This is a genomic window from Paenibacillus sp. EPM92 (assembly GCF_016586185.1).
Taxonomy (GTDB): Bacteria; Bacillota; Bacilli; order Paenibacillales; family NBRC-103111; genus Paenibacillus_G; species Paenibacillus_G validus.
This window is the reverse complement of sequence record NZ_BCPS01000103.1, coordinates 57,672-115,342: the sequence shown is the minus strand read 5'-3', so window position 1 is coordinate 115,342 and position 57,671 is coordinate 57,672. Positions and strand designations below refer to the sequence as shown.

The 57,671-nt window shown below is 57.8% G+C and carries 52 protein-coding genes and 1 riboswitch (2 of these 53 cut by a window edge); of the genes, 38 read left to right on the top strand and 14 right to left on the bottom strand.

Annotation, left to right across the window (positions count from 1 at the left end; translation table 11 throughout):
• The 6 genes in view from JMF85_RS25970 to JMF85_RS25950 are tightly spaced (at most 47 nt apart) and all read left to right on the top strand, a layout consistent with a single transcriptional unit that may run on beyond the window.
• A protein-coding gene (locus JMF85_RS25970; RefSeq protein WP_127608258.1) for a cobalt-precorrin-5B (C(1))-methyltransferase crosses the window boundary here: on the top strand, positions 1-1,040 show its 3' portion. It extends 166 nt beyond the left edge of the window; the window shows 1,040 of its 1,206 coding nt (coding positions 167-1,206); its start codon lies off the left edge, out of view; the stop codon is at positions 1,038-1,040.
• Positions 1,041-1,047: 7 nt separating this feature from the next.
• On the top strand, positions 1,048-2,319 hold the full coding sequence (locus JMF85_RS25965; protein WP_054798273.1) for a bifunctional cobalt-precorrin-7 (C(5))-methyltransferase/cobalt-precorrin-6B (C(15))-methyltransferase: 1,272 nt from the start codon (positions 1,048-1,050) through the stop codon (positions 2,317-2,319).
• On the top strand, positions 2,316-3,026 hold the full coding sequence (gene cobI / locus JMF85_RS25960; protein WP_127608256.1) for a precorrin-2 C(20)-methyltransferase: 711 nt from the start codon (positions 2,316-2,318) through the stop codon (positions 3,024-3,026). Before JMF85_RS25965 ends, cobI begins: the two co-directional genes overlap by 4 nt.
• Positions 3,023-3,799, top strand: coding sequence for a precorrin-4 C(11)-methyltransferase (gene cobM, locus JMF85_RS25955; protein WP_054798274.1), 777 nt, complete (start codon positions 3,023-3,025; stop codon positions 3,797-3,799). Before cobI ends, cobM begins: the two co-directional genes overlap by 4 nt.
• Positions 3,799-4,944, top strand: coding sequence for a cobalt-precorrin 5A hydrolase (locus JMF85_RS28265; RefSeq protein WP_236596003.1), 1,146 nt, complete (start codon positions 3,799-3,801; stop codon positions 4,942-4,944). The genes cobM and JMF85_RS28265 overlap by 1 nt, the downstream gene beginning before the upstream one ends.
• Before the next feature lie 47 nt (positions 4,945-4,991).
• Positions 4,992-6,413 carry a cobyrinic acid a,c-diamide synthase CobB gene (locus tag JMF85_RS25950; protein WP_054800328.1) on the top strand — a complete coding sequence of 474 codons (1,422 nt, stop codon included), beginning with the start codon at positions 4,992-4,994 and terminating at the stop codon, positions 6,411-6,413.
• Positions 6,414-6,483: 70 nt separating this feature from the next.
• Here the strand turns inward: JMF85_RS25950 and JMF85_RS25945 are convergent, their stop codons facing one another.
• Positions 6,484-7,443, bottom strand: a complete 960-nt coding sequence (locus JMF85_RS25945) for a hypothetical protein (RefSeq protein WP_201319243.1) — start codon at positions 7,441-7,443, stop codon at positions 6,484-6,486.
• Positions 7,444-7,587: 144 nt separating this feature from the next.
• On the opposite strand from JMF85_RS25945, the gene JMF85_RS25940 reads away from it, so the two are divergent.
• Positions 7,588-8,913, top strand: coding sequence for a cytochrome P450 (locus JMF85_RS25940; RefSeq protein WP_201319242.1), 1,326 nt, complete (start codon positions 7,588-7,590; stop codon positions 8,911-8,913).
• 309 nt (positions 8,914-9,222) lie between these two features.
• On the opposite strand, the gene JMF85_RS25935 is transcribed toward JMF85_RS25940, so the two are convergent.
• Positions 9,223-9,432: a YwbE family protein gene (locus tag JMF85_RS25935; protein ID WP_054798278.1), complete on the bottom strand. Its 210-nt coding sequence runs from the start codon at positions 9,430-9,432 to the stop codon at positions 9,223-9,225.
• Between the two features lie 108 nt (positions 9,433-9,540).
• Positions 9,541-10,014, bottom strand: a complete 474-nt coding sequence (locus JMF85_RS25930; RefSeq protein WP_054798279.1) for a hypothetical protein — start codon at positions 10,012-10,014, stop codon at positions 9,541-9,543.
• 497 nt (positions 10,015-10,511) lie between these two features.
• Here JMF85_RS25930 and pheS point away from each other — a divergent pair, with 497 nt between their 5' ends.
• The 4 genes from pheS (at position 10,512) to JMF85_RS25910 (ending at position 17,451) form a co-directional block, all read left to right on the top strand.
• A complete protein-coding gene (pheS, locus tag JMF85_RS25925) occupies positions 10,512-11,546 on the top strand; it encodes a phenylalanine--tRNA ligase subunit alpha (protein ID WP_127608249.1) in 1,035 nt (344 codons plus the stop codon).
• A 20-nt stretch (positions 11,547-11,566) separates the two neighbouring features.
• Positions 11,567-14,017 (top strand): phenylalanine--tRNA ligase subunit beta, encoded by a 2,451-nt coding sequence (gene pheT / locus JMF85_RS25920; protein ID WP_127608248.1) that lies wholly within the window; start codon positions 11,567-11,569, stop codon positions 14,015-14,017.
• Between the two features lie 112 nt (positions 14,018-14,129).
• Positions 14,130-16,883, top strand: a complete 2,754-nt coding sequence (zapA, locus tag JMF85_RS25915; RefSeq protein ID WP_201319241.1) for a cell division protein ZapA — start codon at positions 14,130-14,132, stop codon at positions 16,881-16,883.
• Position 16,884: 1 nt separating this feature from the next.
• On the top strand, positions 16,885-17,451 hold the full coding sequence (locus JMF85_RS25910; RefSeq protein WP_054798139.1) for a CvpA family protein: 567 nt from the start codon (positions 16,885-16,887) through the stop codon (positions 17,449-17,451).
• Between the two features lie 659 nt (positions 17,452-18,110).
• On the opposite strand, the gene JMF85_RS25905 is transcribed toward JMF85_RS25910, so the two are convergent.
• From JMF85_RS25905 to JMF85_RS25895, 3 genes are all read right to left on the bottom strand, one after another.
• Positions 18,111-18,809 (bottom strand): SDR family NAD(P)-dependent oxidoreductase, encoded by a 699-nt coding sequence (locus tag JMF85_RS25905; protein ID WP_054798138.1) that lies wholly within the window; start codon positions 18,807-18,809, stop codon positions 18,111-18,113.
• A 148-nt stretch (positions 18,810-18,957) separates the two neighbouring features.
• A complete protein-coding gene (locus JMF85_RS25900; RefSeq protein WP_230876053.1) occupies positions 18,958-19,371 on the bottom strand; it encodes a cupredoxin domain-containing protein in 414 nt (137 codons plus the stop codon).
• A gap of 202 nt (positions 19,372-19,573) precedes the next feature.
• The gene (locus tag JMF85_RS25895) at positions 19,574-19,942 is read right to left on the bottom strand and encodes a phage holin family protein (protein WP_054798137.1); all 369 of its coding nucleotides are present in this window, start codon (positions 19,940-19,942) and stop codon (positions 19,574-19,576) included.
• A 190-nt stretch (positions 19,943-20,132) separates the two neighbouring features.
• On the opposite strand from JMF85_RS25895, the gene JMF85_RS25890 reads away from it, so the two are divergent.
• The 21 genes from JMF85_RS25890 (at position 20,133) to JMF85_RS25790 (ending at position 41,748) form a co-directional block, all read left to right on the top strand.
• Positions 20,133-22,520 (top strand): endonuclease MutS2, encoded by a 2,388-nt coding sequence (locus JMF85_RS25890; RefSeq protein ID WP_127608246.1) that lies wholly within the window; start codon positions 20,133-20,135, stop codon positions 22,518-22,520.
• Positions 22,521-22,679: 159 nt separating this feature from the next.
• Positions 22,680-23,360: a PspA/IM30 family protein gene (locus JMF85_RS25885; RefSeq protein WP_141334982.1), complete on the top strand. Its 681-nt coding sequence runs from the start codon at positions 22,680-22,682 to the stop codon at positions 23,358-23,360.
• 101 nt (positions 23,361-23,461) lie between these two features.
• Positions 23,462-23,881, top strand: coding sequence for a DUF350 domain-containing protein (locus tag JMF85_RS25880; protein WP_127608268.1), 420 nt, complete (start codon positions 23,462-23,464; stop codon positions 23,879-23,881).
• A 205-nt stretch (positions 23,882-24,086) separates the two neighbouring features.
• Positions 24,087-24,584: a hypothetical protein gene (locus tag JMF85_RS25875; RefSeq protein WP_054798136.1), complete on the top strand. Its 498-nt coding sequence runs from the start codon at positions 24,087-24,089 to the stop codon at positions 24,582-24,584.
• 138 nt (positions 24,585-24,722) lie between these two features.
• On the top strand, positions 24,723-26,054 hold the full coding sequence (locus JMF85_RS25870; RefSeq protein WP_127608243.1) for an MFS transporter: 1,332 nt from the start codon (positions 24,723-24,725) through the stop codon (positions 26,052-26,054).
• A gap of 114 nt (positions 26,055-26,168) precedes the next feature.
• A complete protein-coding gene (gene cysK, locus JMF85_RS25865) occupies positions 26,169-27,095 on the top strand; it encodes a cysteine synthase A (protein WP_127608242.1) in 927 nt (308 codons plus the stop codon).
• Positions 27,096-27,233: 138 nt separating this feature from the next.
• Complete coding sequence (locus tag JMF85_RS25860) at positions 27,234-27,533, top strand: hypothetical protein (RefSeq protein ID WP_054798134.1); 300 nt, start codon at positions 27,234-27,236, stop codon at positions 27,531-27,533.
• 177 nt (positions 27,534-27,710) lie between these two features.
• Positions 27,711-28,202 (top strand): Lrp/AsnC family transcriptional regulator, encoded by a 492-nt coding sequence (locus JMF85_RS25855; protein ID WP_054798133.1) that lies wholly within the window; start codon positions 27,711-27,713, stop codon positions 28,200-28,202.
• A gap of 15 nt (positions 28,203-28,217) precedes the next feature.
• A complete protein-coding gene (locus JMF85_RS25850) occupies positions 28,218-29,414 on the top strand; it encodes an aminotransferase class I/II-fold pyridoxal phosphate-dependent enzyme (protein WP_127608241.1) in 1,197 nt (398 codons plus the stop codon).
• A gap of 129 nt (positions 29,415-29,543) precedes the next feature.
• Positions 29,544-29,813 carry an aspartyl-phosphate phosphatase Spo0E family protein gene (locus JMF85_RS25845; protein WP_054798132.1) on the top strand — a complete coding sequence of 90 codons (270 nt, stop codon included), beginning with the start codon at positions 29,544-29,546 and terminating at the stop codon, positions 29,811-29,813.
• Positions 29,814-29,934: 121 nt separating this feature from the next.
• Positions 29,935-30,474: a hypothetical protein gene (locus JMF85_RS25840; RefSeq protein ID WP_236596002.1), complete on the top strand. Its 540-nt coding sequence runs from the start codon at positions 29,935-29,937 to the stop codon at positions 30,472-30,474.
• Between the two features lie 35 nt (positions 30,475-30,509).
• Positions 30,510-30,723: riboswitch (cobalamin riboswitch) on the top strand.
• A 174-nt stretch (positions 30,724-30,897) separates the two neighbouring features.
• Positions 30,898-31,917, top strand: coding sequence for an ABC transporter substrate-binding protein (locus JMF85_RS25835; RefSeq protein WP_397376012.1), 1,020 nt, complete (start codon positions 30,898-30,900; stop codon positions 31,915-31,917).
• Positions 31,917-32,960, top strand: coding sequence for a FecCD family ABC transporter permease (locus JMF85_RS25830; RefSeq protein ID WP_127608240.1), 1,044 nt, complete (start codon positions 31,917-31,919; stop codon positions 32,958-32,960). Before JMF85_RS25835 ends, JMF85_RS25830 begins: the two co-directional genes overlap by 1 nt.
• Positions 32,961-33,058: 98 nt before the next feature.
• Positions 33,059-33,850 (top strand): ABC transporter ATP-binding protein, encoded by a 792-nt coding sequence (locus JMF85_RS25825; protein ID WP_201319240.1) that lies wholly within the window; start codon positions 33,059-33,061, stop codon positions 33,848-33,850.
• A complete protein-coding gene (gene cobT, locus JMF85_RS25820) occupies positions 33,843-34,925 on the top strand; it encodes a nicotinate-nucleotide--dimethylbenzimidazole phosphoribosyltransferase (protein WP_127608238.1) in 1,083 nt (360 codons plus the stop codon). Before JMF85_RS25825 ends, cobT begins: the two co-directional genes overlap by 8 nt.
• A 117-nt stretch (positions 34,926-35,042) precedes the next feature.
• Complete coding sequence (cobU, locus tag JMF85_RS25815) at positions 35,043-35,588, top strand: bifunctional adenosylcobinamide kinase/adenosylcobinamide-phosphate guanylyltransferase (RefSeq protein ID WP_201319239.1); 546 nt, start codon at positions 35,043-35,045, stop codon at positions 35,586-35,588.
• Positions 35,589-35,611: 23 nt separating this feature from the next.
• Positions 35,612-36,598, top strand: a complete 987-nt coding sequence (cbiB, locus tag JMF85_RS25810) for an adenosylcobinamide-phosphate synthase CbiB (protein ID WP_127608236.1) — start codon at positions 35,612-35,614, stop codon at positions 36,596-36,598.
• Entirely contained in the window at positions 36,577-37,425 is an 849-nt protein-coding gene (cobS, locus tag JMF85_RS25805) for an adenosylcobinamide-GDP ribazoletransferase (RefSeq protein WP_201319238.1), read from the top strand. Before cbiB ends, cobS begins: the two co-directional genes overlap by 22 nt.
• 21 nt (positions 37,426-37,446) lie before the next feature.
• Positions 37,447-40,242 carry a cobyric acid synthase gene (locus JMF85_RS25800; protein ID WP_155614533.1) on the top strand — a complete coding sequence of 932 codons (2,796 nt, stop codon included), beginning with the start codon at positions 37,447-37,449 and terminating at the stop codon, positions 40,240-40,242.
• 22 nt (positions 40,243-40,264) lie between these two features.
• The gene (locus JMF85_RS25795) at positions 40,265-40,834 is read left to right on the top strand and encodes a cob(I)yrinic acid a,c-diamide adenosyltransferase (protein WP_054797958.1); all 570 of its coding nucleotides are present in this window, start codon (positions 40,265-40,267) and stop codon (positions 40,832-40,834) included.
• Positions 40,831-41,748 (top strand): RluA family pseudouridine synthase, encoded by a 918-nt coding sequence (locus JMF85_RS25790; protein WP_141334966.1) that lies wholly within the window; start codon positions 40,831-40,833, stop codon positions 41,746-41,748. The genes JMF85_RS25795 and JMF85_RS25790 overlap by 4 nt, the downstream gene beginning before the upstream one ends.
• Positions 41,749-41,811: 63 nt before the next feature.
• On the opposite strand, the gene JMF85_RS25785 is transcribed toward JMF85_RS25790, so the two are convergent.
• A complete protein-coding gene (locus tag JMF85_RS25785; protein WP_201319237.1) occupies positions 41,812-42,558 on the bottom strand; it encodes a YdcF family protein in 747 nt (248 codons plus the stop codon).
• A 160-nt stretch (positions 42,559-42,718) separates the two neighbouring features.
• On the opposite strand from JMF85_RS25785, the gene JMF85_RS25780 reads away from it, so the two are divergent.
• The 3 genes from JMF85_RS25780 to JMF85_RS25770 all read left to right on the top strand — a co-directional run bounded on the left by JMF85_RS25780 (position 42,719) and on the right by JMF85_RS25770 (position 45,453).
• A complete protein-coding gene (locus tag JMF85_RS25780; protein WP_141334962.1) occupies positions 42,719-43,105 on the top strand; it encodes an arsenate reductase family protein in 387 nt (128 codons plus the stop codon).
• Between the two features lie 82 nt (positions 43,106-43,187).
• A complete protein-coding gene (locus JMF85_RS25775) occupies positions 43,188-44,204 on the top strand; it encodes a site-2 protease family protein (protein WP_236596001.1) in 1,017 nt (338 codons plus the stop codon).
• Between the two features lie 55 nt (positions 44,205-44,259).
• Positions 44,260-45,453: an aminotransferase class I/II-fold pyridoxal phosphate-dependent enzyme gene (locus JMF85_RS25770; protein ID WP_141334960.1), complete on the top strand. Its 1,194-nt coding sequence runs from the start codon at positions 44,260-44,262 to the stop codon at positions 45,451-45,453.
• Between the two features lie 265 nt (positions 45,454-45,718).
• Here the strand turns inward: JMF85_RS25770 and JMF85_RS25765 are convergent, their stop codons facing one another.
• A complete protein-coding gene (locus JMF85_RS25765) occupies positions 45,719-47,695 on the bottom strand; it encodes a glycoside hydrolase family 15 protein (RefSeq protein ID WP_201319235.1) in 1,977 nt (658 codons plus the stop codon).
• Positions 47,696-47,708: 13 nt separating this feature from the next.
• A complete protein-coding gene (locus JMF85_RS25760) occupies positions 47,709-48,734 on the bottom strand; it encodes a LacI family DNA-binding transcriptional regulator (RefSeq protein WP_127608228.1) in 1,026 nt (341 codons plus the stop codon).
• A 525-nt stretch (positions 48,735-49,259) separates the two neighbouring features.
• Here JMF85_RS25760 and JMF85_RS25755 point away from each other — a divergent pair.
• Positions 49,260-50,150 carry a 5'-3' exonuclease gene (locus JMF85_RS25755; RefSeq protein ID WP_201319234.1) on the top strand — a complete coding sequence of 297 codons (891 nt, stop codon included), beginning with the start codon at positions 49,260-49,262 and terminating at the stop codon, positions 50,148-50,150.
• 82 nt (positions 50,151-50,232) lie between these two features.
• On the opposite strand, the gene JMF85_RS25750 is transcribed toward JMF85_RS25755, so the two are convergent.
• The 4 genes from JMF85_RS25750 to JMF85_RS25735 all read right to left on the bottom strand — a co-directional run bounded on the left by JMF85_RS25750 (position 50,233) and on the right by JMF85_RS25735 (position 54,945).
• Positions 50,233-50,952: a response regulator transcription factor gene (locus tag JMF85_RS25750; protein ID WP_201319233.1), complete on the bottom strand. Its 720-nt coding sequence runs from the start codon at positions 50,950-50,952 to the stop codon at positions 50,233-50,235.
• Positions 50,953-51,177: 225 nt separating this feature from the next.
• Positions 51,178-51,927 carry a LytR/AlgR family response regulator transcription factor gene (locus tag JMF85_RS25745; RefSeq protein WP_127608226.1) on the bottom strand — a complete coding sequence of 250 codons (750 nt, stop codon included), beginning with the start codon at positions 51,925-51,927 and terminating at the stop codon, positions 51,178-51,180.
• 10 nt (positions 51,928-51,937) lie between these two features.
• A complete protein-coding gene (locus JMF85_RS25740) occupies positions 51,938-53,734 on the bottom strand; it encodes a sensor histidine kinase (RefSeq protein WP_164751843.1) in 1,797 nt (598 codons plus the stop codon).
• A gap of 191 nt (positions 53,735-53,925) precedes the next feature.
• Positions 53,926-54,945, bottom strand: coding sequence for a LacI family DNA-binding transcriptional regulator (locus tag JMF85_RS25735; RefSeq protein WP_236596000.1), 1,020 nt, complete (start codon positions 54,943-54,945; stop codon positions 53,926-53,928).
• A gap of 370 nt (positions 54,946-55,315) precedes the next feature.
• On the opposite strand from JMF85_RS25735, the gene JMF85_RS25730 reads away from it, so the two are divergent.
• Positions 55,316-55,828, top strand: a complete 513-nt coding sequence (locus tag JMF85_RS25730) for an acyl-CoA thioesterase (protein ID WP_054800215.1) — start codon at positions 55,316-55,318, stop codon at positions 55,826-55,828.
• 100 nt (positions 55,829-55,928) lie between these two features.
• Here JMF85_RS25730 and JMF85_RS25725 read toward each other — a convergent pair whose 3' ends face one another.
• Positions 55,929-56,222 carry a DUF3055 domain-containing protein gene (locus JMF85_RS25725; RefSeq protein ID WP_127608224.1) on the bottom strand — a complete coding sequence of 98 codons (294 nt, stop codon included), beginning with the start codon at positions 56,220-56,222 and terminating at the stop codon, positions 55,929-55,931.
• Positions 56,223-56,440: 218 nt separating this feature from the next.
• Here JMF85_RS25725 and ilvD point away from each other — a divergent pair, with 218 nt between their 5' ends.
• Positions 56,441-57,671, top strand: the 5' portion of a protein-coding gene (gene ilvD / locus JMF85_RS25720) for a dihydroxy-acid dehydratase (RefSeq protein WP_127608223.1). 455 nt of this gene lie beyond the right edge of the window; only the first 1,231 of its 1,686 coding nucleotides appear in the window; the start codon lies at positions 56,441-56,443; its stop codon lies beyond the right edge, outside the window.

Below are 57,671 nucleotides of genomic sequence, written 5' to 3'. Positions count from 1 at the left end.
TCGACATCGTCCGGTGCGAATTCGAGCAGACGCGGGCTTGCGCCGAAGTCATCAAGGACGGCGGCGACGACCCGGACGCAACGCATGGCGCGAGAATTATAACCGAGGTCTCGTGGACCCCGGAGGAAGGCATAGACATCGACGGCGGCATCGGCGTTGGTCGGGTGACGAAGCCGGGGCTGCCCGTCGACGTCGGTCAGGCTGCCATCAATCCGGTGCCGCGCAAAATGATCCGCGAAGCGGTTGCGGCCGTGCTCAACCGCTACGAGATTCACCGTGGCGTGCGGGTCGTCGTATCGGTGCCGGAGGGCGAAGAGATTGCGAAGAAAACGCTCAATGCGCGGCTCGGCATCTTGGGCGGCATCTCGATTCTCGGCACGCGCGGTATCGTCGTGCCTTTCTCGACGGCGGCCTACAAAGCAAGCGTCGCCCAAGCGATTCGGGTGGCCGTCAAGAGCGGCGTCCGTCATATCGTCCTCTCCACCGGAGGCCGTACGGAAAAGTTCGGCATGGAGCTGTATCCGGTGCTGCCGGAGGAGGCGTTTGTCGAAATGGGCGACTTTGTCGGATTTGCCGTGCAGCAATGCGCCAGGCAGGGCATCAGGCGCATCACCCTCGTCGGCATGATGGGCAAATTTTCCAAAGTGGCGCAGGGCGTGATGATGGTGCACTCCAAAAGCGCCCCCGTCGACTTCGGCTTTCTCGCCGGGCTGGCGGAGCAGGCCGGGGCGTCCGGGGAGACGCTGCAGCAGATCCGGGAAGCCAATACGGCCGCACAGGTCGGCGATATGATGCAGGCGCTCGGGAACGAGGCCTTCTTCCAGCGGATGGGCGAATACTGCTGCCGAGCGTTGCTTAAGGAAACAGGGAGCAGGAGCCGCCCGGCGGACCTGCGCGAACGGCAGGCGGAAGGCGAGCCGGACGAAAGCCTTCAGATCGAAACCGTTATTATCTCGATGAAGGGCGAGCTGCTGGGGCGATCTGCCGCAACAGCTTCACACGGGCCGGGGGAACAATCCGGAAGCGACAGGGAAAGGTGAGAGGAACATGGAAAATACGATCGTGGTGATGGGCGTCGGCGATGACGGGAGGGCCGGATTGCCGGACGCTTATTTGCAGCGGATCGCACAATGCGGGGTGCTTGTCGGCGGGGAACGGCAGCTGGAGATGTTCCACGACAGCCCGGCGGAGAAAGTCATGATTCGCAGCGGGCTTGGCGAACTCGTCGAACAACTGCGCAACGAGAGCCGGAGCACGGTAGTGCTCGCATCCGGGGACCCGCTGTTTTACGGCATCGGGGGGTATTTGGCGGCGAAGCTGCCCGGCCGGATCGAGGTATTGCCATTCGTGAGCTCGGTCCAGCTTGCGTTCGCGCGGATCGGCGAAGGCTGGCACGATGCCTTCACAGTAAGCCTTCACGGTCGGCCGATCCGGGGGTTGGCGCAGCGGATCGACGGCAAGCCGAAGGTGGCGCTGCTCACCGACGAGATCAACCATCCGGCGGCCGTTGCGGCCTATTTGCTGGAGTACGGGATGACGGAATATGAGGCGTTCGTCGCCGAGCATCTGGGCGGAGAGAAGGAGCGGACCGGCTGGTACGGTTTAACCGACCTTGCGGCCCTCTCGAGCGGCGACTTCGCGCCGTTGAACGTCGTCGTGCTGCGCGCCAAAAGCCCCGGCGTCATGCCCCCGGCATGGCCGCTCGGCATTGACGACGCCGAATTCGCCCAGCGGAAGCCGGATAAAGGGCTCATCACGAAGCGCGAAGTGCGCGTGTTGAGCATCGCCGCGCTCGGCCTGAAGCGGGACAGCATCGTGTGGGACATCGGCACGTGCACCGGATCGGTGGCCATCGAAGCCGCTCGCCTCTGCCCGGAGGGGGCCGTGTACGCCGTTGAGAAGAACGAAGGCGATCTGGCCAACGCCCGCGAGAACGCGCGCAAGTTCCGCACGGACATCACGCTCGTGCACGCTAAAGCGCCCGAAGGGCTGGAGTCGTTCCCGGACCCCGACGCCGTGTTCATCGGCGGCAGCGGCGGCGAGCTGCGGGATCTGCTGGCGCTGTGCTGCTCGCGTCTAAGACAGGGCGGTACGATCGTGTTGAACGCGGTGACGATTGAGAACCTGGCGGCAGCTGCGCAAGCTTTTGCCGATGAAGGCTTCCGGGCCGACATCACACTCGCTCAATTGAGCCGCAGCAAGCCGATCCTCGATATGACGCGGTTTGAAAGCTTAAATCCGGTTTACATCATCGCCGCCCGGCGGAAACCGGCGGATCACGAGTGCACCCTCACAGACAGAAAGGAAACCTCAAGATGACTAACCTTGGTACGCTTTACGGGCTCGGCGTCGGGCCGGGCGACCCGGAATTAATTACGGTGAAGGCGTTCCGCCTGTTGAAACAATGTCCTGTCATCGCTTACCCGCGTAAAAAATCGGGGGCCAAAAGCTATGCCCTTGCCATTACCGAGCTGTATGTGGACACGACGGAGAAAACGATGCTCGGGCTGACGTTCCCGATGACGAAAGACCGCGAGGCGCTGGAGAAGCAGTGGAACAAAACGGTCGATACCGTGTGGGAGCACTTGAATCAAGGGAAAGACGTCGCCTTCGTCACCGAGGGCGACACGATGCTGTACAGCACTTATATTCATTTGATGCGGCTCATGAACGAGCGCCATCCCGAGGTGCAGGCGGTGTCCGTGCCCGGCATTTCGTCGATCAACGCTTCGGCTTCGAGACTCGGCATTCCGCTGGCGGACGGCGACGAACAGGTGGCGATCGTACCGGCGACGGACGATTACGAGGCGATGCGGACGGCGCTCGAAACCCACGATGCCGTCGTGTTCATCAAGGTAGCGAAGGTCATCGACCTGATGCTGCGCGTGCTGGGCGATCTCGGCTTGACGGACAAGGCGTCCGTCCTGACCAAGGTGACCTCGGCCGAGGAGCAAATATGGCGCAACGTTGCCGACTTGGCGGGGCGGGAGCTCGAATATTTAACGCTGATGGTGGTGAGAAAATGAAAGTATATATAATCGGCGCGGGCCCCGGCGACCCGGATTTGATTACGGTCAAAGGGCTGCGCCTCCTGCAGGAAGCGGACGTCGTGCTGTACACCGATTCGCTCGTCAACGAGGAGCTGATCGCGCGTGCGAAGCCGGAGGCGGAAGTGCTGCTGAGCGCCGGCATGAGCCTGGAAGAGATGGTGGGAATCATGGCCGACCGGGTCAGGGCGGGGAAAATGGTCGCCCGCGTCCATACCGGCGATCCGTCGATGTTCGGCGCCATCATGGAACAGGCGGCGCTGCTCAAGCGCGAAGGCATCGGCATCGAAGTCGTGCCTGGCGTCAGCTCCGTCTTCGCTTCGGCCGCCGCGATCGGCGCCGAGCTGACGATTCCCGAGCTGACGCAGACGGTCATTCTGACGCGCGTGGAAGGACGCACGCCGATGCCGGAACGCGAGCAGCTGCGCGATCTGGCCAAGCACCATTGCACGCTTGCGCTATTTCTTAGCGCGACGCTCACAAAGAAGGTCGTGCGCGAGCTGACGGAAGCGGGCTGGTCGCCCCAGACGCCGGTTGCCGTCGTGCAGCGGGCCTCGTGGCCGGATCAAGTCGTCGTCCGTTCCACGCTGGAGCGGCTCGACGAAGATATGCGGGTGAACGGCATTCGAAAGCACGCGATGATTTTGGCCGGTTGGGCGCTCGATCCGCATATTCACGAGAATGACGCGTATCGCTCGAAGCTGTACGACGCCACGTTCACTCACGGCTACCGCAAGGGGGTGAAGCCGTGATGCAAACGCCCGCCGCCATCAAGCTGCAGGAAGGAGCCGTGCCGGAAATCCGGCGCAGCGGCGATTATGCGGTTGTCGCGATCACGAAGCACGGCGCGGAGCTGGCCCGGCGCCTGCAAGCGTCGTTCGGCGGCGCCACCGATGTGTATTACATGTCCAAGTTTGCGCGCGGAGACGAGGCGGAGCGAGGCATCCAGCTGTTCGAGGGCAGCGTGCGCCTGCTGTATCCGGCGCTTTTTCCGGCTTATCAGGGGCTTGTCTGCATCATATCGCTGGGCGCGGTCGTCCGGATGATCGCTCCATTGCTGGAAGATAAGAAGAAGGACCCCGGCATCGTCGTCATTGACGACAAGGGCGAGCACGTCATCAGCGTGCTGTCGGGCCATTTGGGCGGCGCGAACGAGCTGACGCGCGAGGTGGCGGCGGCGCTCGGCGCCAGAGCCGTCATCACGACGGCGTCCGACGTGCAGAAGACGATCGCGGTCGACTTGTTCGGCCGCCGTTTCGGCTGGACGTGGGACAGCGCCGACAAGCTGACGCCGGTCAGCGCGTCGGTCGTGAACGAGGAGCGCGTCGCCGTCGTGCAGGAGTCGGGCGAGCCGGATTGGTGGCTGCACGACACGCCGCTGCCGCCGCATATCCGCACATACGGCGATATCTCAAGCGCGCTGGCGGACGAGCCGCAGGCGGCGCTGGTGGTAACGCACCGGCTGCTGGAGCCGGAGGAGCTGCCGATTCTGGCGAACGGCGTGCTGTACCGCCCTAAAGTGATTGCGCTCGGCATCGGCTGCAACCGCGGGACGTCCGCCGAGGAGATCGAAGCGGTTGTGCGCGATACGCTCAGCGAGCTTCGTTTTTCCTTGCAAAGCGTAAAGGCGGTCTGTACGATCGACCTGAAACAGGACGAGGAAGGGCTGCTTGCGGTATGCCGCTCGCACGGCTGGCCGCTCGTGTGCTATACGCCGCAGGAGCTGAACGAGATGCCGATCGACGACCCGTCCGACACGGTGTACAAGTTTACCGGAGCGTACGGCGTCAGCGAACCGGCCGCCAAACGATATACGGGTGCGCAGCAGTTGGCCTTGACGAAGAAAAAAAGCGGCAACGTCACGATTTCGGTAGCCGTCGCGCCTTTTTTAAAATAACGGAGGCGGGGCGGCTTATCCAAACGTTATTTAGGAGGATTGGCAGGATGGATCAGGAGTGTGCGGCGGCAGGCCGGCGTTGTCTCGTGATTGCGGGCACCGGAAGCGGCGCCGGCAAAACGACGGTGACGCTCGGCATCATGGCCGCCCTGAGAGGCAAAGGATTGAAGGTGCAGGGGTTTAAATGCGGGCCGGACTATATCGACCCGACGTATCACAAGGCGGTCACGGGCAGACCGTCGCGGAATCTGGATAGCTGGATGTTCGGAGCGGAAGCGGTGCGGGAGCTGTACGAACGCGCGTCGGCGGATGCGGACCTTGCCGTGATCGAAGGCGTGATGGGCTTTTACGATGGCAAAGACCCGAAATCGAACGTCGGCAGCACGGCCGAAATCAGTCTGCTGCTCGGTTCTCCGGTGCTGCTCGTCGTCAACTGCCAAAGCATGGCGCGCAGTGCGGCGGCAATCGTCAAGGGCTTTCAGCTGCTTGATCCGCGCGTGCGAATCGCGGCCGTCTTCGCCAACAAGGTCGGAAGCGCCGGGCATTACCGCATCGTGAAGGAAGCGATCGAACAGGAGTGCGGCGTTCCGGTCATCGGTTATTTGCTGCGGGAAGAGGCGCTGTCGGTGCCGGAGCGGCACCTCGGCCTCGTGCCTTCCATCGAACGGGGCGAGCTTGGAGGCTTCTTCGACGCCCTCGCGGAGAGGCTGCAGCAGACAACCGATATGGACAAGCTGCTGGAGCTAAGCGAGCTCGCGGACGAGCTTGGGCTGCCTCCGAGTCCGGCGAATCGGATCTTCGCGGAACCGGCGAGGAAATACCCGGTAACCTTGGCTGTCGCCCGCGACGCCGCGTTCCATTTCTACTACGAGGAAAATCTCGAGCTGCTCGAGCTGTACGGCGCCCGGCTGCGCTTCTTCTCACCGCTGGCCGGGGAGCCGCTGCCGGAGGATGCGGGCGGCCTGTACATCGGAGGCGGCTTCCCCGAGGAGTTTGCCGAGCGGCTCGGCGCGCAAACCGCGGTCGCCGAATCGATCCGGCGGGCGGTGGAGCAAGGCCTGCCGACGCTGGCCGAGTGCGGCGGCTTCATGTACTTGACCGGGTCGATCCGCGATACGGACGGACGCAGCTTCCCGATGGTCGGCCTCGTCCCCGGACAGGTGACGATGCAGCGGAAGCTGGCGGCGCTCGGACTGCGCGAGGTGACCGGTTTACCCGGCAACTTCCTGCTGCCGGAAGGCGAGGCTGCGCGCGGGCACGAGTTCCACTACTCCGTCTACGAGCCGCCTGACGAGACGGCGCTCCCGGCGCATGCCTACGAGACGAAAGGCATGCGCGGCACGAAGACCGAAGGCGCTCTGCGGAACCGGCTGATTGCCGGCTACACGCACCTTCACTTTGCGTCGAATCCGGGCATCGTCCCGCGCTGGCTCGCAGAATGCGAGGCCTACAAGGCGGAGCGAGCCTAGCGGCTTATGCTGATCTTGCCTGCGCGATCCTTGCGCGAACCTGCACCGCCCACCGCTGCAGGGCATTGCATCAACGCGCTGACGAGTCCTTGTGCAGCTTCATCATCAGCCAAGCCAGCATATAGAGCGGAAGCGCGACGCCTGCCCAGCGAAAGACTCCAGGCGTCGCCGCCACATATAAGCTTAGCGGGGCGGCCCACAGCAGAGCCGCCAGCATTCCCCATGGCCGCCGCCGAACGGAGGAGACGATGGCGAGCAGTGCAGGAGCGAGACCGAACAGCAGCACCGCCAGCCATTCGCCGGGATTGGAAAGCGGCGCGTAGGGATTCAGCCAGATGAGGCTGACCCACAGGGCCGAGCTGTACACTCCGCCGCACAAGCCGATAACGCGCGAAAGGCTATAGAGCGGCAGCCGTTTGCGCTTCGTCGCAACGAAAGCACAGGCGATGGCGAACCCTAACGCAAGCAAGCCCAGCTTGGCAAGCGCGTGCGGCTGCGTCAGCTTGTTCCACGCCTGCTTCGCATACAAGGCCAGCCAGCCCGGTACCTCCGTCATCAGGCTGCCGGAGAGATCGGCTTGGGTGGAAGGCTTTACGCCGACGGGCAGCAGGGCCAAATCGTCCCGGGCATCCGTCAGCGCCTTCGTCCCTGCGCAAAGATGCGTCTCCAGCTCGCCGGGATGCCGCTCCTGCGCGTATACCAAATACGTTTCCCCCTGCTTAAAATCAATGCCGCACGAATGGAAGCCGGTGTACACGATAGCTTCCGAGGGCAGCTCGCCTTTCCGGATCGAATCGACCTCCAGGCGAACGGCATATCGTCTTCCGATTGCCCCGCTTTCGTCGTATGGATCGTACGTCTCGCGGATGCCCAGCACCTTCCCCTCGAAAACTGCCGCCGCTTGTTCGGCGGCTTGCAGCGGAGTGACCGCCGCACAAGAACAGGCGGCGCACGGATGCGGGAAGGCGGCCCAAGCGAGAGCCGTCAGCGGCAATAATAGCGTCATCATCCAAATCCAGCGTTTCCTCACCTTCTCTTCCTCCCTTTTCGCACACTTTCGTTACGTATATCTTGCTTCTTGAAACGGTTCCCGCCCGATAAATGCCTGCGTTCTTCTAAACATGGTATACTTTGGGACATACATCCATAGGGTTTCGGAGGAGGCGTTCAAGCTATGTCTCGCATCGTAGACATCCGCACGTCGCGCATGCGCAATTTTATCGCATTTCAACGCGATCCGCTCGGCTTGTTAGTAGAGGTGCTGCAGGACGGCGACGTGATTTCCCTGCGTTCGGGAGAGAAGCGTCCCTCTTATATCGTCAATGCGCCGGAATTCATCCACGAAATCCTGGTCGCCAAGGAAGCGTATTTCCGCAAGGGCCGAAGCTCGGAAGTGCTTCGAAGGACGATCGGTGACGGGCTGCTGACGTCGGAAAAAGAGGAGCACCGGCGGCAGAAGAAATATTTGACGCCCGCGTTCTACAAAGAACGGATTCAGGCGTACGCGCGTATCGTCGCGGAGGAATCGCAGCGAGCGATCGAATCGCTGCAGGACGGACAGCCTGTGGAGCTGCATGACGAGATGATGCGCCTGACGTTATCCGTCATTGCCAAAGGCATGTTCGCAACGGATGTCGCAGAGCGGAAGAAAGAATTGGCGGACGCCGTCGATATCGCGATTCGCGAGTCGGCACGTACGTTGTTCTTTCCGTTCATCGTCCCGTTCGGTGTGCCGACACGGGGACACCGCGTACACAAACGGGCGATTCGTACGCTGGAGTCGGTTGTTCGGGAAGCGATAACGGATGCAAGGAAACGGCCCGACCGGTACGAGGAAAGCCTCCTTGGCTTGCTGCTCGATACGAAGGACGAGGATGGAAAGCCGATCACGGATACGGAAGTCCGCGATCAACTGATGACGATGCTGATTGCCGGTCATGAAACGACGGCCAATGCGCTTGTGTGGGCATGGTATTCGCTCGACCGGGAGCCGGACGCCGCCGCCAAATTTCACGCCGAAGTCGATGCGCCCGGGCAATCGGAAGGCCCGGCGTTCGAGCAGTATCGCAAGCTCAAGTACACCCAGCAGATCATACAAGAGACGCTGCGGCTATATCCGCCGGCCTGGACGATTCTGCGGGAGGCGGAGCGTGAGGTGGACGTGCTGGGGGAAACCTTCCCGGCGGGAAGCTCGTTTCTGATCAGTCCCTATGCGGTTCACCGGAATCCGCGCGTATTCGGCGACCCTTACGCGTTCCGGCCGGAGCGGTTTGCCGAGGAAAGCGCCGGCTGGCCGAGGTTCGCTTATTTTCCGTTCGGCGGCGGCTCACGCGGCTGCATCGGCTCGCAGTTCGCGATGATGGAGGCGGCGCTTATTCTCGCGGAGCTGGGCAGGGCGTACCGGTTCGAGCGCACAACGGAAGCTGCGGCTATCCCCGAGCCGCTGATTTCCTTGCGGGTCAAAGGCGGCTTGCGGATGCGGCCATGCCGCCGAACGTAAGTCAGTCATGGAAGTTTTTAAGCGACGAGAGAGCGAATGAGGTCAACAAACTGCACGCCGACGAGCAGGTAGCATAGAGCGCAGCCTAGAAGAACAAGAAGCACATTTTTAAGCAGTTTCATAACGGAGGACTCCCCTTTCATATGGTTCGCGCCTCTCTCTATGTGTACGAGACGTACCTTATCCAGACGAAACAAAATGGAGCCAAGTTGCAAGTTTTCGAAAATTTTCGAAGAAAGGCGGAGAACATTCCTTCTCTATAACAGACGAACACCCCCGGCTCCGGCAGGATACGGGGGTGTTCGTCCGTTAAGAATTAGCGGCGCCGATAATGGCTTTCACGCGACCGACCTGGCCGTCCTGCAGCCGGACTTTAATGCCGTGCGGATGCGTCGGAGAGTTCGTGAGAATGTCCTTGACGATCCCGCGGGTCGTCTTGCCGGTCCGCTGGTCTTGCTTCAGCACGATATCGACCTCGAGCCCCGGGCGAATGTGACTGCGCTGCTGTCCTGTAAGCATGGTTCGTTTGCACTCCAATCCGATTGCTTTGTTCAAATTCAAATTCAAGTTCAAGTTCAAGTCCGAGTGTCCGCGGTGTTCGCGTTCACAGAGGTTCTTCCGCACCCATTACGGGCGCTTGAAGCCTTCCTCTTGCAAATACCGGGCCGCTTCTTCATACGTTTCGAAGGCGGATTCCAGATTCAAGCCGGCGTACAGGTACCACAGCTCGTCCTCGTGAATGAGCAGCAGCGTCTGGCCGTTCGGCCCGTGCCAGCGTTCTTCCTCCGCCGCATCGCCGCTGACGGCTTGCTCGGCGGATGTCTTCGGGGCGAGCGATTGGATCGACGCCCGAATCAGCTTGCGCAGTTCCTCGGCCGAGTAGTCGCGGATGTTCACGAGACCGCGCTCGTCCGTCGCATAGTCCGCCGTATGACCGGCATAGACGAAGCCGTTGCCGTTCGGGTGCAGGTGATAGACGACGATTTTCTTGTCGTAGCCGCTTTCTTCATAATGAAAATTAATGCGCCCGAGCGACACGTCTTTACGCGTCAGTTCGGGGAACGATTCGATCACGGACAATTTTTGTTCGAAGGTTAACATGAAGGACCCCACTTTTTCGTCATCTGCTAGCATGATTATCCATGAATTATACCACAGCCCCTTCGGATTCCAAACCGCCGAACCGGACCGGAAGGGCGGACGCCCTTGCATCTGCAGGCCCATTTGCATATAATACTTGTTAAATCCATACCGTCAAATGCGTGGACGGAGACAAGTAAGCAGTGCTTCTTCACAGGGAGGCCCCGCCGGAGATTGAGAGCGGGTCCGAAAGAATCAGGCTGCCGAAGTTCGCTCCCGAGCAGTCCCTTGAAACCGCGAAAGCTATCGCTGCGGCAAGTAGAGGGTCACCGGTTTACGAACCGTTATGTTCAACGAAGTGAGAAGCGCTTCGAGTCGCCCTGTTCAAGTGCGGCGTCGCAGCTTTCTAACAAGGGTGGTACCACGGCTTTTTCGTCCCTTATCCGGGACGGGGAGGCCTTTTTTGCGTGGCGTGGATATGGAGCATTCGTACAACACTTAAGGAGGGTAAGATCACGATGAAAGAACGTTTGTTGCAGTTGAAGGACGAGGCGCTCGGCGAGCTGGCGGGCGTGCAGAACCAGCAGCAGTTGAACGATCTGCGGATCAAATATTTGGGCAAGAAAGGTCCGCTGACCGAAGTGCTGCGCGGGATGGGAGCGTTGAGCGCGGAGGAGCGCCCGCTCATCGGGCAGGTGGCCAACGAGGTGCGCGGGGCTATCGAGGACGTGATCGAGGCGAAGCAGGCCGAGTACAACCGGGCGGAAACCGAGGCGCGGCTGGCAGCCGAGACGATCGACGTGACGCTGCCGGGACGTCCGGTTGCACGCGGGGCGGTGCATCCGATCAGCAAGGTGATCGAGGAAATCGAAGACATTTTCATCGGGATGGGCTATACGGTCGCGGAAGGGCCGGAAGTGGAGCAGGATTACTACAACTTTGAAGCGCTCAACCTGCCGAAAAACCATCCGGCGCGCGACATGCAGGATTCGTTCTACGTGACGGAAGAAATTTTGATGCGGACCCATACGTCTCCGGTTCAGGTGCGTACGCTCGAGAAGATGAAGGGCCATGTGCCGATCAAAATCATTTGTCCGGGCCGCGTCTACCGGCGCGACGACGACGATGCGACGCATTCGCACATGTTTACGCAAATCGAAGGGCTGGTCATCGACCGCAACATCCGCATGAGCGATCTCAAAGGGACGCTGCTCCAGTTCATGCGGGAGCTGTTCGGCAAGCAAACGCAAATCCGGATGCGCCCGAGCTTCTTCCCGTTCACGGAGCCGAGCGCCGAGGTGGACGTCACCTGCGCCATGTGCGGCGGACACGGCTGCCGCGTGTGCAAACATACCGGATGGCTGGAAATTCTCGGCTCCGGTATGGTGCATCCGCGCGTGCTGGAGATGGCCGGGTACGATCCGGAGGAGTACAGCGGCTTTGCGTTCGGCCTCGGGGTCGAGCGGATCGCGATGCTGAAGTACGACATTGAAGACATTCGTCATTTCTATACGAACGATCTGCGATTCTTGAAGCAGTTCGTCCACTTGTAAGAGAGAGGAGCGTGGACTAGGTGAAAGTATCTTACCAATGGTTATCTCAATATGTCGACGTAAGCGGTTATACGGCGAACGAGCTCGCCGAGAAGCTGACGCGCAGCGGCATTGAAGTCGATATCGTGGAAAACCGGAACAAAGGCGTGACCGGCGTCGTGGTCGGTTACGTGAAATCCCGCGAAAAGCACCCGGATGCCGACAAGCTGAGCGTTTGTAAGGTGGACGTCGGCCAAGCCGAGGAGCTGCAAATCGTATGCGGAGCGAAAAATGTGGACGCGGGGCAAAAGGTGCCCGTCGCCATCGTCGGCGCGAAGCTGCCGGACGGTCTCGTTATTAAACGCGCGAAGCTGCGCGGCGTCGAGTCGCAGGGCATGATCTGCTCGGCGAAAGAGCTCGGTCTTAACGACAAGCTGCTGCCGAAGGAAATTCAAGAAGGCATTCTCGTGCTGCCGGCGGATACGCCGATCGGCGCGGACATTCTGGAAGTGCTGGCGATTAATGACGAGGTGATGGACCTCGACTTGACGCCGAATCGGTCCGATGCTTTAAGCATGCTGGGCGCGGCTTATGAAATCGGAGCGATTCTCGGTCGCGACGTCAAGACCCCGGATAGCGCGTCCGGTCTGCAGGATACGGAGTCGCCCGTTACAGCATCCGATCGTATTTCGGTCGAAATTACGGCCAAGGACGCCTGCTCGCATTATGCGGCGCGGCTGATTGAAGGCGTGAAGATCGGGCCTTCCCCGCTCTGGCTGCAAAACCGCCTCATGGCGGCGGGCATCCGCCCGATCAGCAACATTGTCGACGTCACGAACTACGTGATGCTGGAATACGGCCAACCGCTGCATGCGTTTGACGCCGACCGTCTGGCGAACGGGCACATCGACGTCCGCTTCGCGCGCGAAGGCGAGAAGCTGGTGACGCTGGACGACGTGGAGCGGACGCTCGAGCCGCATATGCTGCTGATTACGGACGGTACGAAGCCGGTCGGACTCGCGGGCGTGATGGGCGGCGCGAATTCCGAGGTGTCGGAGGGCACGACGCGCATCCTGCTCGAATCCGCGAAGTTCGACGGCGGCACGATCCGCAAGACGTCGCGTCAGCTGGGCCTGCGTTCGGAAGCCTCGCTGCGCTTCGAGAAGGAAGTGAACCCGGAAGCGGTTATTCCGGCGTTAAACCGGGCCGCAGCGCTCATGGCCGAGCTTGCGGGCGGTCAGGTGGCCTCCGGTATCGTCGAAGCTGTGGCGCGCGAGCATCGTCCGGTGCAAATCGAAATCACGCTCGGCCGCATTAACAGTTACCTGGGGACGAGCTTGACGATGGACGAAGTGACATCGATCTTCCGACGGCTGAACTTCACGTTCGAGCCGCTGGAGCAGGACGGGCTGCTTGTTCATGTGCCGAGCCGTCGCGGAGACATTACCCGCACCGTCGATTTGATTGAAGAAGTGGCCCGTCTGCACGGGTACGACAACATCCCGACGACGCTGATGAACACGGAGACGACGCCTGGCGCCTTGACGAAAGAACAAGCGATACGCCGGACAGTCCGCCGCTTAATGACGGGCAGCGGGCTGCATGAGGCGATCACGTATTCGTTCACGCATCCGGAGCAAATCGCATCGTTCGCCGGGGCTTACCGGGATGCGCAGCCGGTGGCGCTGGCGATGCCGATGAGCGAGGAGCGCAGCGTGCTGCGCACGAGCCTTGTGCCGCATTTGATCGATGCGGCCTTGTATAACCGCAACCGGAACATCGACGACGTGGCGCTGTTTGAGATCGGACGCGTCTTCTTGAGCAGCGAGTCGTCGCTGAGCAAGCTTCCGGAAGAGAAGCTGCTGCTGTCCGCGCTGATGACCGGCAAGCGCAGCGAGCTGCATTGGACCGGAAAGCCGGGCAATGTCGACTTTTTCGACCTGAAGGGTGTGTTTGAGCGCGTTGTGTCGTACTTGGGCATCGAGGGCATTCGTTACGTCGCTGCTAAGCCGGAAGGCTTCCATCCGGGACGTACCGCTTCGATCGAAGTGGAGGAAGACGGCGTTTGCCGGGTGATCGGTACGATCGGTCAGCTTCACCCCGCGCTGCAGCAGGCCAAAGATCTCGCCGACACGTATGTGCTCGAAGTGGAGCTGGAGACGCTCGCGAAGCTGGCCGGCGAACGGTTTACGTACCGCCAACTGCCCCGGTTCCCGGCGATTACTCGCGATATGGCGCTCGTGGTGGACCGCGCTGTCGCCGTCGGCGATCTGATCGCAACGGCGCAAGCTACGGCCGGCGATTGGCTCGAATCGATTCAGGTGTTCGATATTTACACAGGCGACCGGATCGACTCGTCGAAGAAGAGCGTTGCGATATCGCTCGTCTACCGGACGCCTGAGCGGACGCTGACCGACGAGGAAGTCAGCGAGCTGCACGTCCGCGTCGTGGCGGCGCTGGAAGCTTCCTACGGCGCGGAATTGCGTAAATAACGAAGGCTGCTTTTGACCGACAAAACGTATTAACTCCTAGCAGGAAAAGCAATTCTCCGTATCGAATAATTCAGGATACGGAGAATTTTTTGTGTGAAAGGGGAACGGCTTCGTGAACGGTGAAGATAAAGTACGGATGACCGTCGACATCTATGGCTCCCAATATAAATTAGTATCCAAATCCAGCCCTTCCTATATAAAACGCGTCGTTGCCGTCGTGAACGACCAAATGCACCGCATCGCCGCCGGCAGTCCGCGTCTGGATCTGCCCAAAATCGCCGTTCTTGCGGCCGTCAATATGGCGGACGAATGGACCCGCATGCAGCAGGAGGTCGAAGCTGCGCAGGAACAGCAGCGGGAGCTTGCGAGGGTGCAGGGCGAGCTGGTGGCTTTAACGGATAAGCATGGGGAGCTTCAACAGACGGTTGACGCCGATCGCGAGCGGCTGCGGTCGTTGTCGGCGGAACGCGATGAGCTGCTTGCCGTTAAAGCGGCGTTCGAAGGGAAGCAAGTCGAGCTGCAGGGGCAGGTCGAGGAGCTGGGCGCTTTGTACGAAGTCGCTGAAACGGAGCTGACCGAGAAAACCGAGCTGCTGCGCATCCGGGAGGAACGGCTGACCCAGCTCGAAGTGCAGATGGCCGAAGCGCTGGAGCGTGCGCGCGAGTTCGAAGGACGCAGCGCGGAGCAGGCTCGCGAGACGGAGCGTCTGGGGCAGCTGCTGCAGGAAAGCGAGCGCCTGCGCGAGGAACTGCGGCTGCGTCTCGGCGAAGAGCAATCGCAGCGCAGCCGTCTGGCGGAAAGCTTGGCGGCGCTGGAGCTGGAGCATGCGGAGCAATTGCGCAAAGCGGAGCAAGCTGCGCAGCAGATCGCTGACTGCGAGCGGCAGCGCGCCGAGCTGGAGCGCCGTTTGGGTGAAGCGCAAGGAGAGCGCGAGACGCTGGCGGCGCGGCTGCGCGAGCTGGAGGAGCTTACGGCCGAGCAGTCACGCGAAGCGGAGCAGCTCGCGTTGCGGCTGCGCGAAGGCGAAGAGTCGCGTGCTGCGTTGGAGCTTCGCTTGAGCGGCTTGTCCGCTGAGCGGGAGCTTCTTGCTGAGCGCGTCGCGACGGGCGAGCGGCAGTACGCCGAGCTGAGTGAGCAGCTGGATCAGCTGCAGGAGCAGCTCGGCGGCAGGCAGCAGGAAGTGGAGCTGCAGGTGGCGCTCTATGACGAGCTGCTGGAGCAAAGCAGCTCGCGTGAAGCGGAGCTGAAAGCGCAGCTGGCCGCCTCGGAAGAGCGCGCGCGGCTTGCGCTCGAAGCGGAGGCAGCGCGCCAAGCCGAGCTGAAGCAGGAAGCGGCCGAGCAGGCAGCGGCAGCCGATGCGCGTCTGGCGGAGCGCGAAGCGGAGCTGGAGCGCCGCATCGCGGAGCTTGGACGGGAAGCGGCCGAGCAGGCAGCGGCAGCCGATGCGCGTCTGGCGGAGCGCGAAGCGGAGCTGGAGCGCCGCATCGCGGAGCTTGGACGGGAAGCGGCCGAGCAGGCAGCGGCGGCTGACGCGCGGCTGGCGGAGCGCGAAGCGGAGCTGGAGCGCCGCATTGCGGAGCTTGGACGGGAAGCGGCCGAGCAGGCGGCGGCGGCTGACGCGCGGCTGGCGGAGTGCGAAGCGGAGACCGCTCGCGCGCTCGAAGCGGCCGAGCAGCGCAGGGCAGAGGAGCTGCGCGAGCAGCAAGAGCAGCACCGCCGGCTGCAGGTGCAGCTTGGCGAGCAGCTCGAGCAATGCCGCGAGCAGCAGCAGCGTGCGGATGGGCTGCAGGCGGAGCTGGAGGCGCTGCGTTCGGCTCAGCGGGAGCAGGCGGAGGAGCTCGAGCTGCAGCTTGAGCTGTACGGCGTGCTCGAAGCCGAGCTGGCCGGTCAGCGCGAAGACAGCGTAACGCGAGAAGCGGAGCTGCGTCAGGCGCTTGAGGCGGAAGCTGCGCGCATACGGGAGCTGGCGGAAGCGGAGGCAGCGCTGCGCGCGGAGCATGCCCGCGAGCTGGAGGCGCTGGAGCAGCGCCGTGTGAGCGAGCTGGCCGAGGCGGAGGCTCGTGCGCGAGTGGAGCTGGAGGCGCGGGCGGCCCGGGCAGCGGAGCTGCAGCAGGAGCTCGCGGAGCGGGAGCAGCGCGGCCAGGAGCTGGAGCGGCAGCTCGGGCAGCAGCAGGCGTATAACCTGCAGCTGCAGGAGAGCAGCAGCCAGTGGCAGCGGCGGAGCGAAATCCAGGCGTCACAAGCGGACGAGCTGCGTACCTTGCTGCAGGGCAAGCAGGAGGAGCTTGGGCTGGTGCAGGAGCTGTATGACGAGCTCCAGAAGAAGTATCAAGAGATGGTTCAACGGCTCGCGGAGCAGGAGTCTTCGAGCACCCAAGAGAATGAACAGCTTCGAACGCGGCTTGCCGAGCTCGAGCGTCAGCTTGAAGAACGGGAACGCCGCTTGATCGACGCGCAGAAGGAAGTGTTGGGCGCCCAAGAATTCAGTCGCGCCCTGCAGGAACAATGCGCGGCCTGGGAAGCGAAGCAAAAAACGTCGCTCGAAGAGCACAACGTCCTGACTGCCCGTCTTGCCTCGCAAGCCTCGCGGATTAACGAACTGGAAGCTGCGGTTTCGCAGGCCGGTCAATTGCAGAAAGAGTTCGTCTCACAGCAGCGTGAACTTAGCTTGCAGGTGGAGCTGTACAATGAGCTGCAAGAGGAGCTGAAGCTCCAAATCGGGCAGCACCAAGCGCTGCAAGCCGAGTATGACGCGCAGCAGGAGAAGGCCGAACGGGTGTTCCGCGAGCTGGAATCGCTGAAATCGGAATACGAGAAGCTGCAGGTCGAATATAACGAGTGGATCGAACTTGTGGAGAAAGATTAGCATGCAGCCGATGAATGGCTTGGATTACGCGGTTCTGGCGGTCGTTGCCGCCGGAACCGTGCTCGGTTACGCCCGCGGTTTCGTCGGGCAACTCGTTTCGTTTGTCGGTTTGTTTCTGGCCTATGTCGCGGCGTTTGCTTTTTATGACGACACGGCCCCGTGGATTCGCAGCCTGTTGAACTTGTCGGAGCATGAGACGTACCGCAAGTACGCGTTTTTGGCGGAAGGCCTGCATCTCGATACGTATGTCTACAACGCGCTGGCTTTCGGCATTCTGCTGTTTGGCGTCAAGCTCGGCTTCAGCGTAGCCGGAAGGCTGCTGAACTGGCTGGCCGCCGCACCGGGCATCAAGACGGTAAACAAGTGGAGCGGCGCCGCGCTCGGGTTCGTGGAAGCGGGGCTGATCGCGTTGATCGCCGTACACGTCATGACGGTCTTTCCTAACGATACGGCGCAGCGCTTGCTCCAAACGTCGATGACAGCCCCGTATATGTTGGAGCATACGCCCGTCGTGACCGACAAGCTGCAGGAAATGTGGGAGAACCGCTCGGAGCGGGTGAAAGCGTAACTTGTACAGCGCTTGCCATGCCGCTGCGACCTGCATCTATGAGATGTCCGACGTTCGCCCACAGGCCATCATGCAAAATAGGTTTGACGAGCGGCGTATATTTTCGAGATGAACGGTTCATATTAGACTTCGACGGTGAAAGCGAGAGAGGTGTGGTTCCGTTGGAGGTTCTAACGAGCAATGCCGGGGAAGTTGTTGTTGAATCCGACTAGAAGCGAGGGGATGTGCCGCAGAGACGTTATTGTAGTATCCGTACTGCATAGTGTTCAATGAGGGTAGACCCGAGATTCATAAGGTTCAGAGCAGTGACCAAATTGTGTTCACCGTCAGGGACTCCGCAAGGAGTCCTTTTTGGCATACTTTCCAAAAATAGCGGAACACGGGTACCTTGATTCTCAACTTTCAGCACCCATTCGGGCAAAAGCGGAACTGTGGTCTCTTATACGGGGGAATTTCGCTACAAACGCTGCAGAGAGGTGAAAATGCGACCGCAGCCGCCCCAAGTTCCGCTATTATACCAAACGCCAAAACAAAAACGTGGATAACGCATCTGGTTCCGCGATCGCGGCCCTGTCATCGCGTCCCGCCGCTGCGGCCACCGAGCCAGCCTTCTCGCCTTCGCGTTCCGCCTTCGGCTCCCCGCTTTCGCGCTATGCGCCTTATTCCAACACCGTTCCCGCTTCGACCAGCCTCCCGGTGAAGCCGGGGTTGCTTAGCGCAGCCAGAGCAGCGATATCCGGGGCGACGAGGTGCGGGTCTTTACCGGTGGCGTGCATTTCGGACTTGATCGTGCCTGGATTGAACAGGTTCGCCAGAATCCGGTAGCTGCTTTCTTCCTCGGCCGTTGTCCGGGTCAGCGACTCGAGCCCGGCTTTGCTGGCGCTGTATGCGGCGAAGCCGCCCGCTCCGTTGGTAGCGAGCGAAGAGGTGATGTTGATGATGTGCCCGCCTTTTTGCTTGCGCATCGTCGGCAGCACGGCGCGCGTCATCAGGAAGGCTCCGGTGAGGTTGACGCTGATCTGTTCGTTCCAAGCCGAGAGCTCCGTATCAATCACTTGTCCGGTTTCGTAAACGGCGGCGTTATTAATCAGAATATGAATCGTACCGAATCGTTCCACGGCTGTGCGAACAAGCCTATTTACATCGGCTTCTTGGCTGACGTCGGCCTGTACGGCCAAGGCCGAGCCGCCGCTGGCTGCAATTTCGGCGGCGACCGCTTCGATTTTACCGAGTCGCCGGCCGCACAATACGACGGTAACGCCCGCGGCCGCCAACGTTATCGCCGTAGCCCGTCCAAGTCCTGTTCCTGCTCCTGTAACAATCGCCGTTTTTCCCTTCAAGCTTGCCAAATTTACCATCCTGTCCGCTCCTTTGCCGATTTTTTATTATTATAACAGCCGCTGGTACAGAGGGGAAATTATATTTCCTGATAAATCGCATAAGGAAAAGTTACTTCATAAAAAAAGCGTCCCTTTCGAGAAAGGACGCTTCTGCGGTATATTCGATTTATTCGACGATCAATTTTGATTTCATGGAGATGTGGCCCTGCCCGCAAGGAACGGTGCAAATAATATCATAGGTGCCGGCTTTGTCGGCCTTCACGGTAGCCGTCTTCGACCCGTTATCCAGCTTCACATTCAAACCGTTGATCGAGATGCCGTGCATGCCTTCTTTGTTTTCCAGCGTAAAGGTGACGTCTTGGCCTTGTTTCACCTTGTATTCCTTCTGATCGAATTGGAAATTGGTGGCGACCAGCTTCACTTGCTGAGCCGAGGAGCTTGAGCTGGAAGCTCCTGTCGAAGCTGGCGGCTGCTCTGCCGCTTTAGGGGCTTCCTTCGCCCCGCATGCCGCTAAGGAAAGCATAAGGGCGAATGCCGCTAACGTTACGATCCATTTATTCATATTCATCTTGATTCTCATTTGTAATCCCTCCGTCTCATTTACATGTCCGGGCATTGCTGCATCCCGTAAAGTAAGTGTAACTCGAAGAGGGACTTTTGGCTGTGTCGGGCGGGTGACAACAATATGAACAGATCGTGAAGTAGCCCGGGCAAGTGAAAAACCCAGCCGCACCGCGGGAAACGGTTCGTTCGCGGCTGGGATGAACCGTGGTTGTTTGTTGTTACTTGGCGTCTTCCCGTCCTGAAATGCCATGTTCGAACGGCGTTTTGACCGGAATGAACAAATCGATAATCCCGACCACAAGGGCGGCCAGAATCGCGCCGACAATGCTTGTCGAAACGCCGCCGACAATAAACTGGGCGAGCCAAATGACGAGTGCGCTCACGAGAAAACCGACGATACCCCGGCCGAACGGCGTAATTCGCTTGCCGAACACGCCTTCGATAACCCAGGCGGCGACAGCGATGACCAGGGCCAAGAAGAACGCGCTCCAGAATCCTCCGACAGTGAAGCCGGGAACGATCCAGCTTACTACGAGCAGCATAAGAGCGGAGACAATAAATCGGACTAGATGACCTAACAGATACATCAGACTCATTCCTCCTTAGCGGAACTTATTGTGCAGCATGCTCATCCGGTGCAACATTTAGGGTTGCCTTGAACCCCGGCCGGTATGAATGGAAGGTGAAGGGAAAATCATTCGCTTTGGTTCCGCAAGTTGGATATAATAGCAGGTGTAAATGGTTAAGCCAGAAAGGCAGGGACCCATGGGGAAACTGATGAAACCTACGAAATCGTATAATGAAAAAATATTGAATACGCTGGACTATCACTCCGTCTTGGAACGGTGCGCCAACCATGCTTCAACCTCGCTCGGACAAGAACGGGTGCTGGAGACGGTGCCTAGCGGACTGTTTTCCGAGGTGAAAAAAAGGCTTCAAGCGACCGACGAAGCGGTCAATGCCGACCGTCTCAAGGGCGCGGCGCCGTTCGGCGGTATTCGGAATATTCGGAACGCCTTGCATCGCGCGCGCATCGGCGGCGTTCTGAACCCGTCGGAGCTGCTCGACGTCGCGATGACGAGTCAGGGCGGCAGGCGGCTGGGACGCTTCTTAAGCGACGTAAACGACGATTACGCGATCCCGTCATTAATGGAGCTTATTGGACAGCTAACCGATCATAAGCCGATGGAAGACCGCATCCGCCAATGTATCGACGAGAATGCGAACGTGGTCGATAGCGCAAGTCCGGAGCTGGCGCGGATCCGTCATGAGCTGCGGGGCAGCGAATCGAAGGCGCGGGAGCGTCTGGAGCAGATGGTGCGTACCCCCTCGATTCAAAAAATGCTGCAGGACAACCTGGTCACGATCCGCAATGACCGGTATGTCATCCCGGTGAAGCAGGAATACCGCAGTCATTTTGGCGGAATGATCCATGATCAGTCGGCGTCGGGCGCCACGTTGTTTATTGAGCCGGAAGCCGTCGTACAGATGAATAACCGCGTCCGCGAGCTGAAGCTCAAGGAAGAAATCGAAGTCGAAAAAATATTGCGCATGCTGACGGTGCTCGTCGCCGAAGCCGCGGATACGCTGCTCGTCAATGTCGAGGCGCTGGCCGAGCTCGATTTTATTTTCGCCAAAGCGGGACTCGCCCGGGAGATGAAAGCGACGCTGCCGATTTTGAACGACCGCGGCTTCATCAAGCTGAAGCGCGGCCGGCACCCGCTCATCGCGAGCGAGCAAGTCGTACCGATCGACGTGGAAATCGGCAATAAATATTCTTCCATCATCGTTACCGGCCCGAATACAGGCGGTAAGACCGTCTCGTTGAAAACGGTCGGTCTGCTGTCGCTGATGGCGATGTCGGGACTGTTCGTTCCGGCCGAAGAGGGCAGTCAATTGTGCGTCTTCGACGCCATTTACGCCGATATTGGCGACGAGCAAAGCATCGAGCAAAACCTCAGTACGTTCTCCAGCCACATGACGAATATTATCCGGATTCTGAAAGAAATGACGCCAAAAAGCCTGGTGCTCCTCGACGAGCTCGGCGCCGGCACGGATCCTGCGGAAGGCTCTGCCCTCGCCATCTCGATTCTTGATTTCATGCACCGGATGGGCTGCCGGATTATCGCCACGACGCATTACAGCGAGTTGAAGGCGTACGCGTACGACCGTCCAGGCGTCATTAACGCCAGCATGGAGTTCGACGTGCAGACGCTGCGGCCGACTTACCGGCTGCTGATCGGCGTGCCCGGACGAAGCAACGCGTTCGCGATTGCCGAGCGGCTTGGCCTGCCGCGCGCCATCATCGAGAGCGCCCGCGGTCAAGTGGGCGAGGAAGAGCAGCGGGTTGAATCGATGATTGCCACGCTCGAGGAGAACACGCTGCAGGCTGAAGCCGAGCGGACGACGGCGGCACAGCTGCGCAACGAAGTCGAGACGCTCCGCGAGGAGCTGAAGCGCGAACGGCAGAAGTTTGAAGAACAGCGCGACAAGATGCTCGAGCGCGCCGAACGCGAAGCGCGGGAGGCGGTAGCTAAAGCCCGGCGCGAAGCCGAGGAAGTCATTGCCGAGCTGCGCCGCCTGCAGCGCGAGGAGGCCGGGGGCGTTAAGGATCACAAGATCAGCGAGCTGAAGCGTAAAATGAACGACGCCGTGCCGGAGTTGAAGGCCAAACACGCGGTCAAATCGGCGAAGAAGAAGCCGGATCGCCTGGAGCCGGGCGACGAGGTGCTCGTGACCACGGTCGGGCAGAAGGGTCATGTCGTCGAGATCGTGGGCGAGCATGAGGTTTCGGTACAGCTCGGCATTCTCAAGCTGAAGGTGAATAAAGCTGACGTTGAGCTGATTAAAGCGGCTTCCGCGCAGCCGAAGCCCCAGCAGCCGAAGGCAACGTCAAGCCTGAAGCGGACGCGCGACGACAACGCGAAGATGGAGCTTGATCTGCGGGGCGCGAATGTCGAGGAGGCGATTGTGGAAATCGACAGATTTCTCGACGAATCGTATTTGGCGAATTTCGGCCAGGTCTATATCATTCACGGCAAAGGAACCGGCGTTCTGCGTTCCGGGGTGCAAGAATATTTACGCAAGCACAAGCATGTGAAAAGCTACCGCATGGGCAATTACAATGAGGGCGGGGCCGGAGTAACCGTTGCCGAACTGAAATAGTCCCGAGTCGAACGCGCATATCGAATTTTTTCTGCGATCCTCTGAAACGAAAAGCCTCTTGCTTTCGTAATAAAGAAGTGTAAACATCGATGTTCAGGTTGAAGGGTCTGCAGGCTTGTCTTCCACATAAATAATAATTTGAGAGGATGTTAGGTAAAGATGGGGATTTTTAAACGATTGCGCGATTTGACGATGGCTTCGATTAACGACTTGCTTGACAAGGCCGAAGATCCGGTGAAAATGCTGAACCAGTTCCTCCGCGATATGGAAGAGGACATCCTCGAGGCGGAAACCGCAGTCGCGAAGCAAATCGCGATTGAGAAAAAGTTCAAGCAGCAGTATGAGGAAGCGCTGGAAATGGTGCAAAAGCGCGAAGAGCAGGCGCTCAAGGCGCTTGAATCCGGCAACGAAGATTTGGCCCGCCGCGCGCTTCAGGACAAGAAGGAGCATCAGGCGCGTTACGACGAAATGAAAGCGCAGTTCGATACGGCCAAAGCGAATGCAGATCGCCTTCGCGGCCAGCTGGCCGAAATGAAAGATGAATTCGGCAAGTTGAAGAGCAAGAAGGAAGTGCTGGTGGCCCGGGCGGAAGCGGCTAAAGCGCAGAAGCAAATCAACCAGGCGATGTCCGGCTTCGGTACCGATAATGCGGCCAAAGGCTTCGACCGTATGAGCGAGAAGGTGCTTCAGCTTGAAGCGGAAGCCGAAGCGAGCAATGAGCTGCGCGGCAAAAACAAAAGCTTGGACGACGAGCTTGATGCGCTTGGCAAGAACGACGGCGTCGAAGACGAGTTAGCCGCTTTGCGTGCCAAACTGGCTGCCAAGAAACAATCGGAATAAGACGATATGGACGAGACTGAAGGTTAATCGCCTTCAGTCTCTTCGGCTGTTCTCGGATGTGAGCAACCATATGCAGGGAGAGGCAGGGGCAATCGATCATGATGAATGAAGAGGTGGATCGTTTGATGGGAAATCCGTATGTGGAAACCTTGGCGTTTTTTTCGGTCGCCGTATTGGCGCTCGTCGTCTTCTTGGCGGTTTTCGAGTTGGTTACGAAATACAAGGATTGGGAAGAAATCAAGAACGGCAATGTGGCGGTTGCGATGGCGACGGGCGGTAAAATTTTCGGCATATGCAACTTGTTCCGGTTTGCGATTCTTAACAACGATTCCGTACTGCACTCGCTGATTTGGGCGGGATACGGTTTTGTATTGCTGCTTGCAGCCTATTTTATTTTTGAGTTTTTGACGCCCTACTTCAAAATCGACGAACAAATCCAAAAGGATAATCGCGCGGTCGGCTTTCTCTCGATGATTCTTTCCATCTCGCTCTCGTATGTGATCGGCGCGAGCGTGACCTAAGGGCACCGGCTTGCAGACACCGTAGAAGATGAACAAGCCCTGAGGGAGAGGTGCGGAGATTGAAGTATTTATGGGGGACCTTGTTTGCGCTTGCGCTTGTGTTTTTGGGCGCGGGCGTTTACTATTTTATTAAATATGCATGAAGAGAGTGGCCCGGCGATATGGAGCATGGACCCGAGGCCGGTCACCCGAGGAGGTATGACGATTGTCGCAAGCGGAAGATTTGTTTTGCCCTTGGTGCCAAACCGAAATTGTATGGGATCCCGAGATCGGACCGGAGACTTCGTGTCCGCATTGCTATAATGACTTGGGCGATTACCGCAGCATTCAATTAACGGTCAAGCAGACAGGACAATCGATCCAGTTTGACGAGGATGAAGACGAAGAATACGACGATATGGACGAGGCCGAGCTGGAAGCCATGGACGACGAATATGAGGAAGGCGTGCAGCGGCTGCTGGACCATCAAGAGGAAGCGCCCGAGTGCACGTCCTGTCAAAGCTTTATGCTGCTCGCGGGCACCCGGACGTCGCCGGATTCGTTCGTACCGTTCGTTCATCAGGCGATCAAGAAACCGCTGCTTTCCGCTTCGCATGCGAGCCAGGTATACGTTTGCCCGTCATGCTTCAAGGTTGAGCATGTATTGGCGGAGAAGGATCGCGTGGCGATGATCGAGCTGCTCAAGCAGCACGGGAAGGCGTAAATTCGATAGCAACGATGTACAAAAAAAGGGAATCCGAAGCTGGGCCGCCGGCGGAGGATTTCTTTTTTTGCTTCAGGTCATGCTTTCCGGCCGATTGGGGAAGCTAAAGCTTACACACTCCAAAGAGAGGGTGAGGGCATGTACACCGGATCGAAACATGATTCGCACCATGGCAGGACGGGCTTGCTGCAAGACGGGAAAGACCGGCACGAATGGCGTGAGGTGCGGGGGGAACATGAAGAGGAAGGAAAGCGGGGCGGCCGCAAATCCGTCCTGAAGAAAGGCGAGCCGCTCTCCGCACAGTCCAGACTGCTGCTTGCGGTAAGCGGTTTTTTTGCGGCAGGCAACGCTTTATCCGGGACGTTCGTTAACGTGTACTTGTGGAAGGCGAAGCAAGATTTCACGCTGATCGGTTGGTTTACGCTGATTCATCATTTGACGATGGCGCTGACGTTCTGGATCTCGGGTAAATGGGTGAAGGAACATAACAAGATGAATTGTCTGCGTGCCGGCGTGGCGGTTTCCGCGCTGTTCTACTTGATTGTGCTGTGGTTCGGCGAAAGCGCAGCTGAATATTTCGTGCTGCTCGGCGTAACGCAGGGGCTCGCCGCGGGCTTTTTTTGGCTTGCGTTCAATGTCGTTTATTTCGAAGTGACGGATCCCGACAGTCGTGACCGGTTCAACGGCTGGGTCGGCCTCATCGGGTCGGGCGTCGGGATGATTGCCCCGTGGCTTTCCGGTATGTTGATCGTACGCATGGGCGCCGTCAGCGGATACCGGTTTATTTTTACGCTGTCGCTGGTCGTCTTTGTCGTCGGCGTGATCGTCAGCTTTTTTCTGAAAAAGCGGAAGACGACCGGCACTTATGAATGGATGCTGACATGGCGATGTTTAAGGCAAAAGGATACCGCATGGCGCACGGTCAGCGCCGCGCTTGTCGCTCAAGGCTGCCGCGAGGGCGTGTTCGGCTTCATGATTGCGCTGCTCGTGTATGTGCATACGGGCAACGAGATGAAGCTCGGCAATTTCGCGCTCATTTCCTCGGCCGTCTCGCTGGTGTTCTTCATGCTGGCAGGGCGTCTGTTGAAGCCAAGATTTCGGCGAATGGCCATGCTGATCGGCGTTGTGATGCTGGTTCTGATCATTTTGCCTTTCTTCTGGAAGGTAAGCTTCACGACGCTGCTGATTTTTGGAATAGGGGCCGCGATTTTCTATCCGCTGTACAGCATCCCTATGACGACCATCGTCTTCGATTTAATCGGCAAAGAAGAGGAGAGCGCGAAGCTTCGCGAGGAGTACATCGTTATGCGCGAGCTGGCGCTGAATGCGGGAAGGCTGCTCGGCACAGCCGTGTTCATCGCCGTCATTTCCTTCGCGAGCTCTCCTGCGGTGATGAACTGGCTGCTGCTCGGCATCGGCAGCTCGCCGCTGGCCGCCTATTACTTCATGCGCAAGGCGCATGCCGCGTGATGGCGGGCCAGACAAACGGCCGACTTGACCTCGGGCGGTCCGGGTCTTTACAATTAAGGCCATAGGCCCGGGTGTTCGCACCCGGCGCAAGCGGAAGTAAAGGAGCGGCGCGGTATGACGAAGCGAACAAGAATGGTAAACAGCATCACCGAGCTGATCGGGGACACTCCCGCAGTTCGGATTCGGCGGCTGGCAGGCGAAGACGATGCCGAATTGTATGTAAAGCTTGAATATTTCAATCCCAGCGGCAGCGTGAAGGACCGGGCCGCTTATAATTTGATTATACAAGCTGAGAAGGACGGGCGTCTGAAGCCGGGGGCTACGATTATCGAGCCGACGAGCGGGAACACGGGGATCGGACTGGCGATGAATGCGGCGGCCAAAGGGTACCGGGCGATATTGATCATGCCGGATAATATGTCGAAGGAGCGGATTAATATTCTGAAAGCCTATGGGGCCGAAGTTGTGCTCACGCCAGCCGAGGAGCGCATGCCAGGGGCTATCCGGAAGGCCGAGGAGCTTCGCGGGCAAATCCCCGACAGCTTCATTCCGCAGCAGTTTGAAAACCCCGCGAACCCGGACATCCACCGGGTGACGACGGCGCTCGAAATTCTCGAGCAGATGGAAGGGCGTCTCGATGCGTTCGTCGCCACTTCGGGAACGGGAGGCACGATTACCGGTACGGGTGAAGCGCTTCGCAAGGAGCTGCCGGACATCCAGATTTATGTCGTCGAGCCTAAGGGCTCGCCGGTGCTGTCCGGAGGCAAGCCGGGGCCGCACAAGCTGGTCGGGACGAGCCCGGGCTTTGTTCCGGCGATCTTGAATACGAGCGTATACGACGAGATTGTGCAAGTATCCGACGAGGACGCGCTGCATACGATGCGCGAGCTCGCCAGGCGCGAGGGCATTCTTGTCGGGCCGTCGGCAGGGGCGTCGGTGTGGACCGGGTTGCAGGTGGCGCGCAGGCTTGGAGCCGGCAAACGGGTGTTATGCATAGCTCCTGATACGGGCGAACGCTATTTAAGCATGGATATTTTTTAAACGAATACAAAGATACTCGGCTAAGAAGCCGGGTATTTTTCATTCAGATAGTTTGCATATTTATTCAATAATGTGTATAATAATCAATATAAAGCAGGTGGATGTTACGGTCCTGAATCAGGGGAGGAGAATCGCGAAATGAAAATCGCGCTGCATAACGAGCTTCCGGGTGAAGCGCAATTTCGTCAATGGATCGACTCTATGGCGGGAGAAGCCGACGGCTTTCCGGTCTTCGAATATGAAACGATATGTCAAAGCGGGCGTATTATCGCCGCTTATGATCAAGAACGATTAGTTGGCCTCGGCCGGCTGTCGGACAATAACGCCGCTTCGCAGATGGAATTTTCCATATTGCCGGAGTACCGTAACCGGGAGATTGAAATGTATATGCGTAAGCTGCTGCCCGTTGCATCGTCGAAGTCGTCCGTTCATTCATAGCGGCCAAGCCCGCCAATCCTACCAGTGCCCATATCAGGTGTCCAGCGGAATGAAGCTGAACGCCTTTTTTTTGCGCCCGGAACCTCGAAGAGGAATCACCTATTTTTGCTTTGCCAAGCGGGTGCGATAGGTGTAATATGAAGAAATAGTTTCTTGTTTAAACAGGAGGATGAGTCCATGGAACAATTCAAAATGAAAATCATTGAGCTGCTGAAGGAAGACGCTCGCCGCACACCAGCCCTGATCGCGACTATGCTTGCGGCACCGGAGGCGGAAGTGGCGGAGGCGATCCGCGAGCTCGAGGAAGCGAACGTTATCGTAAAATACGCGACGGTCGTGAATTGGGCCAAAGTGGATAGCGAGAAAGTCACCGCTTTAATCGAAGTGCAGATTACACCTGAACGCGGCCGCGGTTTCGATGCCATAGCGGAGCGTATTAACTTATATCCGGAAGTGAAGTCGGTTTACTTGATGTCGGGAGCGTACGATTTGCTTGTTGAAATTGAAGGCAAGACGCTCAAGGAAGTCGCGTCGTTCGTATCGAACAAGTTGTCCCCGATCGATCGCGTGCTGTCGACGAAGACGCATTTTATTTTGAAAAAGTATAAACAGGACGGGATTTCGTTCGAGGATCATCAGGACGACAGCCGTCTGCTAATCTCACCGTAAAGGACGTCGTGAACGATGATAGAACAACAAAGTCAAAGTCAAACCAAGAAATCGATGTCGAGCTATATTGCTCCGCTTGTACGCGAAATTCCGCCTTCGGGGATCCGCAAGTTTTTCGATCTGACTGTCGGCAGTAAAGATATCATCTCCCTTGGCGTCGGCGAACCGGACTTTAGCACGCCTTGGCACGTCAGAGAAGCATGCGTCTATGCGCTGGAGAGGGGAAACACCAAATATACGCCGAATTCCGGCTTGCCGGAGCTGCGCGAAGCTATCGCCGAATACTTGTACGATTCGTTCCAGGTCCCTTACGAACCGACGGACGAGGTGCTCGTTACGGTCGGCGGCAGCGAAGCGATCGACCTGGCGCTTCGCGTGTTGGTTACGCCGGGCGACGAGATTCTGATCCCGGAGCCTTGTTATATTTCGTATAGCCCGATTACGAAAATCGGCGGCGGCATTCCCGTAGGGATCGAGACGTTCGCCAAAGATCAGTTCAAGCTGACGCCTGAAGCATTGAAAGCGGCCATCACGCCTCGCTCTAAAGTGCTGATTTTGTGCTACCCCAGCAATCCGACGGGAGGCATCATGACCTATGAGGATTGGCTGCCTATCGCCAAAATCGTCGAGGAGCACGATCTTATCGTCATCTCGGACGAAATATACGCCGAGCTGACGTATGAGAAAAAGCACGTCAGCTTCGCCTCCATACCCGGCATGCGCGACCGGACGATTCTGGTTAGCGGGTTCTCCAAGGCTTTCGCCATGACCGGATGGCGGATGGGGTATGCTTGCGGACACCGCGATTTGATTGCGGCCATGCTGAAAATCCATCAATACACCGTCATGTGCGCGCCGTCAATGGGCCAAGTGGCGGCCATCGAAGCGCTTCGGCACGGGCTGGAGGAGAAGGACCGGATGGTGGAGTCGTACAATCAGCGCAGGCGGTTAGTTGTGCATGGTTTCAGCCAGATCGGTTTGCCGTGCCATGAGCCGCAAGGAGCGTTTTATGCGTTTCCTTCGATTCAAGCGACCGGCCTTACCTCGGAGGAATTTGCGCAGCGCCTTTTATTCGAGGGGAAGGTCGCGGCGGTGCCCGGATCTGCGTTCGGACTGGGCGGCGAAGGTTTTTTACGCTGTTCCTACGCCTATTCGGTCAGTCAATTGACGGAAGCGATCGATCGAATAGGAAATTTCATGAAAAAGTTGTAGGTTCGACAAAAATAGTCATTTTCAAGTTTCTCCAAAACTGGTATGTTAGATGTATGGAAGTTTCATAGATAAATCCTTTATGAAGCTGTTATCCATAGGTCTAAAGATCGGGAACGGGAGGGATGAACGATGGCATTTCCGGAATATCGGCTTCGGCAGTATTTGAACGTCGTATGGATTCAAGAGAACGATCGCAATGCCAAGTGGATTTTTGGTAAACGGAAAACAAACTCATCCGCAACGTCTTTAGAAGATGAAATTTACCGTCTGCGACAAGAGCTGGAATCGTTAGTCCAAAGCGGGAATACGTTAACTTCCCCTCGAGTCGTCGAGATTAGCATGGAACTGGACATTAAAATTAATGAATATATGAATCGTCATCGTGGAAGCCGTTCCTGAACGGCTTCTTTTCGTTATTCCTTATATTTTGATACAAGCCTTTCGGGTATGGTAAGATAGGTCGATAGAGACCTAGCAGATGAATGTTTTGATGCAACGCGGCAAATGGGAGGAAAAGGATTTGAGGAAAGGAAGCTGGCTGGTCATCGCGTTGGTCCTTATGCTTCTGGCCGGATGCGGCGGCGGAGGAACGAAAGCGGACGTGCCGATTTTTATCATGTCATCGACAAGCATGCCGGGCGGTGCGGCGGAGAAGCTTGAAGCGGCCCTTGTGTCTAAAGTGGGAGAAGCCCCAACGGTGGCAGTCGCGGTCTCCCCGATGTTTTCGCTCGAGAAGATGATCATTGAGGTTGCGGCGGCCGGTAACGGTATTCTCATCCTTCCCGGCGATCAATTCCGGGGCTTGGGTAAGCAGGGTGGATACGTGCCGCTCGACGAATTGGCGAAGGCGGAAGACTTCCCGGACGGAGTGCTGGAACTGCCGGTGGACGGGAATCCGGACGGCAAGCTCGAAAAGCACTTATTCGGCATCCCGGTCGAGAAGACGACATGGTTCGCCGATCTGGGCCTGGGCGGCCAAGACTTGTACGCGTTCATTCCGCAAAATGCGCCGGATATTGAAAAAGCGAAGCAAGTGATGAAGCACATTGCGCAAAAATAGCCGTTGTCCTGAACGATTGGGCAATAAGCGGCGTTGTTCTAAATAAAGGTTCGGGTGCCTGCGGGCGGCGAAAGCCGCTGGTTCGCAGGTTAAAAGGGAAGCCGGTGCGATTCCGGCGCGGTCCCGCCACTGTAACCGGGCGATAAGCTCTCTCTGATAGCCACTTGCCGGCAATTGCCGGTTGGGAAGGCGAGAAAGCGCCGAAAGGAGCCCGGAAGCCAGGAAACCTGCCCGAACTTCATACGCTTGTTCCTTTCGCGGAAAAGGAGCGCAGCGGCGGTTTGCTCCGGCCCCAGGTCTTTACGACCCGGGATCGGGTCTGAAACATGCCCTCTGCTCCGGATTCGCGTCCGCAGGCGGAGGTTTTTTTGTATGTTCAGTCAAGGGAACGTTCTAGCCAATGATGAATGAAGGAGAGAAAAGATGATGAATACCAGCACGAAACGACACTTGCGAAAGCTGACGACGGCCGTCGTCAGCTTAGCGCTTGCGGCCGCATTGGCTGCTTGCGGCAGTAAGGCGACCGCGCCGAACCAAGGTCAGCTCGTCGACCCGCCGAAAGCGCAGAGCAGCCAGCAGGAAGGAACGGAGCAAGCGAAGCGGACGACATACCCGCTGAAGGTGCAGGATGCGACAGGCAAGGAATTCGTGTTTGAGAAAGCGCCGGAGCGGATCGCTTCGACGTCACCGAGCGAAACGGAGATCTTGTTTGCGCTCGGACTCGGGAGTAAAATCGTCGGCGTCTCGGATTATTGCGATTACCCGGCGGAAGCTGCGACGAAGCCGAAGCTCGGCAGCATCACGAAGCCGAACGAAGAAGCGCTGATCGGAGCGGGCGCCGATTTTGTTCTGACCGGCGTTTCCATGAAAGCGCCGACGGTGGACAAGCTGCGCGAGCTGAAGATCAATCTGTATCAGGTACAGCCGAAAACGATGGACGACGTCCTGGCGAACATTGAGAGAATGGGCGAAATTTTCGATCGCCAAGAAGAAGCCCGGAAGCTCGTCGAGCAAATGAAAGCGGATCGGCAAAGCGTGGTCGACGCTGTAAAATCAGTAAAGCCGGAGCAGAGGAAAAAAGTGTTCATCGAATTTTCCCCGGGCTATACCGTCGGTTCGGGCGAGTTTTTGAGCGAACTGATCGAGACGGCAGGCGGGATCAACGTATACGCATCGGAGAAAGGGTACGTCAAGCTGAGCGAAGAGAAAGTCATCGCCGCAAACCCGCAGGTCATTTTGTATCCGAAAAATTTGATCGACGACAAGTCGAAAAAAACGCTCGACCAAATCATTCGCGAGCGCAGCGGCTGGGATCAGCTCGAAGCGGTGAAAGGAAACAAGCTGGCCGGCATCGATAAAGATACGACAAGCCGTCCGGGTCCGCGAATTACGGAAGGCTTGAAGGAAATCGCCAAAGGGATTTATCCGGAACTGGTGAACTAATGAAGCGGAAGCTGATGCTATGGGGCGGACCTTGCCTTGTCTTGCTTCTGTTAGCCGCAACCGTCTCATTATCGGTCGGCTCGGTGCAGGTGCCTTTCGTGCACGTCTGGAAAATATTGCTGCATCACCTGCCTGGCATGGAGGGGCGCTTAACGGTAGATTGGCAAACGTCTTCGGAGCAAATCGTGTGGAAGGTCAGGCTGCCTCGCGTCGTGCTCGGGATGCTCGTCGGAGCGGCCTTGGGACTGGCTGGCGCCGCTTTCCAAGGGGTGCTGCGCAATCCGCTGGCCGATCCGTACACGCTCGGCGTTTCCTCGGGCGCGTCGGTCGGCGCTTCCTTTCTTATCTTATTCGGCTTGCAGTATGTATTCGGCGAATGGAGCGTTCCGGCGGTCGCCTTCGGTACAGGAACGCTAACGCTTGCGGTCGTGCTGATGCTGGCGAGAGCGGACGGCAAGCTGCGGATCGAAACGGTGATTTTATCGGGTGTGGTGATGCAGGCGTTTTTGTCGGCCCTAGTCTCGCTGATGGTCTCGATGTCGAAGCAGGTCATCAATGAAATTATATTCTGGCTGATGGGCAGCTTGGCGCTTCGCGGTTGGTCGTATACGTTGATATTGCTGCCTTACCTGGTAATTGGCGTAGCGGTGCTGACCGGTTACGGCCGGGCCATGAACGTATTCGCGCTAGGCGAGCGGCAAGCGGCATACTTAGGCGTCAACATCGAGCGCACCAAGCTGATCGTATTGATCGCTTCCACGTTAATTACGGCGGCGGCCGTATCCGTCTCCGGCGTGATCGCGTTCGTCGGACTGCTCGTGCCGCACTTGCTGCGGCTGATCGCCGGGCCGGATTACCGCCTGCTGCTGCCGTTATCGGTGATAGGCGGCGCCATCTACGTGCTGCTCGCGGATACGCTTGCGCGCACGCTGCTTAGTCCGACGGAGATTCCGCTAGGCGTGGTGACCGCATTCATGGGCGCGCCGTTCTTCGCTTATTTGTTGCGACGACGAAAGCGCATCATTCGGGACCAAGCGGTGTGAGCGCAGCAGGGAAACGGTAAGGGGACGCTAGGAAACGAAGGAGGAGGCTGGACGGCGGTTAGGCGGAGATTGGCGAATGCGGCGAAGGGGGACTTGCCATGATCGAGGTTGCGATGGAACGGGTGGTGAAGCGGTACGGCGCGCGGACAGTTCTGAACGGCATCGACTTTCAGGTGGAGCCGGGGGAATGGTTTGGCATTCTCGGTCCGAACGGCGGCGGCAAATCGACGCTGCTGCAGGCTATGGCCGGCGTCGAGCCGATAGACGGCGGGACGGTGAAGCTTTCGGGCAAGCCGGTCGGCGAGTACTCGCGTAAAGCGCTGGCCCGGCAGGTCGCGGTGCTGCAGCAGGATGCGCTGCCGCCGGTTGGCTTCACGGTGCAGGAAGTGGTGGAGATGGGCCGTTACCCGTATCAGAACTGGTTCGGCGATGAAGCGGAAGACGCCGCCGCCTTGGTCGACCGCGTCATTCGCTGGCTCAAGCTCGAGCCGCTGCGGGAACGCCCGGTCGACGCGCTGAGCGGCGGAGAACGCCAGCGTGTCGCGCTCGGCAAGGCGATGGCGCAGCAGCCGAAGCTGCTGCTGCTGGACGAGCCGACGACGTTCCTCGATATCGGCTTCCAGCTCGAGATGATGGATAGGATTCGCCTGTGGCAGAAGGAGTGCGGCATGACGGTCGTCTCGGTGCTTCACGATCTGAACTTGGCCGCGCAATATTGTGACCGGCTGCTGCTGCTGCACGAAGGCGTCATTGCCGGGATTGGCGGAGCGGGGGATGTGCTGCAGGAGGATTTGCTCGAAAGGGTATACGGTACGCGGCCGTTCGTGGTGTCTCATCCCGAACGGAGCGTCCCGCAAATTTTATTGGCAGGGGGCGTTCATGATGAATAACGACAGGTGGAAGGACTTCGTTTCCGGTATTGAGCCTATAAATGACGGCAAGTGGGCGGAAGCCGCAGCGCGGCTGGATCGGCTGACGAAGCCGCCGGGCAGCTTAGGCCGGCTTGAGGATATGGCGAAGCAGCTTGCCGGGATTACGGGGCAGTTGTACCCGGATTTGTCGCGTAAAGCGGTCATTGTGATGGCCGGCGACCACGGCGTGTGCGAGGAGGGCGTGAGCGCCTTCCCGTCGGAAGTGACGCCGCAGATGGTATTGAACTTCTTGAACGGCGGTGCGGCCGTCAACGTGCTGGCACGCCAGGTCGGAGCCGATGTCGTTTGCGTGGACGTCGGCGTGAATGCCGACTTGAGCCATCCGTCGCTCGTCTCGCGCAAGGTGCGCAAAGGAACGGCCAACATGGCGCAGGGCCCGGCGATGACGCGTGAAGAAGCGATTGCGGCGATTGCCGCCGGCTTCGACTTGACCGGCGAGCTGGCCGCGCGCGGTTACCGGCTGTTCGCGGCGGGCGAGATGGGCATCGGCAACACGACGGCCAGCTCGGCGATTTTATCCGTGCTCGGCGCGACCGACACGGTGCAAGCGACAGGGCGCGGGACCGGCATTGACGACGTGCGGCTGGCGCATAAGCAGGACGTCATTCGCCGGGCGATCGAGCGGAATCGGCCGAATGCCGACGATCCGATCGACGTGCTGGCGAAGGTGGGCGGGCTGGAGATCGCCGGGCTTGTCGGCGTCATTCTCGGGGCCGCCCGGCATCGCTGCCCGGTCGTGATCGACGGCTTCATCTCGTCGGCGGCTGCGCTGATCGCATCGCGGCTTGCCCCGCTCAGCACGTCGTATATGCTCGCTTCGCACCTGTCGCACGAGCAGGGGCATGCCCGCCTGCTGGAGCGAATCGGCCTTGCCCCGATATTGCGCATGGATATGCGGCTCGGCGAAGGAACGGGCGCTGTGCTCGCCTTCCCTCTTATCGAAGCGGCCGTAAATATTATGAGCCAGATGGCGACGTTCGACGATGCCGGCATCTCGCAAGCGGTGGATAAGAGTACGCCGGAGAAGGTGTAGCCCCACCGGTCCGCGGCCGGGAGATAGGGGAGGCGGCTGAGCGGTTTCGTTCAAGGTTCGGCATTTGGCATTTGGCGTAGGCATCACAAAAACAGATAGCATCGGGAGGCTCGTGCAATGAAGGTGTTGGTGACGGGCGGCGCGCGCAGCGGCAAAAGCTCCTTCGCGGAGCGGTATGCCGCCACGCTCGCCCCCGAAGGGTTGTACGTTGCGACGGCGCACGCGTATGACGAAGAGATGAAAGCGCGTATCGGGCTTCATCGCCAGGAGCGCGAAGAGCGCGGTTTTTCATGGACGACGGCGGAAGCGCCTTACGCGCTGGCGGAGACGCTGCGTCAGGCGGATGCGCCGGTCGTGCTGGTCGACTGCCTGACCTTATGGCTGTCGAACTGGCTGCTGCGCTTTGAAGGGCACAACGCCCGCGATCGGCTGCTGGAAGGGAAGATCGGGGAGCTGGTTGAAGCTTTCCGGGAGCTGGAACGGCCTGTCGTGCTTGTCACGAACGAAGTCGGCAGCGGGCTTGTGCCCGAAAATAAGCTGGGACGGTTATTCCGCGATTTGTCCGGTCGTATGAACCAGCGTCTGGCCCGGGAAGCGGACCAGGTGTTTCTGGTTACGGCCGGCATTGCCGTTGAGTTGAAAAGCCGTGAGTTTCGTCTGTAGCCGGGGAAGGCGAGGGAACGGAGTTGCTTGTATACAGTTGGGAAGAAGCGGCCTGGATGGCCTTGGCCGCGATCGTCACGGATTGGATCGTCGGCGATCCGGCCTGGCGCTGGTTGACGCATCCGGTTGTGTGGATCGGGCGATGGATCGGATGGCTGGAGCGCCGGCTAAGAGAGGACGGGCGGCCGTTGCCGCCCGCTTCGCTTCGCAGGCGCGGGCTCGTATTGACAGCGCTGACGGTAGGTTTGGCGTTTGCCGTCATCTACGCCATCGTCTGGGCGGCGTTTTGGATCCATCCATGGCTTGGGTACGCGGTTAACGTATGGTTCATCTCGACCACCATCGCGGTCAAAGGCCTGAAGCAAGCGGCGATGGCCGTTTATGTGCCGCTGCGGGAAGGACGGCTTGCCGAAGCGCGCACCTTCACCGGTTATATCGTCGGGCGCGATACGACGAAGCTGGAGGAGCCGGAGCTGACGCGCGCCACGGTGGAGACGGTGGCGGAGAACATCGTCGATGCGTTCACAGCTCCGATTTGTTTCGCTTTATTGGGAGGCGCGCCGCTGGCGATGCTGTACCGGGCGACGAACACGCTGGATTCGATGGTCGGGTACAAGAACGACAAGTATGCGGATTTCGGCTGGGCCTCGGCGCGCTGGGACGATGTGCTCAATTACATACCCGCCCGGCTGGCCGGCCTGCTGCTCGTAGTGTGGGCGTGCTGCGCGCCGGGTATGTCGGGAAAGCGCGCGGCGATGGCGGTGCTTCGCTTCGCGAAGCTGCATCCGAGTCCGAACAGCGGCATTCCTGAATCGGCGGCGGCCGGCGCGCTGGGCATTGAGCTTGGCGGCGTGAACGTCTACCATGGGCGCGCCAGCGAACGCGCCCGGATGGGCTGGCCGCTGCGGCAGCGCGGACGGGACGATATCGTCCGCACGGTGGGGATGCTGTACGGCGTCAGTTATCTCATGGCAGGAGGGCTGCTGATATGCGCGCTGTTGTCGCTCTGATCGGAGCGTGGGGTGCCGCTTGCGCGGCGGCCTTTCAGTTTTTGACCCGGCTTCCGGTGCCGGTCCGGCTCGAGTACGATGACGCTTTGTTTCGGCGGAGCGTCGTTTTTTATCCGTTCGTCGGCTGGGTGCTGGGGGGGCTCGTTGCTGTACTCGGCGGTATGCTGACGGCCTTGGGCCTGCCGCCGACGGTAGCGGCTGCGCTGACGCTCTGCGGCTGGATCGCCTTGACCGGCGCGCTGCATCTGGACGGTCTCATGGATACGGCGGACGGAATTTTCAGTCACCGCTCTCGCGAGCGTATGCTTGAAATTATGAAAGACAGCCGCGTCGGCGCCATGGGCGTCATTGCTTGCGTGCTGCTGCTGCTCATCAAATGGTCGCTGTTGTCCGAGCTGCTCGGCACATCCGGCGAACGACTGCCCTCCAGCTGGCCGCTCGTCTCGCTTGCGCCGTTGTGGAGCCGCTGGTTCATGGTGACGGCGATCGTCGGCTGGCCCTATGCGAGAGCGTCGCAAAGCGGCGGGCTGGGCGGTTTTTTTCGCGGGGTCGGATGGCGGCATGCGGGCGTGCAAACGGCGCTTGCTCTGGCGCTGTCTTGGCTAACCATTTGCGGCTTAACAGCTGCCGGCTGGATAAGCTCGACGCCCGGAGAAGGCCTAAGGTTGGCGCTGGCGTTCGGCTTGACGGCAGGTGTGCTCGGCGCGGTCATGAGCACGTATATCGCCAGAAAGCTGGGCGGCTTGACCGGCGACACGTACGGCGCGATGAATGAAACGATCGAAGCGGCGCTGCTGCTGCTGCTGTGGATGATGGCGGTGAGATGATACAAGAAGGGAGCGTGTCTCATGCTGGAACAATACGGACACGGAGGGGATTTGCGGACGGCGGCCGACATATTCGGACAGCCGAAGGACGGGTTTCTGGATTTCAGCTCCAATATGAATCCTTTGGGGCCTCCGGAGGCGGTACGAGCGATGATGGCGGATCGGTGGCGGGAGCTCGCGCATTATCCGGACCCGGCTGTGCGGGAGCTGACGCTGAAGCTGGCCGCCAGACACGGCGTTGACCCGGCCTGCATACTCGTCGGCAACGGAGCCGCGGAGCTGATCGATTTGACGGTGCGGGCGCTGCGGCCCGGGACGACCGGCCTGGTGCGGCCTTCCTTCAGCGAATACGAAGAAGCGGTCCATAAATGCGGCGGCCGTATTGTCGATATTCCTGTTCAAGCGGACCGCGGATTTGAGCTGCAGCTGCCTGCTCTTCAAGCGGCCGCAGCGGGGTGCGACCTGCTGTTCCTCGGTCACCCGAACAACCCGACGGGCCGATTGCTGCCCGCCGATGTGCGGCAGGCGCTTGCAGAAGGCAGCCTCGGCAAGGGAGGCTGCGAGAGTCCCCATACGATCGTGGACGAAGCGTTTCTCGATTTCGTCGCGGAGGAGGAGCGGTTTACGCTGGCGCGAGCTGCGGCGCAAAGCCGGCGGTTGATCGTCATCCGATCGATGACGAAGTTTTATGCGGTTCCCGGCATCCGGCTCGGCTACGCGGTCGCGCATCCGGAGCGGATCGCCGAGCTGCGGCGTCTGCAGGTGCCGTGGAGCGTGAACGCGCCGGCGCAATGGATCGGCGCGGCCGCTCTCGACGACCGCGATTATGCGCAGCGGACGCTCGCTTGGCTGAAGCCCGCGCGGGAGCAGCTTGTCGCCGGGCTGAGGGGGCTCGGGCTTCAAGTATACGATAGCGAGGTCAATTTCGTATTGTTCTCGCTGCGGCCGTTAGGCTTGCGGATCGGGGATTTGCAGCGGGAGATGGGCCGACGGGGTATCCTGATCCGCGACGCTTCGACGTTCCCCGGTTTGGATGCCTCCTATGGCCGGCTGGCCGTCAAGCGGCCGGAAGACCATCGCAGGCTGATCGCCGCATTGCGGGAAGCGCTCGAGGCGCTGCTTGCGGACGGTCAAGCTGCTGGAAAAGCTTCGGCGGCGGCGAGCTCCCCTGCAAGCGCCCGCACAATCGCCGCGGCTGCCGCTGCCCGGCCGGGGCCTGCGGGCTCGGCAGGTTCGCCGCCTTACGCGGCGACGCTAATGCTGCAGGGCACGGCGTCCGACGTCGGCAAAAGCTTGCTGACCGCAGCGCTTTGCCGCATTTTGCTGCAGGATGGTCATCGGGTGGCGCCCTTCAAGTCGCAGAACATGTCGCTCAACTCTTACGTGACGCCCGACGGGAAAGAAATCGGGCGGGCACAAGGGATGCAGGCGGACGCCTGCCGGATCGCGGCAACGACCGATATGAATCCGATTTTGTTGAAGCCCAAAAAAGACATGGTGTCCCAAGTTGTCGTGCATGGCAAGCCTTACCGCGATTTGGACGCGCGCGCATATCGGGAGCGATATTTGCCCGAAGCGGAAGGGGTCGTGAAAGAGGCCCTGCACCGGCTTCGGCAAACATGCGATATCGTCGTGATTGAAGGGGCGGGCAGTCCGGCCGAGGTCAACCTGAAGGACCGCGATATCGTCAACATGCGGCTTGCCGGGTGGGCGGACGCTCCGGTGCTGCTTGTCGCGGATATCGACCGCGGCGGCGTGTTCGCGTCGCTCGTCGGGACGCTCGATATTTTGACCCCGGAGGAACGGGCGCGCGTTCAGGGCTTCGTGATCAACAAGTTTCGCGGCGACGCGACGCTGCTGAAGCCGGGCATCGACTGGCTGGAGGCGCGTACGGGCAAGCCGGTGCTCGGGGTCATTCCTTATTTGCCTGACCTCGGCCTCGAAGACGAGGATTCGGCTTCGCTTGACCGGAAGCTGGCTGAATCAAGCGGACATGGCGCTCCCAAGGGTACCCCGGACGAAGACGGTGTGCTCGACATCGCCGTCATCCGCCACCCGCGCCTGTCGAATTTTACGGATATCGATCCGCTCCTGTACGAACCGGATGTGCGGGTTCGATTCGTCACGACAGCCGCCGAGTTCGGCCGGCCGGATGCGGTTATCGTACCCGGGAGCAAAAACACGGTCGACGACCTGCTCTTTCTCCGCGAAACGGGCTTGGACCGCCAAATCCAGACGCTGGCGGCTCATGACGGTTGGATCGTCGGCATTTGCGCCGGATATCAGATGCTGGGCGCCCGGCTGCTCGATCCTGATCTTGTCGAGTCCGATCGCCCCGAACTGCCCGGCCTCGGCCTGTTCCCTACCGAAACGGTGTTTGCAAGCGACAAACGGACCGTACGCGTCGAAGGCCGTACAGCGTTGTACGCCGGCGCCGGCGAAGCCGGCTGCCCCGTCACCGGTTACGAGATTCATATGGGGCGGACAACCTTTCTCGAACCGGTAACACCCGCATTTCGGGTGCGCCCTTGCGGATTCGCTGCTGCAGGAACGGTTCCTGACTCGGATGAGCTGACCGCGGACGGTGCCGCATCGGCGAATGGCCGCCAATGGGGGACGTACCTGCACGGCATCTTGCATAATGACGGCTTCAGGCGCGCGTTTCTGAATCAAATCCGCGTGGCCAAAGGCTGGGAGCCGCTGCCCGCAGCCCTGCGCTTTCTGGAGCGGCGCGAAGCGGCGTTCGACCGGCTGGCCGACCACGTGCGGATGCACTTGGATATGGACCGTTTATATGAGATGATACAAAATAAATAATCAACAGGCAGGAGGCGTTCGAATGCGAATCTATACGCGTACGGGAGATGCGGGGCAAACCGGTGTGATCGGGGGCCGTGTGGATAAGGACGACGTTCGGGTCGAGGCGTACGGGACGGTGGACGAATTGAACAGCTTTGTCGGGCAAGCGATGGGCTTCCTGGATGCGGGAAGAGATGCCGATTTACTCGCCGATTTGCTGGAGATTCAGCATGAGCTGTTCGACTGCGGCTCGGACCTGGCTTTGCTGAAGCAAGAGCTTCGGCCTTACAAGGTAACGGCGGAGATGGTCGATCGCCTGGAAACATGGATCGATAAATACGATGCGGAAACGCCGGATATCAAGCGGTTTATTTTGCCTGGAGGGAGCGTGGCATCTTCGACGCTGCACGTCTGCCGGACGGTATGCCGCCGGGCGGAACGGCGGGTCGTGACGTTAGCGCGGACGCAGCCGATCAACGAAGAGGTCCGCCGGTATTTGAACCGCCTGTCCGATTTGTTCTTCACGATCGCCCGTACGGCCAACCATCGCGCAGCAGTCCCCGATGTGGAGTATGCGCGCAGCGCAGAGGTGTTCAGACGTAAATCATGACAACCTACTATAAGCCTTTAGAATATGTAGTGCCGCCGGAAGACGACGGCATTGTGCTGCGTACTGTCCTTCGCAGCCGCTTGGGCGTGTCCCGCAAGCTGCTCTCGCGCTTAAAAATGACGGAGCAGGGCATAACCGTGAACGGCGAGCGGAAATACATCGATGTGAAGGTGAGAACCGGCGATCGGGTTGCCGTCCGCATGATCGAGGAACAATCGGACGACATTATGCCGCAGCCGATGCCGCTCAACATTTTATACGAGGATGAGGAACTGCTCGTGCTCAATAAAGAGGCAGGCCTTATCGTGCATCCGACGCATGGCCACTACACCGGAACGATCGCGAACGGCGTCGTTCATTACTGGCGCGAGCGCGGAGAAAACTTCCGTTTCCGTCCCATTCACCGGCTGGACCAGGAGACGTCCGGTGCGCTGGCGGTAGCCAAAAATCCTTACGTCCACCAGCAAATTTCCGAGCAGATGCAGGCGCATCAGTTGAAGAAAGAGTATCTCGCCATCGTCCACGGGCGCATGGCCGACGATGCCGGCACCGTGAATGCGCCGATCGACCGCAATCCGGACGCTCCGCATCTCCGCATCGTAACGGAAACGGGCTATGCCGCGGTCACGCACTACCGGATCGAGCGGCGGTTCGCCGAAGCGACGCTTGTCCGGCTGCGGCTGGAGACGGGGCGGACACACCAGATTCGCGTGCATATGCAGCATCTCGGCCACCCGCTGCTCGGCGATAAGCTGTACGGCTTCAAGAGCGAATCCGCTGAAGCCGGGATCGACAGGCATGCGCTTCATGCATGCACGCTTGGTTTGACGCATCCGACACTGAAGCGGTGGATGGAGTTCGAGGCGCCGATGCCGGACGATATGGAGCATTGCTTGGCACGACTTGCACGGTAAAGCGCAAATCAAAATCCGCAGGGCCGCTCCGATCGGAGAAACCGGCCCGCGGATTTTTCGTATTTACTGGAGCATGCCCAAATATTCCTTCAGCGCGACCGCGATATCGTCCATCGAGCTGGACTTGGGCGTCAACAGCTGCATGTACGTTCGCGGGAGCGTGCCCGGACTCGTGCGGAAATCGACCGGGTACGGAGTCACGATGACTTGGCGAGCCTCAAAATGTTTCACCGACCGGGCCATATGGAAGGCCGACGTGATGAGAATCGGGCGGCTCAGTCCGGTTTTCGTCAGCAGCTCCTTGCTGTTTTGCGCGTTTTCCCGGGTGGTGCGGCTCTTATCGTCGAGCAAAATGTCCTGCTCGGGTACGCCTAAGCGGAGCAGCGTCCGTTTGGAAAGCTGCCCCTCGTTCCCGGTGTTCTCGTTCACTTGTCCGCCGGATACGAGGATCGGCATCGGCTTCTGCTTGTACAGCTCGGCAGCCGATACGACGCGTTGAAGCGTTGAGCCGGATAGCTGCCCTTCTCCCGCCGGGCTCGCAACACCGCCAAGCGCACCTCCCGTCAGCATCACGTATACGTCGCCGTCCAGCCGGTCAGGAACAGTGTACCGGTTCTCCAGACTGCGCACGATCGGGTCGCTCACGAGCTGGATCGAAGCTGCATACAGCAGCAAGGCCGCTGCCAGCATCGTCCATCCGGCTTTGCGGTTTACTTTGAGGTACAGCCATCCGGCGGCGAGCAGCAGAAGCGCGACGAAGAGGCCCGGCGGCAGCAAAAACGCGTAAACAAATTTAATGACGTAAATCACGTGACGGCGCTCTCCTTTATCAGCGGATTTCGAATCTGGGCTTCTTCCTCATTATGTGACCGCGGCATCGCTTTTTTCAACCCTGGAGACGCGTAGATTTGCAGGCCGTTCCGGGTCATCGGTATAATAAAAGGGAATTCAAGAAACGAGGTTGAACACAATGACGACAACGCATGATAAAAACACGGTTACGATTTACGAATATCCGACCTGCAGCACGTGCCGAAGCGCGGTGAAATGGCTTGAAAACGAAGGCTGGACTGTGAACAAACATCATATCAAGGAACATCCGCCGACGGTGGAAGTGCTGACCGATTTAATTGCACGAAGCGGACTCGATATTAAAAAGTGGTTTAATACGTCGGGCGACGTGTACAAAGAACTGCAATTAAAAGATAAGCTGCCTCATCTTTCGCAGGAGGAGAAAATCAAGCTGTTGTCCTCCCACGGCATGCTGATCAAACGCCCGGTCGTAACGGACGGCGAACGGGTGACGGTGGGCTTCAAGCCGGAGCAGTACGCGGAAAACTGGAGCCGGTCCGTATAAACCCTGAAGGAGCGTGGCCTGGTTTGCAGCAAAAAAAGAGAGGAACAAGCAAAACCCCCTATGGTTCATCGGAGCCGCAGTCATGTTCTTGTTATCGCAGCTGAAGCTGCTGCTTCCGCTGCTTAAATTAGGCAAAGCCGGCGGAGCCATCATCTCGATGGCGATTTCCGTCGGAGCGTATGCGATCATTTATCCTTGGCAATTCGCCGTAGGCGTTGTCTTGCTTATCTTCGTGCACGAGCTCGGTCATGTGCTTGCCGCCAAGCAAAAGGGGCTGCCGGTGACGGCGCCGGTATTTATTCCGTTTCTCGGAGCGATGATCAGTATGAAGCGTCATCCCCGGGATGCCGTAACGGAAGCGTATCTCGCCTTCGGCGGGCCGCTGCTGGGGACAATCGGGGCGATGGCTGTGTTCGGCGCAGCCTATGTGAAGGATAGCGATTTTCTGTATACGTTATCTTATGTGGGCTTTTTCATCAATTTGCTGAATTTGCTCCCGATTCATCCGCTGGACGGCGGCCGCATTTCAACCGCGGTTACGCGCTGGCTTTGGCTGGTCGGTCTGATCGGCGGGCTCGCGTTCATTATTTACCGGTTTAGTCCGATTTTGATGCTGATCTGGGCGTTATTTGCCTATGACCTGTATAAGAAATACGTGAAAAACCGCAAACACGGGGAGAAGCGCTCCCTCACGCTAAGCTTCATGATTGACGCCGAACCGCTAATCGCTCAAGGGTATATCATTCCGGGAACCGAGCATAAGCGTGATTTGTCTTTTACGACGTATACCGATTTGAAGGAAGAGCAGCAGCTGGTCGACATCTATTGGGACAGCCTGGATTTTCGAGGTACGGTTCCGATGAGCCAGCCCTCGATTATTCATCGGGTACGCTTGATGGGACTGCCGCGGGTACAGAAGGAGAACGGGCTGCAGCTGGAAATGCTTTGCCTGATCGACTACTCGGTACACGAGAACGATCGGTACTATGAAGTGCCGACGGCGGCTAGATGGAAGTTCGGCGCCGCTTATTTGGGGCTGGCCGTTGTTCTGCTGTACATGATGTGGCAGGTGCACGAATTGACGGGCATTAACTTTTAAGGTATGAACGATTCATGGGATACACCATATTAAGTGGAAGTCGGGGATGGATTCGATGAAAAAAAGGGAGTCCAAACGGTTGGCCGAACTCGGTTCGGCCATTTTTTCTGAGGTGGCTCAGTGGAAGCGCGAAGTGATTGCGCGAGGAATAGACGTGATCGATCTGGGGATCGGCAGTCCTGACCGCGGACCTTCGGAACGGGTGAGGAGAGCGTTAAGCGAGGCGGCGGCAGACCCGACGTTGTACGGTTATCCGGGCACGGAAGGAACGCTTGCATTCAGGCAAACGGTGGCGGCATGGTACGACTATCGTTTCGGCGTCAAGCTTGACCCGGAGACGGAGGTGGTTGCGCTTATGGGATCGCAGGATGGGCTCTCTCATCTGGCCTTGGCGGTGACCGACCCGGGCGATGTGGCTATCGTGCCCGATCCGGGTTACCCTATTTATGCGGCGAGTCTCGTGATCGCGGGGGTGACGCCTTATCTTGTGCCGCTTTGTGCGGAACATGATTTCTTGCCGCAGCTGGACCGGATTCCGGCGGATGTGTTGAAGCAGGCGAAGTTCATACTGCTCAACTACCCGAGCAATCCGCTGTCGGCGGTCGCCACGCTGCCTTTCTTCGAGAGGCTTGTCGATTTTGCGCGTCAGCATGATTTGCTGATCGTCCACGATATCGCATATTCGGAAATGGCGTTTGACGGTTTTCGGCCGCCGAGCGTTCTTGAAGTGGAAGGGGCCAAAGACGTCGCCGTTGAATTTCATTCGTTGTCGAAAAGCTTTAATATGGCGGGCTGCCGGATCGCGTTTATGGTCGGACAGCCGGAGGCGGTGCGTGCTCTGCGCACGTTGAAGTCGAATATTGATTACGGGGTGTTTCTCGCGGTGCAGCGGGCGGGAATTGAGGCGATGCGGGAAGATATGGAGCCGGGAAGCGTTTCGGTAGCCGCGTTGTATCAAAGGCGGAGAGATATCGTCGTGGAAGGATTAAACGCCGCAGGTTGGGCAATCCCTAAGCCGAAAGCGTCGATGTTCATCTGGGCGCCGATCCCGCACGGATGGACATCTCGACAGATTTCCCGGGAAATGCTGTACACCGCGGGAGTTGTCGTAATCCCGGGAGACGCCTTCGGGAAAGAAGGCGAAGGATATGTCCGAATTGCGCTGGTACAAGAGGAGGACAGGCTGCTGGAGGCAGTCCGTCGCATCGGCGAGTTTTTGCGAGTGATCGGCAAGAAGAGCGGTCTGTAAATCGAATAGCGGAACTTCAGTACATGATTTGCACAGGTTGGGGCGTATTGAAACAAATAGCGGAACCATGGGATCTAATTTGCCTTATGATCGGCTCAAAAGCCGATTAGTAAGGCAGATAGCGCACCAGAGTTCCGCTATTTATGTGAAGTGTCTGATTTCTGCTTGCATCCAAGCCCAGTTATTCAGCACCTCCGGGAAAAGGCGAGCGGTTACCGGGGGTTAAGAAGAACGCTGCGGGACTAAGCTTGGTAGGCAAGAGGGATTAAGATTCCGTCGCTTGCGTGGCCGGGATTTGTCCATGCTCGACTAACATCTGTACGGCAAGGATATACATCGCATGCGACCAAGTCAGCGGTACGACCCATGCCGTTTCGCCGGTCAATTGATCCACCTGCTCGGGCAGCAGGCCCATCGCAGTGCGATGCTCGACCGCCCACTGAAGATGACGCCAAGCTTCGTCGTATTGACCGCGCGCGATCCGGTAGTGGCATAGCCACAACGTGGTCAGAATCCACGGATTGCCGCCGATGTAGGGGTCGTTCTCGTAACGCTTGATACCGCCGACGACGGGCGCCGTAAGCGCCTGCTCTACCGCTTCCGCGGTGGAGATCATGATCGGATCGTCCACGGGCAGGACGCCGAATGGCACGGACACCCCAAGCAAGCTGATGTCGAGAACCGGATCGAACTCAAGCGCATAGGTGACATATCCTTTCGCGTTCACCGATGTCGAGACAGGCTGTCCTTGAGCCGCAGCTTCGCGGTAAACGCCTTCCGGCACGCCCAGCTTCAACGCGCGGTACAAGGCCCCGCGCTCCTCGTTCCAGCATCGCTCGCGGATGCTTCGCGCAATCGTATCGGCAGCCCGGCTCCAGCCGGCCGCGAGCGCTTTATCGCCGCGAAGCCGGGCGAACGATGCCGCGGCGGTCAGCCCTCCGTATACGGCCGCAGCCGAATACGTATGCTCAGCCGAGCGCTCCTCCCACAGATCGCGGCTCGGCAGCGGCAGTCCGGTTTCGGCGTCCAAATAGCCGATCAAGAAATCGGCGCCCTTCGCCACTGCCGGCCAGACGCGGTCCGCGAACGCGGCGTCCCGGGTGTGAGCGTAGTGCTGCCACATGCCCCATAGGATCGACGCGCCTTCGTCGATCTGCAGCCCCCATGACGGTGCCAGGCGTCCGTCGTGGTAATGCCGCTGCTGCCAAGAGCCGTCCGGATCCTGGGCCGTCAGCGTCCAGTCGTAGAAGCGGGTGGACAGTTCCTGAAGGCCGACGCGGTCAAGCGCAGTCGTGATGAAGGCGGCGTCGCGCCCCCAGCAGTAGGCGTAACCGCCGCAGCGGGTGAAGCCTTCGTCGAATTCCGGCGCAGCTACGACGCTGCCGCTGCGCTCGTCGGACATCAGTTTCATCGCGAGCAGCGAACGTTCATACAGCTCGCGAACCGATTCGCTGGCGGCCGGAGCGGGAACCGCAGCGGCCAGAAAACCGTGCCAATAGCTGATGGTCAGCTCGCGCCAGTGCGCTTCGGGCTGGCTTTTCGCTTTGGCCAAGTTGTCGTAAGCTTCCTGCCGGGTGGAGCCGGCGGCGATATAGACGGGCACATCGATGACGGCGCCTGGCTGCACGTCGTCAAAGCGCCAGCTGAGCGCCCCGTCCGGAGTCATATCGATCACGTTGCCGTCAAGCTCGCCGTCTTGCGCGTCGCTCCAGGCGGAGCCAGCCTGATAACCTGCGCAAACGTTTGAACTGGAGACCGAAAAAATATACTCGTGGCGCAGATGAACAAGCGCGTCGTTCGATTCTTCAAACGATGTCGTATGGTAATAAGACGTCTCCATCGAACGGAACGAAGAGTAATACAGGAACCGGAACGACACGGCTTCACTGCCCCGGTTCGTGAAACGGTAGCTGCGCACATAAATATCTTCGGAAGGTACGGCGTAATCTAACGTTTCGACGGATACCGGCACATGCGAAGAAACCGCCTCGACGCGGAATACATTCGTGCGCGGCACATAACCGGCCTCATGCCGCCATCCGTCCTGCTCGCTGTCGAACCAGGTGGTTGCCGTCGTATGTCCGTCCACGAACAAACCGCTGCGAATTTCGTCGACATGCTGCGGGTAGTCAATGTGCGGCCACCATAGGCGGAACAGCCGTCCCGTTCGTCCAAGAGAGGCCAGAAACCTTGAATTTCCTGCAATTGCGTCGATCAGATAAGGCTTTTTGTCTTGTGTCATTGCGTTCAGCTCCTTAGGGTTGAATGTGATGCAGAGATGATTCGCGCGCGATCAAGCGATGCGGAATGATCATTCTCGTATGATGGATAGCTTCCCCTTTAACCGCTCGGATTAACGTTTGAGAAGCGGTATAACCGAGTTGGTAAATGCCGATGTCCACCGAACTGATCGGCGGCGAGGCGAGCTCGGACATCGGGATGTTGTTGAAGCCGATTAGACTGAGATCCTGAGGCACCTTGTAGCCGAGCTCGGTCAAGCCGCGAAGCACGCCGAAAGCGACGAGATCGTCCATGACGACGAGGGCGGTAGGGCGTTCCGGGAGCGTCATAAAGAACGACATCGCCCGGTATCCGCTTTCCTGCAAAAACTCGCCCTCGACAATCCACTCCGAATGAAATTCCACTTCGGCATCTGCGAGCGCCTGCTTGTAGCCTTCCAAACGGTCTCGCGACACGATCAGATTGGGCGGTCCGCTGACGAAGCCGATTCGCCGGTGGCCTTGCGCGAGTAAATGCTTGGTTACGTCGTAAGCGGCTTGTACATTATCGTTGTCCACGGATAAAACATCGGGATGCTCTTCACTGCGGCCGATCAATACGAACGGAAACCGCTCTTCCTTCAGGAACGAAATGACCGGATCGGAATTCCGCGAGTACAGCAAAATAACGCCGTCGACTCGGCGGCCCCGCACCAAGCGGGTGACGGCTTCCACTTCTTCGCGCTCCGTGATGCCCGTCGTCATCATCAGATCGTACTCCGAACGGGCTGCTTGAGAAACGACGCCGCGTATCACCTCGGAGAAAAATTGGTTCAAAAACAATTCCTCTGCGGAGCGGGGCAGCAGCAATCCGATGGTCTGCGTCGTTTTGGACACGAGGCTCTTGGCCATCATATTGGGATGATAGCCGAGCTCCTCCATGATGTCCTTCACTTTGCGGACGGTGGCCGGGCTGATCCGCGGATGGCCGGAAATGACGCGGGATACGGTGGAAGGCGAGACGCCGGCTTTTTTGGCGACATCGATAATGGTTACATTCATGGAGTTCCTCCGAAAGTGGAGCGAGCCTGTGCCATTTGCATAGTTGGTGCAAACGTTTGTATTGCGGCTGCTCTTGAAGTCATTTGCTTTATTAACGAACCGAAAAGTGGATGTTTATCCTGGGATCCAAGTGCTGGGTGTATCGTAAGCGAAGGTTCGTTTTGAGCACGAATGTTTTTTGAAAGGGCCGCAAACAGCTGCTTTTCTTATATTATCTTAATTTTGTTGGAAAAGTAAACCGTCAACTCGCAAAAATTGCGGCTAGCTTACGCAAAAGCAAAAGCTTTTAATCATAAGTTGAACATACTGCAAGGCAACAGGAATAGTGCAAACGTTTCTACAGCCTTCGTGTATTTGTCAGGGCTCTCTTCCAGCCATGTTTGCCCCCGGCCGGGAGAACGCTTGTTACGACATCGGTTCGGACGGTAATAGACCGCTCTGAGCTGTAGACGGGTTTCGTTTCCAATGCGAGCCCTTGGTTCCTATGCTATAATGAGAGGAAAAAGGTTGGAGCGATGCAAGGGAATGGACAACAATAACGTGATGCTGATCGACGGAATGGCGCTTCTTTTTCGCGGTTACTATGCCAATTCTTATGGGGGATACATTCGGAAAACAAGCGCCGGCTTGCCGACCAACGCGGTGTACGGCTTCGTCAAATATATGCTGGATGCGATATCCAGGTTTAAACCGACCCACGTCATCTGCTGCTGGGATATGGGCAGCAAGACGTTCCGTACCGAGAAATATGACGGCTACAAGGCGAATCGCCCGGATGCGCCGTTAGAGCTTGTGCCGCAGTTTGATCTGGTGAAAGAGGTCGTATCGAGCTTCAACATACCGAATGTCGGCATCGCCGGGTTCGAGGCGGACGACTGCATCGGAACGCTGGCGCGAAAGTTCGAAAGCGACGACACGGACGTACATATATTAACCGGGGACCACGACATGCTTCAGTTGGTGACGGATCGCACAAGAGTCATTATTATGAAAAAGGGAGCATCCAACTACGCCGTGTACGATGCGCAAACGCTGCTCGAGGAGAAACAGCTTACCGCCGCCCAGTTCATCGATTTGAAGGGGCTGATCGGCGATACGAGCGATAACTATCCCGGCGTCAAGGGCATCGGCGAGAAGACGGCCGTCAAGCTGCTGCTCGAATACGAATCGATTGACGGCATCGTTGCCAATTTGCCGTCGCTATCGAAGTCGGTCAAGGCGAAGATCGAGTCCGATCTGGACATGCTGCATTTATGCCGGGAGCTCGCTACCATCAAGTGCGACGCCCCGATCGATTGTGCGGTCGAAGACAGCTTGTGGCGGCCGGATCCCGACAAGGTTCGGGAGAAATTTTTGGAGCTTGAGTTCAACAGCCTAGTGAAGGAAATCTCGGCGTTCCATTCGGTCGTGGCCTAAGCGGGACAATCGGGATATAACTACGCAGAAAGGCCGGAAGGCGCCCTAAGGGCGCCTTCCGGCCTTTCTGCGCTAAACCGATTCACCCGCTAGCTTGAATGTCAAACCCGCTTATCTTGTAACCGAAGCCGCGAACCGTGACGATGAAACGGGGGTTATCCGGATCGGGCTCCAGCTTCTTTCGGATATTGCTGATATGCACGAGCAGCGTACGCGTATCTCCGTTGCTGTCGAAGCCCCAAGTCAGCCTGTACAGCTCCTCCAGGGACAGCGCACGCCCGCGCATCCGGATCATATGATACAGGATATCGTACTCTTTCGTTGACAAAGGCACGGGGCTTCCGTCGACCCATACGGTCCGGTGCAAGAAATCGATCTTGAGCCTTCCGAGGGTCATCGTTTCCGGTGCTTCCTTGATTCGTCCGAGGATGTCGCTGCGGCGCAGATGAGCCTTCACGCGGGCAACCAGCTGTTCCGGGCTGAACGGCTTCGTGATGTAATCGTCGGCGCCTGAGCTGAGGCCGCGAATAACAGCGCTGTCATCGCCGTTACAGCTCATCAGAAGAATCGGAGCTTGATAACGGGCCTGGTTTCGTAATTGGCGCATAACCTCTAAACCGTCCATTCCCGGCATCGCCATATCGAGCAGCACAAGGTCCGGACGATGCTGCTCAACCTTCTGGATCGCTTCCGCACCGCTTGCTGCCTTAACGACGCGGTATCCGTCACGTTTCAAATATTTTTCCACTAATTCGGCGACTTCGTTTTCATCATCTACGATTAATACCAGCTTGTCGGTCATATTGTTCAGTCTCCCTTATTAGCCGCTGATGAAAAGTATTGCTGTAATTATAAAATATTCTTTAGGATTTACGAATCAAGATGACGTCAAGTGGTTGTATTTTTATGTTCATCGGTAAAAAAAATGTCGAAAAATATCGAATTGTTTCAAGCCAATCTTCTTGAAGAAGAGCGCTGCAATATAAAAGCCCCTGCCGTCAACCAAGACGCAGGGGACGTTTCAAATCTATTCATGACGATACAACCGTTCAAATTCTTTCCGTTTACGCCGCGACAGATCGATCTCGATGTCGTCCGGGAACAGCTTGATCTTATAGGTGCCGAAAAACAGATCGCTCGCATGGATCGATTTCACGAAATTCAGATTAACCAGGTTCGAAGGGTTCGGACAAAAAATTTGCTTCGAGCACTGGCTTAAAATCTCGGTAAGCGGCGTAGTCGTTTCGACGACTTCCCCTCCCTCGATGTAAAGGAACGCTTTCCGTTCGCCCTTCGATTTTTGTGCGTAAATGAGTTTATGTTCATTGATAAAGACGGTCTTGTAGCTCGCTTTAACCTCAAGAATGCGGGAATTCGGAGCAGGCATATAAGTAAGAGCTTTTTCAAAAGCGGTTCTTGCCTTCTCCACTGCCGCCGATAAATGCTCGAATGTGACCGGCTTCGTGACAAAACTGATGCAATCCAGCTCGTATCCGGCTATGACCAAGCTGTAATCCTGCGTCCCGGATACCATGATCAGGTAAGGGGCCAGTCCTTGTTCGAGCAGCCTTTTGTAAGCGGTGATACCGTCCATCATATGAAGCCCGATGTCCAGAAACACGAGATCCGGCTTGTATTTTAAGCAATCGTCAAGAAACCAGGTGCCCGACGCCGTCGAGCTTACGACCTTCAAGCCTAATCGTCCGGCGTACATCTCCAGCTTCTTCCGGTCCAGCTCCTGATCCTCGGCGATCGCGACCGTTAAGACTCTAGACATTGTTCATCCCTCACCCGATTGGAATCGAAACATGAAATTCGATTTGCTTGTCCCGGGCATCGACGCTGATCGTACCCCGGTGCTTGTGGATTAAATTTTGCGTGATGGCGAGCCCTAATCCGGCGTGATTCTGACCCGTTTTGGTCGTGAAGCCGGCTCTGAAGAGGGACGCTTGCTCTTCTTCGGTTAATGCGTTTCTCATCGGGTTGATCACGGTAAAGTGGAAGTGCTTGCCATCCAGCCATCCTCTGCACTCTACATGCCGAAGCTCCGCATCGAGCTCCATCACTTCGTCGTAAGCGTTGTCGATCAAGTTCCCGATGATCCGAACGAGGTCCATCGATTTCGCCCCGGTCATGATACGCTCCATGCTCGTAATGTTATGGATCAGTTGAATTTTTTTGTTCATCGCCGTGACCATCTTGGCTTGTATGATGGCTGCGATCTCCGGCTGCCCGATCCGGATAAGGTCGTTCAACCCCCCGATATCTTCCACTAACGTTTTCGTGTATTGGTGAAGCTCTTCGTATTTCTCCAATTCGACGAACGAATGAATGACATTGACATGATTCAGGAAATCGTGCCGCTGGCCCCGTATGTTCAAGAACATCCGGTTGACTTCTTCGGCGTACGTTTCCGACGTTTCCTTGACCGCTTTGTCCCTGGAGTTGCTAACCAAGCGAATGATCACGAATAAAATGGCGATGCTGAGCAGCGTCAAACCTGCGAAAATGATCATCAGCGTCTTAAACTGGCTGCTGAGCTGGGCGTCCAGCTTGTCCATGTCCGATACGAGATTCAAGACGTAATATTGGTTTTTGGTCACTTCGGCGCTTTTTTTCGCATATTGCTTGTACAAGAGGTCCGGATCCGGAATCGGCGTCGCTTCGTCCAGCAGCTGGCTTTGGACCGGAATAAACGTTTTTTGAATATGTTTTCCGTTATAGGTTGTTTGGTAGGATACGGTCGCACCCGTTTGGATCGCGGTTTGGATGAAGCGCGCGTCTTTTTCGGTATGTTTGATCTCGTAGCTTCCGAAGAAGACCGGACGGTGAACTAATGGATCGAGGGTTTCCCCTTTTTCGGTAATGAACGTCTTCTCGTGCCCGAACGTGGCCGGGTTGATGCCCGTCACCTCAAGCAGGAACGGATACGTTTGGAGCGTTCGTTCGATAATAGCCTGCGTCCCCGTGAGTTCTTGATATCTTCGCCATGCCGTGTCGTCGACATAAGGATCCAGCATGTAATTGGTCGTGCCGTCGTAATAATACCCCCATTTAGATATTCGTTTGATGTCGGCGCTCGCGATCTCATAAGGACCCGACCAATAATTGGGCAGCTTTTGTCCCCAGTCCATGGTAACGTCCCGATTGTCGAACAATTCCTGAAAAGCTTTGTACCAGTTGCCCCAGCCTTTCGTGCTGAGGCCTACCTCGTCCGCATTGGACGATTTATACAGCACGATGTTGTCGGGCGTCCGTTTGAGCAGCGTCAATCCTTGCAGCTGCAGCCGGTCCCGCAGCGCGACGAGCTGGTCGGTCGTCACTTCCTCGACATCGGCCGGCAGCGCTTGTTGGGCGGCGATGGACGCCAGACGCAATTTTTCGCCGATCATGTCTTCATATAATTTGGAGCCGATGCGCGATTGTTCGACGGAAGATTGGATTTGATGCGCGATCGATTCGATTTCCCGATTATGGTTCGATTCCAGCGAGTTTCGGGTGAGAACGAAAAAAATGACGGAATTGGCTGCTATAATTAAGCAAACCGCAATGCAAATCGATAACAGCCTTACTCTTTGAGACAAGATGAGAACTCCCTCCGGTGTCTGACAGTCTGGCTCCATTATACCGCAACAGCTGTCGTTTAGACACGACTTTAGTTGGATCCGTACAGGAAAGAACCGTAGTGAAGAAGGGGATGGGCAAAGCCGCCCGATCAAAGCTCCTTGAAGATTGATGTACAGGAAGAAATTACCTGGAGAAAAGAAGACGCCGCTTAGTTTGCCCTACAGGATGAGCGGATGATCATTTCCGGCTCGACGAGCACCGAAGTCGACTCCATTTGATTGTTCATCAGATCGAACAGCATCAAGGCGGCGAGCAGGCCGATTTTTTCGTGGTCCTGGCGGACGGTGGTGAGCGGTGGTGTCGTATATTTACAGGCGTCGATATCGTCGCAGCCGATAATGGCGATGTCGCCCGGCACATCAAGGCCGCGTTCCTGGATTGCGCGAATCGCGCCGATTGCGAGCAGATCCGAAGCGGCAAATACGGCCGTTGGCAGCTTCTCCTGTTCAAGCAGCTGCTGCATCAGCTGGTAGCCGCTTTTCTCGTGGAAGTCGACCCCGTTGACGATCCAATTCGGATTGATCGAAAGGCCGAAGCTGGTTAACGCCTGTTTGAACGATTCTTCTCGAATGTGGGAAATTTCCGATTTGACCGAGGAGCCGATGAAGCCGATGTCACGGTAGCCGTTCAAATAAAAGTGCTCGACGACTTTACGCGACACCTTGGTATTGTCGGTCATGATGTAACCCGAGTTTTGGCCGGAAAGCGACAGGTCGACGCCGATACAGGGAATGTCGCTGCGGTCCAGCTCGTGCACGAAGGGCTCGATATCGTCGCCGGCGAAAATTACGCAGCCGTCAATGTTGAAATATCGACATCGGGATAAGTAATCTTCGCGGGTATGAAGCAGCTTCTCGTTGGAGAAGAACAGCAGATCGTAACCGAACAACCCGATGCGCTTCTTAAAGGTGCTGAGGACGTGGAGGAAAAATGGATGGTTCATCTCGAGGTTCATTTCGCCGGCGAATATAACGCCCACCAGATTCGATTTGCTTTTGCTTAAACTTCGCGCGCTGAAGGATGGCGTATAACCGTTCGCTTCCATAATCTCCAGCACTTTTTTCTTCGTTTCATCGCTGACGTCGTTATAGTTGTTCATAATTTTTGAAACGGTCGATACGGAAACGCCGGCCAGCTCCGCAATCGTTTTGATCGTTAGCTTCTTCACGATGAAGGTTCCTCCCAACAGCTTCCTCCGCACGAAAGACGAATCGCGGCAGGTTGACGAAAATTTTCGTTAAACTTATTGTATACAGCAAGAAAAGCTTCGTCAATGATGGGCTAATAATCGCAGTTAAAAGAAGATCATTTGCGGAATTTTGAGCGAATATTTATTGGCGAAACCGGTATCGGAAGCTCGGTTGTTCCCATCCTTCAGAAAATGTTTACTAAGCTTATGGCCCCTAAGCGCCGCCTTGCTTTCAGAAGCGTTTCACGAACGTTGGGAAGCGGCGTGCTCCGCCTCATTGGTAAATCTATCCCTTACAGGTATAATAAAACGAAAAACAGGTTATAGCCTGCAAAGGGGAGCTTCTGCGATGGAACAAAGATATGTGAAAGAAACGCGCTGTTACAAGACGAACCGGGTATTCCCTACAGACGTCAACAATCATAACACCTTATTCGGCGGCAAGCTGATGGCTTATATCGACGATATCGCCTCGATTGCCGCATACAAGCATTGCCGGCGCAGCGTGGTGACGGCGTCCACCGACTCGGTCGATTTTCTGACCCCGATCCGTCCGACCGATTCGGTCTGTTTCGAGTCGTTCGTCACTTACACAGGTACCAGTTCGATAGAAGTGTTCGTGAAGGTAATTAAGGAAGATTTGCGCACGGGAGAGCGCGACATCGCCGCTACCTCGTTCCTGACTTTCGTCGCACTGGATGAAAATAACCGGCCGGTAGCCGTTCCGAAGGTGATCCCGCAAACAGCGGAGGAAATCCGGCTGAATGAAACCGCGGTTCAACGTGCGGAGATGCGTAAGCAGCGCAGAGAGCAAAGCAAGAAGTTTGCGGACGTGCTGACGACGCAATTTGCCTGGGAGTAAAGCGGGGGCGCTTGATGAAGCGAGAAGCCAAGCTTTCCGGCCATCAAACAAAGAAGCCGAATCGGTTCTGCAGATGCAGGCCGGTCCGGCTTCTTGGCGATTAAATATCGGTGAAGTTAATAGGCCCTACGATGGCGGACAGAAACTCGGTCAGTTCAGCGGCTTCTTCCTCGTTGATTTTAAACACGTGCTCAAGGTATCCTTCTTCTTCCAGGTCGTCGGGACCGATGACCGCCGTACGGCCGATTTGCAAATCCGTAACCAGCTTCTTGCCGTAAAACCGGTTGGTGCTTGTAATTGCAAGGTCGAATCGGCGCAAGGACTCTCCCACAAAGCAGACAAATCTCGTTTTCGTCTCTTCCGTCCCGTCGTATAAATAATCGAATTCCATCACTCGAACATCCTCCGCTTCCTCATTTGGCGTGCGTCTCAAGGCATTATACCAGATTTCCCCGTTCAGCGGCAAAAATAGTCGAATTTGGCGCCATCCTGCGGAATTTCGGCCAACCTCTTCATTTTCATTTATCTCGAAACATGGTACAATCAAAAGAAGTGCATATCTTAAATTATAATAGACGATTTATTCGATAGAAACGGAGGCTTTCAACTAAGATGTCCAAAGCTAAAATGAGAAGCGACATGATTAAAAAGGGCTTCGACCGTGCTCCGCACCGCAGTTTGCTGCGCGCCGCCGGCGTTAAAGAGGAAGATTTCGACAAGCCGTTCATCGCGGTGTGCAACTCTTACATCGATATCGTACCGGGTCACGTCCACCTGCAGGAATTCGGGAAAATTGTCAAAGAGGCGATTCGCGAAGCCGGTGGCGTACCGTTCGAGTTCAATACAATCGGCGTCGACGACGGCATTGCCATGGGTCATATCGGGATGCGTTACTCGCTGCCAAGCCGCGAAATTATCGCCGATTCGTTGGAGACTGTCGTATCGGCCCACTGGTTCGACGGGATGGTTTGTATTCCGAACTGCGACAAAATTACACCTGGCATGATGATGGGCGCGCTGCGCGTCAACATCCCGACGGTGTTCGTCAGCGGCGGACCGATGAAAGCGGGCAAAACAAGCGACGGCCGTTCCATCTCGCTGTCTTCCGTCTTTGAAGGCGTAGGCGCTTACCAAGCCGGCAAGATCGACGAGAAAGGCCTTCAGGAGCTGGAGCAATACGGCTGTCCGACATGCGGATCCTGTTCCGGTATGTTCACGGCCAACTCGATGAACTGCCTGGCCGAAGGTCTGGGGCTGGCGCTTCCGGGCAACGGTACGATTCTCGCGGTTGCTCCGGAGCGTAAAGAGTTCGTGAAACGTTCCGCGAAGCAATTGATGGAACTGATCCAAAAGGACATCAAGCCTCGCGACATCGTAACCATCGAAGCGATCGACAATGCGTTCGCGCTCGATATGGCGATGGGCGGTTCGACCAATACGGTGCTGCATACGCTTGCTTTGGCGCACGAAGCGGGCATCGAATATCCGATCGAACGCATCAACGAAGTGGCGAAGCGCGTACCGCATCTTGCGAAAATCGCACCGGCTTCCGATTACCACATCGAAGACGTGCACAATGCGGGCGGCGTAAGCGCGATTCTGAACGAACTGTTGAAAAAGCCGGGCGCTATCGACGGGTCGCGAATCACGGTCACGGGTAAGACGCTGGCGGAGAATGTGGCGGGTCATGAAATTTTGAACAAGGACGTGATTCGTCCGCTCGACAATCCGCACTCCGAGCAAGGCGGTTTGGCCGTATTGTTCGGGAACCTGGCGCCTAACGGCTCCATCATTAAAGTCGGTGCAGTCGATAAGTCCGTCGGCGGTTATCACAAAGGACCTG

Coding starts and splice junctions, on each gene's coding strand:
- JMF85_RS25965 (WP_054798273.1), top strand. CDS start 1,048: ATGGAAAATACGATCGTGGTGATGGGCGTCGGCGATGACGGGAGGGCC.
- cobI (WP_127608256.1), top strand. CDS start 2,316: ATGACTAACCTTGGTACGCTTTACGGGCTCGGCGTCGGGCCGGGCGAC.
- cobM (WP_054798274.1), top strand. CDS start 3,023: ATGAAAGTATATATAATCGGCGCGGGCCCCGGCGACCCGGATTTGATT.
- JMF85_RS28265 (WP_236596003.1), top strand. CDS start 3,799: ATGCAAACGCCCGCCGCCATCAAGCTGCAGGAAGGAGCCGTGCCGGAA.
- JMF85_RS25950 (WP_054800328.1), top strand. CDS start 4,992: ATGGATCAGGAGTGTGCGGCGGCAGGCCGGCGTTGTCTCGTGATTGCG.
- JMF85_RS25940 (WP_201319242.1), top strand. CDS start 7,588: ATGTCTCGCATCGTAGACATCCGCACGTCGCGCATGCGCAATTTTATC.
- JMF85_RS25935 (WP_054798278.1), bottom strand. CDS start 9,432: ATGCTTACAGGACAGCAGCGCAGTCACATTCGCCCGGGGCTCGAGGTC.
- JMF85_RS25930 (WP_054798279.1), bottom strand. CDS start 10,014: ATGTTAACCTTCGAACAAAAATTGTCCGTGATCGAATCGTTCCCCGAA.
- pheS (WP_127608249.1), top strand. CDS start 10,512: ATGAAAGAACGTTTGTTGCAGTTGAAGGACGAGGCGCTCGGCGAGCTG.
- JMF85_RS25910 (WP_054798139.1), top strand. CDS start 16,885: ATGCAGCCGATGAATGGCTTGGATTACGCGGTTCTGGCGGTCGTTGCC.
- JMF85_RS25905 (WP_054798138.1), bottom strand. CDS start 18,809: ATGGTAAATTTGGCAAGCTTGAAGGGAAAAACGGCGATTGTTACAGGA.
- JMF85_RS25900 (WP_230876053.1), bottom strand. CDS start 19,371: ATGAGAATCAAGATGAATATGAATAAATGGATCGTAACGTTAGCGGCA.
- JMF85_RS25895 (WP_054798137.1), bottom strand. CDS start 19,942: ATGTATCTGTTAGGTCATCTAGTCCGATTTATTGTCTCCGCTCTTATG.
- JMF85_RS25890 (WP_127608246.1), top strand. CDS start 20,133: ATGAAACCTACGAAATCGTATAATGAAAAAATATTGAATACGCTGGAC.
- JMF85_RS25885 (WP_141334982.1), top strand. CDS start 22,680: ATGGGGATTTTTAAACGATTGCGCGATTTGACGATGGCTTCGATTAAC.
- JMF85_RS25880 (WP_127608268.1), top strand. CDS start 23,462: ATGAATGAAGAGGTGGATCGTTTGATGGGAAATCCGTATGTGGAAACC.
- JMF85_RS25870 (WP_127608243.1), top strand. CDS start 24,723: ATGTACACCGGATCGAAACATGATTCGCACCATGGCAGGACGGGCTTG.
- cysK (WP_127608242.1), top strand. CDS start 26,169: ATGACGAAGCGAACAAGAATGGTAAACAGCATCACCGAGCTGATCGGG.
- JMF85_RS25860 (WP_054798134.1), top strand. CDS start 27,234: ATGAAAATCGCGCTGCATAACGAGCTTCCGGGTGAAGCGCAATTTCGT.
- JMF85_RS25855 (WP_054798133.1), top strand. CDS start 27,711: ATGGAACAATTCAAAATGAAAATCATTGAGCTGCTGAAGGAAGACGCT.
- JMF85_RS25850 (WP_127608241.1), top strand. CDS start 28,218: ATGATAGAACAACAAAGTCAAAGTCAAACCAAGAAATCGATGTCGAGC.
- JMF85_RS25845 (WP_054798132.1), top strand. CDS start 29,544: ATGGCATTTCCGGAATATCGGCTTCGGCAGTATTTGAACGTCGTATGG.
- JMF85_RS25835 (WP_397376012.1), top strand. CDS start 30,898: ATGATGAATACCAGCACGAAACGACACTTGCGAAAGCTGACGACGGCC.
- JMF85_RS25830 (WP_127608240.1), top strand. CDS start 31,917: ATGAAGCGGAAGCTGATGCTATGGGGCGGACCTTGCCTTGTCTTGCTT.
- JMF85_RS25825 (WP_201319240.1), top strand. CDS start 33,059: ATGATCGAGGTTGCGATGGAACGGGTGGTGAAGCGGTACGGCGCGCGG.
- cobT (WP_127608238.1), top strand. CDS start 33,843: ATGAATAACGACAGGTGGAAGGACTTCGTTTCCGGTATTGAGCCTATA.
- cobU (WP_201319239.1), top strand. CDS start 35,043: ATGAAGGTGTTGGTGACGGGCGGCGCGCGCAGCGGCAAAAGCTCCTTC.
- cobS (WP_201319238.1), top strand. CDS start 36,577: ATGCGCGCTGTTGTCGCTCTGATCGGAGCGTGGGGTGCCGCTTGCGCG.
- JMF85_RS25800 (WP_155614533.1), top strand. CDS start 37,447: ATGCTGGAACAATACGGACACGGAGGGGATTTGCGGACGGCGGCCGAC.
- JMF85_RS25795 (WP_054797958.1), top strand. CDS start 40,265: ATGCGAATCTATACGCGTACGGGAGATGCGGGGCAAACCGGTGTGATC.
- JMF85_RS25790 (WP_141334966.1), top strand. CDS start 40,831: ATGACAACCTACTATAAGCCTTTAGAATATGTAGTGCCGCCGGAAGAC.
- JMF85_RS25780 (WP_141334962.1), top strand. CDS start 42,719: ATGACGACAACGCATGATAAAAACACGGTTACGATTTACGAATATCCG.
- JMF85_RS25775 (WP_236596001.1), top strand. CDS start 43,188: ATGTTCTTGTTATCGCAGCTGAAGCTGCTGCTTCCGCTGCTTAAATTA.
- JMF85_RS25770 (WP_141334960.1), top strand. CDS start 44,260: ATGAAAAAAAGGGAGTCCAAACGGTTGGCCGAACTCGGTTCGGCCATT.
- JMF85_RS25765 (WP_201319235.1), bottom strand. CDS start 47,695: ATGACACAAGACAAAAAGCCTTATCTGATCGACGCAATTGCAGGAAAT.
- JMF85_RS25760 (WP_127608228.1), bottom strand. CDS start 48,734: ATGAATGTAACCATTATCGATGTCGCCAAAAAAGCCGGCGTCTCGCCT.
- JMF85_RS25755 (WP_201319234.1), top strand. CDS start 49,260: ATGGACAACAATAACGTGATGCTGATCGACGGAATGGCGCTTCTTTTT.
- JMF85_RS25750 (WP_201319233.1), bottom strand. CDS start 50,952: ATGACCGACAAGCTGGTATTAATCGTAGATGATGAAAACGAAGTCGCC.
- JMF85_RS25745 (WP_127608226.1), bottom strand. CDS start 51,927: ATGTCTAGAGTCTTAACGGTCGCGATCGCCGAGGATCAGGAGCTGGAC.
- JMF85_RS25730 (WP_054800215.1), top strand. CDS start 55,316: ATGGAACAAAGATATGTGAAAGAAACGCGCTGTTACAAGACGAACCGG.